The organism is Pantoea sp. X-Soil-MYKO-1289, from assembly GCF_059730625.1.
In genome coordinates, this window is the sequence record NZ_AP036004.1 from 3,272,980 (window position 1) to 3,330,650 (window position 57,671).

The 57,671-nt window shown below is 59.4% G+C and carries 49 protein-coding genes and 1 CRISPR repeat array (2 of these 50 only partly in view); of the genes, 17 read left to right on the plus strand and 32 right to left on the minus strand.

The genetic code is table 11. From position 1 onward, the window contains the following. Positions 1–734, minus strand: the start of a protein-coding gene (acnB, locus tag AC6I7Z_RS15660; RefSeq protein ID WP_096073871.1) for a bifunctional aconitate hydratase 2/2-methylisocitrate dehydratase. The gene continues 1,864 nt to the left of window position 1, outside the view; 734 of the gene's 2,598 nt are visible here — the first part of the coding sequence; its start codon is at positions 732–734; its stop codon lies off the left edge, out of view. A 446-nt stretch (positions 735–1,180) separates the two neighbouring features. Further along, positions 1,181–1,928: a CRISPR direct-repeat array (repeat unit 28 nt; unit sequence TTTCTAAGCTGCCTGTACGGCAGTGAAC). Between the two features lie 248 nt (positions 1,929–2,176). Here acnB and AC6I7Z_RS15665 point away from each other — a divergent pair. Further along, a complete protein-coding gene (locus AC6I7Z_RS15665) occupies positions 2,177–2,620 on the plus strand; it encodes an NUDIX hydrolase (RefSeq protein WP_497814882.1) in 444 nt (147 codons plus the stop codon). Between the two features lie 53 nt (positions 2,621–2,673). On the opposite strand, the gene lpdA is transcribed toward AC6I7Z_RS15665, so the two are convergent. From lpdA to pdhR, 4 genes are all read right to left on the minus strand, one after another. Beyond that, positions 2,674–4,098 (minus strand): dihydrolipoyl dehydrogenase, encoded by a 1,425-nt coding sequence (gene lpdA / locus AC6I7Z_RS15670; RefSeq protein ID WP_497814883.1) that lies wholly within the window; start codon positions 4,096–4,098, stop codon positions 2,674–2,676. Between the two features lie 298 nt (positions 4,099–4,396). Next, positions 4,397–6,292, minus strand: a complete 1,896-nt coding sequence (gene aceF / locus AC6I7Z_RS15675; protein ID WP_497814884.1) for a pyruvate dehydrogenase complex dihydrolipoyllysine-residue acetyltransferase — start codon at positions 6,290–6,292, stop codon at positions 4,397–4,399. A 14-nt stretch (positions 6,293–6,306) separates the two neighbouring features. Next, complete coding sequence (aceE, locus tag AC6I7Z_RS15680) at positions 6,307–8,973, minus strand: pyruvate dehydrogenase (acetyl-transferring), homodimeric type (RefSeq protein WP_048783825.1); 2,667 nt, start codon at positions 8,971–8,973, stop codon at positions 6,307–6,309. A 132-nt stretch (positions 8,974–9,105) separates the two neighbouring features. Further along, positions 9,106–9,870: a pyruvate dehydrogenase complex transcriptional repressor PdhR gene (gene pdhR / locus AC6I7Z_RS15685; RefSeq protein WP_033749516.1), complete on the minus strand. Its 765-nt coding sequence runs from the start codon at positions 9,868–9,870 to the stop codon at positions 9,106–9,108. Between the two features lie 515 nt (positions 9,871–10,385). Here pdhR and aroP point away from each other — a divergent pair. The 3 genes from aroP to AC6I7Z_RS15700 all read left to right on the plus strand — a co-directional run bounded on the left by aroP (position 10,386) and on the right by AC6I7Z_RS15700 (position 14,276). Beyond that, on the plus strand, positions 10,386–11,741 hold the full coding sequence (gene aroP, locus AC6I7Z_RS15690) for an aromatic amino acid transporter AroP (RefSeq protein ID WP_497814885.1): 1,356 nt from the start codon (positions 10,386–10,388) through the stop codon (positions 11,739–11,741). 166 nt (positions 11,742–11,907) lie between these two features. Then, positions 11,908–13,320, plus strand: coding sequence for a glycoside-pentoside-hexuronide (GPH):cation symporter (locus tag AC6I7Z_RS15695; protein ID WP_497814886.1), 1,413 nt, complete (start codon positions 11,908–11,910; stop codon positions 13,318–13,320). Continuing rightward, positions 13,317–14,276, plus strand: a complete 960-nt coding sequence (locus AC6I7Z_RS15700) for a glycoside hydrolase family 43 protein (RefSeq protein ID WP_497814887.1) — start codon at positions 13,317–13,319, stop codon at positions 14,274–14,276. Before AC6I7Z_RS15695 ends, AC6I7Z_RS15700 begins: the two co-directional genes overlap by 4 nt. On the opposite strand, the gene ampE is transcribed toward AC6I7Z_RS15700, so the two are convergent. Together ampE and ampD are read right to left on the minus strand one after the other, a co-directional pair. Further along, the gene (gene ampE / locus AC6I7Z_RS15705) at positions 14,258–15,112 is read right to left on the minus strand and encodes a beta-lactamase regulator AmpE (RefSeq protein WP_497814888.1); all 855 of its coding nucleotides are present in this window, start codon (positions 15,110–15,112) and stop codon (positions 14,258–14,260) included. The two genes, AC6I7Z_RS15700 and ampE, sit on opposite strands and share 19 nt — an antisense overlap. Positions 15,113–15,128: 16 nt before the next feature. Beyond that, complete coding sequence (gene ampD / locus AC6I7Z_RS15710) at positions 15,129–15,680, minus strand: 1,6-anhydro-N-acetylmuramyl-L-alanine amidase AmpD (protein WP_497814889.1); 552 nt, start codon at positions 15,678–15,680, stop codon at positions 15,129–15,131. 198 nt (positions 15,681–15,878) lie between these two features. Here ampD and nadC point away from each other — a divergent pair, with 198 nt between their 5' ends. From nadC to hofC, 4 genes are all read left to right on the plus strand, one after another. Then, a complete protein-coding gene (gene nadC / locus AC6I7Z_RS15715) occupies positions 15,879–16,775 on the plus strand; it encodes a carboxylating nicotinate-nucleotide diphosphorylase (RefSeq protein ID WP_497814890.1) in 897 nt (298 codons plus the stop codon). Positions 16,776–16,957: 182 nt separating this feature from the next. Then, a complete protein-coding gene (ppdD, locus tag AC6I7Z_RS15720; protein WP_497814891.1) occupies positions 16,958–17,413 on the plus strand; it encodes a prepilin peptidase-dependent pilin in 456 nt (151 codons plus the stop codon). Further along, positions 17,400–18,791 carry a type II secretion system protein GspE gene (gene gspE, locus AC6I7Z_RS15725; protein WP_497814892.1) on the plus strand — a complete coding sequence of 464 codons (1,392 nt, stop codon included), beginning with the start codon at positions 17,400–17,402 and terminating at the stop codon, positions 18,789–18,791. The genes ppdD and gspE overlap by 14 nt, the downstream gene beginning before the upstream one ends. Beyond that, positions 18,778–19,977 (plus strand): protein transport protein HofC, encoded by a 1,200-nt coding sequence (gene hofC, locus AC6I7Z_RS15730; RefSeq protein WP_497814893.1) that lies wholly within the window; start codon positions 18,778–18,780, stop codon positions 19,975–19,977. The genes gspE and hofC overlap by 14 nt, the downstream gene beginning before the upstream one ends. A gap of 31 nt (positions 19,978–20,008) precedes the next feature. Here the strand turns inward: hofC and AC6I7Z_RS15735 are convergent, their stop codons facing one another. Then, positions 20,009–21,049 carry a GMP reductase gene (locus AC6I7Z_RS15735; RefSeq protein WP_497814894.1) on the minus strand — a complete coding sequence of 347 codons (1,041 nt, stop codon included), beginning with the start codon at positions 21,047–21,049 and terminating at the stop codon, positions 20,009–20,011. 216 nt (positions 21,050–21,265) lie between these two features. Between AC6I7Z_RS15735 and coaE the strand changes: the two genes are divergently transcribed. From coaE to yacG, 3 genes are read left to right on the plus strand one after another with little or no spacing between them, the layout of a single operon-like run. Further along, positions 21,266–21,874, plus strand: coding sequence for a dephospho-CoA kinase (gene coaE / locus AC6I7Z_RS15740; RefSeq protein ID WP_497814895.1), 609 nt, complete (start codon positions 21,266–21,268; stop codon positions 21,872–21,874). Positions 21,875–21,878: 4 nt separating this feature from the next. Beyond that, positions 21,879–22,622 (plus strand): cell division protein ZapD, encoded by a 744-nt coding sequence (zapD, locus tag AC6I7Z_RS15745; RefSeq protein ID WP_497814896.1) that lies wholly within the window; start codon positions 21,879–21,881, stop codon positions 22,620–22,622. An 8-nt stretch (positions 22,623–22,630) separates the two neighbouring features. Next, on the plus strand, positions 22,631–22,828 hold the full coding sequence (yacG, locus tag AC6I7Z_RS15750) for a DNA gyrase inhibitor YacG (protein WP_286871550.1): 198 nt from the start codon (positions 22,631–22,633) through the stop codon (positions 22,826–22,828). Between the two features lie 24 nt (positions 22,829–22,852). Here yacG and mutT read toward each other — a convergent pair whose 3' ends face one another. From mutT to ilvI, 22 genes are all read right to left on the minus strand, one after another. Next, a complete protein-coding gene (gene mutT, locus AC6I7Z_RS15755; RefSeq protein WP_497814897.1) occupies positions 22,853–23,248 on the minus strand; it encodes an 8-oxo-dGTP diphosphatase MutT in 396 nt (131 codons plus the stop codon). A gap of 289 nt (positions 23,249–23,537) precedes the next feature. Beyond that, positions 23,538–26,243: a preprotein translocase subunit SecA gene (gene secA, locus AC6I7Z_RS15760; RefSeq protein WP_497814898.1), complete on the minus strand. Its 2,706-nt coding sequence runs from the start codon at positions 26,241–26,243 to the stop codon at positions 23,538–23,540. A gap of 70 nt (positions 26,244–26,313) precedes the next feature. Then, a complete protein-coding gene (secM, locus tag AC6I7Z_RS15765; protein WP_497814899.1) occupies positions 26,314–26,820 on the minus strand; it encodes a secA translation cis-regulator SecM in 507 nt (168 codons plus the stop codon). A gap of 304 nt (positions 26,821–27,124) precedes the next feature. After that, positions 27,125–28,042, minus strand: coding sequence for a UDP-3-O-acyl-N-acetylglucosamine deacetylase (lpxC, locus tag AC6I7Z_RS15770; protein WP_497814900.1), 918 nt, complete (start codon positions 28,040–28,042; stop codon positions 27,125–27,127). A 101-nt stretch (positions 28,043–28,143) separates the two neighbouring features. Next, positions 28,144–29,298, minus strand: coding sequence for a cell division protein FtsZ (gene ftsZ / locus AC6I7Z_RS15775; protein WP_033749494.1), 1,155 nt, complete (start codon positions 29,296–29,298; stop codon positions 28,144–28,146). A gap of 69 nt (positions 29,299–29,367) precedes the next feature. Continuing rightward, positions 29,368–30,624, minus strand: a complete 1,257-nt coding sequence (gene ftsA, locus AC6I7Z_RS15780) for a cell division protein FtsA (protein WP_033749492.1) — start codon at positions 30,622–30,624, stop codon at positions 29,368–29,370. After that, positions 30,621–31,457 carry a cell division protein FtsQ gene (ftsQ, locus tag AC6I7Z_RS15785; RefSeq protein ID WP_497814901.1) on the minus strand — a complete coding sequence of 279 codons (837 nt, stop codon included), beginning with the start codon at positions 31,455–31,457 and terminating at the stop codon, positions 30,621–30,623. Before ftsQ ends, ftsA begins: the two co-directional genes overlap by 4 nt. 1 nt (position 31,458) lies before the next feature. Next, positions 31,459–32,379, minus strand: a complete 921-nt coding sequence (locus AC6I7Z_RS15790; protein WP_497814902.1) for a D-alanine--D-alanine ligase — start codon at positions 32,377–32,379, stop codon at positions 31,459–31,461. Beyond that, positions 32,372–33,847: a UDP-N-acetylmuramate--L-alanine ligase gene (gene murC, locus AC6I7Z_RS15795; RefSeq protein ID WP_497814903.1), complete on the minus strand. Its 1,476-nt coding sequence runs from the start codon at positions 33,845–33,847 to the stop codon at positions 32,372–32,374. The genes AC6I7Z_RS15790 and murC overlap by 8 nt, the downstream gene beginning before the upstream one ends. Before the next feature lie 69 nt (positions 33,848–33,916). Further along, positions 33,917–34,975 carry an undecaprenyldiphospho-muramoylpentapeptide beta-N-acetylglucosaminyltransferase gene (gene murG, locus AC6I7Z_RS15800; RefSeq protein ID WP_497814904.1) on the minus strand — a complete coding sequence of 353 codons (1,059 nt, stop codon included), beginning with the start codon at positions 34,973–34,975 and terminating at the stop codon, positions 33,917–33,919. After that, positions 34,972–36,198, minus strand: coding sequence for a cell division protein FtsW (gene ftsW, locus AC6I7Z_RS15805; RefSeq protein WP_048785365.1), 1,227 nt, complete (start codon positions 36,196–36,198; stop codon positions 34,972–34,974). Before ftsW ends, murG begins: the two co-directional genes overlap by 4 nt. Then, the gene (gene murD / locus AC6I7Z_RS15810) at positions 36,198–37,514 is read right to left on the minus strand and encodes a UDP-N-acetylmuramoyl-L-alanine--D-glutamate ligase (RefSeq protein WP_497814905.1); all 1,317 of its coding nucleotides are present in this window, start codon (positions 37,512–37,514) and stop codon (positions 36,198–36,200) included. Before murD ends, ftsW begins: the two co-directional genes overlap by 1 nt. Before the next feature lie 2 nt (positions 37,515–37,516). After that, entirely contained in the window at positions 37,517–38,599 is a 1,083-nt protein-coding gene (gene mraY / locus AC6I7Z_RS15815) for a phospho-N-acetylmuramoyl-pentapeptide-transferase (RefSeq protein ID WP_033749483.1), read from the minus strand. Continuing rightward, positions 38,593–39,951, minus strand: coding sequence for a UDP-N-acetylmuramoyl-tripeptide--D-alanyl-D-alanine ligase (murF, locus tag AC6I7Z_RS15820; RefSeq protein WP_497814906.1), 1,359 nt, complete (start codon positions 39,949–39,951; stop codon positions 38,593–38,595). Before murF ends, mraY begins: the two co-directional genes overlap by 7 nt. Continuing rightward, a complete protein-coding gene (murE, locus tag AC6I7Z_RS15825; RefSeq protein WP_497814907.1) occupies positions 39,948–41,435 on the minus strand; it encodes a UDP-N-acetylmuramoyl-L-alanyl-D-glutamate--2,6-diaminopimelate ligase in 1,488 nt (495 codons plus the stop codon). Before murE ends, murF begins: the two co-directional genes overlap by 4 nt. Further along, complete coding sequence (locus AC6I7Z_RS15830; RefSeq protein WP_497814908.1) at positions 41,422–43,188, minus strand: peptidoglycan glycosyltransferase FtsI; 1,767 nt, start codon at positions 43,186–43,188, stop codon at positions 41,422–41,424. Before AC6I7Z_RS15830 ends, murE begins: the two co-directional genes overlap by 14 nt. Positions 43,189–43,204: 16 nt before the next feature. Further along, the gene (gene ftsL, locus AC6I7Z_RS15835; protein ID WP_033749477.1) at positions 43,205–43,525 is read right to left on the minus strand and encodes a cell division protein FtsL; all 321 of its coding nucleotides are present in this window, start codon (positions 43,523–43,525) and stop codon (positions 43,205–43,207) included. Then, positions 43,522–44,463: a 16S rRNA (cytosine(1402)-N(4))-methyltransferase RsmH gene (gene rsmH, locus AC6I7Z_RS15840; RefSeq protein WP_497814909.1), complete on the minus strand. Its 942-nt coding sequence runs from the start codon at positions 44,461–44,463 to the stop codon at positions 43,522–43,524. Before rsmH ends, ftsL begins: the two co-directional genes overlap by 4 nt. Positions 44,464–44,465: 2 nt before the next feature. After that, positions 44,466–44,924, minus strand: coding sequence for a division/cell wall cluster transcriptional repressor MraZ (gene mraZ, locus AC6I7Z_RS15845; RefSeq protein WP_033749475.1), 459 nt, complete (start codon positions 44,922–44,924; stop codon positions 44,466–44,468). Between the two features lie 487 nt (positions 44,925–45,411). Beyond that, a complete protein-coding gene (gene cra / locus AC6I7Z_RS15850) occupies positions 45,412–46,422 on the minus strand; it encodes a catabolite repressor/activator (RefSeq protein ID WP_033749474.1) in 1,011 nt (336 codons plus the stop codon). Between the two features lie 188 nt (positions 46,423–46,610). Beyond that, on the minus strand, positions 46,611–47,102 hold the full coding sequence (gene ilvN / locus AC6I7Z_RS15855; protein WP_033749472.1) for an acetolactate synthase small subunit: 492 nt from the start codon (positions 47,100–47,102) through the stop codon (positions 46,611–46,613). A gap of 2 nt (positions 47,103–47,104) precedes the next feature. Further along, a complete protein-coding gene (ilvI, locus tag AC6I7Z_RS15860) occupies positions 47,105–48,829 on the minus strand; it encodes an acetolactate synthase 3 large subunit (protein WP_033793478.1) in 1,725 nt (574 codons plus the stop codon). Between the two features lie 728 nt (positions 48,830–49,557). Between ilvI and leuL the strand changes: the two genes are divergently transcribed. From leuL to leuD, 5 genes are all read left to right on the plus strand, one after another. Beyond that, a complete protein-coding gene (gene leuL / locus AC6I7Z_RS15865) occupies positions 49,558–49,641 on the plus strand; it encodes a leu operon leader peptide (RefSeq protein WP_127908400.1) in 84 nt (27 codons plus the stop codon). 90 nt (positions 49,642–49,731) lie between these two features. Further along, on the plus strand, positions 49,732–51,288 hold the full coding sequence (leuA, locus tag AC6I7Z_RS15870; protein WP_033749470.1) for a 2-isopropylmalate synthase: 1,557 nt from the start codon (positions 49,732–49,734) through the stop codon (positions 51,286–51,288). Positions 51,289–51,290: 2 nt separating this feature from the next. After that, positions 51,291–52,382, plus strand: coding sequence for a 3-isopropylmalate dehydrogenase (leuB, locus tag AC6I7Z_RS15875; protein ID WP_048785145.1), 1,092 nt, complete (start codon positions 51,291–51,293; stop codon positions 52,380–52,382). 4 nt (positions 52,383–52,386) lie between these two features. Then, positions 52,387–53,790: a 3-isopropylmalate dehydratase large subunit gene (leuC, locus tag AC6I7Z_RS15880; RefSeq protein WP_497814910.1), complete on the plus strand. Its 1,404-nt coding sequence runs from the start codon at positions 52,387–52,389 to the stop codon at positions 53,788–53,790. A gap of 2 nt (positions 53,791–53,792) precedes the next feature. Next, positions 53,793–54,398, plus strand: coding sequence for a 3-isopropylmalate dehydratase small subunit (gene leuD, locus AC6I7Z_RS15885; RefSeq protein WP_497814911.1), 606 nt, complete (start codon positions 53,793–53,795; stop codon positions 54,396–54,398). Positions 54,399–54,642: 244 nt separating this feature from the next. On the opposite strand, the gene AC6I7Z_RS15890 is transcribed toward leuD, so the two are convergent. Both AC6I7Z_RS15890 and AC6I7Z_RS15895 read right to left on the minus strand, forming a co-directional pair. Continuing rightward, positions 54,643–55,821: an MFS transporter gene (locus AC6I7Z_RS15890; RefSeq protein ID WP_497814912.1), complete on the minus strand. Its 1,179-nt coding sequence runs from the start codon at positions 55,819–55,821 to the stop codon at positions 54,643–54,645. Further along, entirely contained in the window at positions 55,787–56,053 is a 267-nt protein-coding gene (locus AC6I7Z_RS15895) for a hypothetical protein (protein WP_497814913.1), read from the minus strand. The genes AC6I7Z_RS15890 and AC6I7Z_RS15895 overlap by 35 nt, the downstream gene beginning before the upstream one ends. Positions 56,054–56,069: 16 nt before the next feature. Here AC6I7Z_RS15895 and sgrR point away from each other — a divergent pair, with 16 nt between their 5' ends. Further along, on the plus strand, positions 56,070–57,671 hold the 5' portion of the coding sequence (gene sgrR, locus AC6I7Z_RS15900; RefSeq protein ID WP_497814914.1) for an HTH-type transcriptional regulator SgrR. The gene runs 60 nt beyond the window's last position; the window shows 1,602 of its 1,662 coding nt (coding positions 1–1,602); the start codon lies at positions 56,070–56,072; its stop codon lies off the right edge, out of view.

The following is a 57,671-nucleotide window of genomic DNA, read 5'->3' on the forward strand; positions in this document are numbered from 1 at the left end:
GAAGAGCCGGTGCCGACGACGTCGCCGACGTAAGCCAGTGGATAGCCTTTGGCCTGCAGCGCTTCAATCTGTTTGATCGGGCCGACGTTGCCCGGCTCATCCGGATTGATGCCTTCGCGGGCGTTTTTCAGCATCGCCAGCGCGTGCAGTGGAATATCCGGACGAGACCATGCATCCGGCGCCGGAGAGAGGTCGTCGGTGTTAGTTTCGCCGGTCACTTTGAACACGGTGACGGTAATTTTTTCTGCCAGCTCGGGACGTGACAGATACCACTCGGCATTCGCCCAGGATTGCATTACCTGCTGCGCATGGGTATTGCCCGCTTTCGCTTTTTCTTCAACGTCGTAGAAGTTGTCAAACATCAGCAGCGTGTGCGACAGCGCTTTGGCGGCAATCGGCGCCAGCTTCGCGTCGTCCAGCGCATCAATCAGCGGATGAATGTTGTAACCGCCTTGCATGGTGCCCAGCAGTTCAATCGCTTTTTCGGGGGATACCAGAGGAGAGGTCGTTTCGCCTTTAGCCACCGCGGCAAGGAAACCCGCTTTAACGTAGGCGGCTTCATCAACGCCGGGTGGGACACGGTTGACCAACAGATCGGTCAGGAATTCTTCTTCACCCGCTGGCGGGTTTTTCAGCAGTTCAACCAGCGCGGCCATCTGGGAAGCATCTAACGGCTTAGGTACGATCCCCTGGGCGGCACGCTCGGCAACGTGCTTACGGTATTCTACTAGCACGACGTTCTCCTCGCTCACATTGTATGGGTTTCCGGTGCACCCTGGTGACAAAGCATTCCATGAGTAGGGTAAGGTGCCCGGTTCCGCGTGGGGCAGCATAGCAGGGTTCAGGCTGTTTGTTAATCTGTTTACAAAAACACAACATAATTAACCGGGTAAAAAAGTGCGGTTTTGGAGTTTATGGGCTAGCTGGTGAGTGAGGCCTGGTTTGAGAAAGATTTCGTGGGTGCACTTTAGTTTTACGTCGCGCCATAAAGGCATCGCCCAGGAGTGATGTTAGAGGGTATGGGTATAACTTTTTGAGTTACTTTTATTGAGAAGATGAATGTTTGGGTTATGGGTCTTCTTGCTGGGAGTGAATGAACATGCGGCTAAGGAGTGTATGGGCTTGCGGCTGCCTGTACGGCAGTGAACGCGCGCATCGGCAATGAAGTCGACGCGATGATTTTCTAGGCTGCCTGTACGGCAGTGAACGGATTCTAAAGAGCCTCGCAGCCTCACCAGCTTTTCTAAGCTGCCTGTACGGCAGTGAACCCGGAGGCTCCCCGTTCGTTGGCCTGCTGATTTTTCTAAACTGCCTGTACGGCAGTGAACATCGTGAAAAATGATGTACAGGTTGCGCGGCTTTTCTAAGCTGCCTGTACGGCAGTGAACGATGTGATTGTTCAGATATCCAAAACGCCGGATTTCTAAGCTGCCTGTACGGCAGTGAACGTTACGCATCTTCTCAGTGTTGGCTGCCATGCTTTCTAAGCTGCCTGTACGGCAGTGAACCAGGCATTCTGGACGATGGCGCGAGTTTTCTCTTTCTAAGCTGCCTGTACGGCAGTGAACATCAGCGGTATCGGCGTACTGACTGCCTTAGTTTTCTAAGCTGCCTGTACGGCAGTGAACACAGCAGCGGAGAATGCGTTATCCGGCAGTCGTTTCTAAGCTGCCTGTACGGCAGTGAACTACCCGCTGCTCCTCCTTGAGACCATATTCTCTTTCTAAGCTGCCTGTACGGCAGTGAACGACAGGACGAAGTTGTTCAGTAATGCCGACCCTTTCTAAGCTGCCTGTACGGCAGTGAACTCGCTGCGATAGTGGGTCTGTTCGCCCTGGTATTTCTAAGCTGCCTGTACGGCAGTGAACTTGGTCGCAGCATAAAAGATTCTGGCGACTCGTTTCTAAGCTGCCTGTACGGCAGTGAACCTGTTGCTAATATACTCTAACCTACTCAAAAGAAGTCATTTTTGACTAAAACCTGTTAAAAACCCTTTTTTTACAGAGCCAATATAAAACATTAAAAATCAAGCCATTAGACAATGAATAAAAAGGGTCTTCCCCATGGTATTTATCATTCATCCTGTCCCTTTATCTGCACCCTCCCATCACCAGCTACAGGCGCTTATAGCCTGACATTAACCCCAACCAAAACCAGCCATATTCAGAGAGCGATTATGCGTACGCGTCCGGCATCAAGATTGATTGTTCTGTCACCTGAAAATCGTATTCTCCTTTTTCATTTTCATCATCAAAATGATGCGCTTGCAGGTAAATCATACTGGGCAACGCCAGGTGGCGGAGTTAAAAAAGATGAATCTTTTGAAGAGGCGGCCTCGCGAGAGCTGTACGAGGAGACAGGCTTTATCTGTAGAACAGTCGGCCCGCAGTTAGCGAAAAGAAGCTTTACGATGATGCTGCCAGGCGGAGAAACCGTTCTCGCCGACGAGCGTTTCTTTATGGTGTGGGTGAAGAATCAGGCGCTCAATATTACCGGCTGGAGTCATAATGAACAGCGTGTTATTCGAAGACATCACTGGTGGTCAATAGATGAGATTGAGCGCTCGGACGAAACTATTTTTCCTCACGATCTCATCATCGATTTAGTGCAATCAAAATAACGCCGCCAATAAAAAAGCCCCCTTTCGGAGGCTTTCTCTGAACCAGCAAAAAATTACTTCTTCTTCGCTTTCGGGTTCGGCAGGTCGGTGATGCTGCCTTCGAAGATCTCAGCCGCCAGGCCAACCGACTCGTGCAGCGTCGGGTGCGCGTGGATAGTCAGCGCCATATCTTCCGCGTCGCAGCCCATCTCGATCGCCAGACCGATTTCGCCCAGCAGCTCGCCGCCGTTGGTGCCGACAACCGCGCCGCCGATAACGCGATGCGTCTCTTTGTCGAAAATCAGCTTGGTCATGCCGTCAGCGCAGTCAGAGGCGATAGCACGGCCAGAGGCCGCCCACGGGAAGGTCGCCGTCTCGTAGCTGATGCCCTTCTCTTTCGCTTCTTTCTCGGTCAGGCCGACCCACGCCACTTCCGGCTCGGTGTAGGCGATTGACGGGATTACTTTCGGATCGAAATAGTGCTTCATGCCGGCGATAACTTCTGCCGCCACGTGGCCTTCGTGCACGCCTTTATGCGCCAGCATCGGCTGGCCAACGATATCGCCGATAGCGTAGATGTGCGGAACGTTGGTGCGCATCTGCTTGTCGACGCGGATAAAGCCGCGATCGTCCACTTCCACGCCCGCTTTGCCGGCATCCAGACCTTTACCGTTCGGCACGCGGCCGATCGCCACCAGCACCGCGTCGTAACGCTGCGGTTCGGCCGGCGCTTTTTTGCCTTCCATGGTGACGTAAATACCGTCTTCTTTCGCTTCAACCGCAGTGACTTTGGTTTCCAGCATCAGATTGAACTGCTTCGCGATACGCTTGGTGAACACCTTCACCACGTCTTTGTCAGCGGCCGGGATAACCTGATCGAACATCTCGACCACGTCAATCTGCGAGCCCAGCGCATGGTAAACGGTACCCATTTCGAGACCGATAATACCGCCGCCCATCACCAGCATGCGCTCCGGCACTTCTTTCAGCTCCAGCGCATCGGTAGAGTCCCATACGCGCGGGTCGTCGTGCGGAATAAACGGCAGCGTGATCGGACGAGAACCGGCCGCGATAATAGCGTTGTCGAAGTTGATGGTGGTCGCGCCGCCTTCTCCTTCCACAACCAGAGTATTTGCACCAGTGAATTTGCCCAGGCCGTTAACCACTTTGACTTTACGACCTTTCGCCATGCCAGCCAGACCGCCGGTCAGCTGGTTGATCACTTTCTCTTTCCAGGTGCGGACTTTGTTGATGTCCGTAGAGGGCTTACCAAATACGATGCCGTGCTCTTCCAGGGCTTTCGCCTCTTCGATCACTTTAGCAACGTGCAGCAGCGCTTTTGACGGGATACAGCCCACGTTCAGACAGACACCGCCAAGGGTGCTGTAACGCTCTACCAGTACGGTTTCCAGACCTAAATCAGCGCAACGGAAGGCTGCAGAGTAACCTGCAGGACCAGCCCCAAGTACCACGACCTGGGTTTTAATCTCTGTACTCATCATGACCTCTTAGTTGTGATCCGGCGGGTCAGACGTAGAGCGCTTCTCATCAGGCTGGTCGGCCACTTGCATCCGGGCAGTGCGCGGCGCCTTGCGTATCTTGAGTACGCTGCGGGTTCTGCGCGCTGGGCGTCAACAACTGACTGCGCCAGGTACGCCTGACGAAACAGGCTCACGATGTCCTTTGCTCCACCGGGACATTTATCACCGCAAGAGTTTACAGAATTGTTAACAAACTGCAAACCGCGATGCCACGAATCTTTACAACAAGGCCGGCTATTGCCGGCCTTGATTGTGCTTACATCACCAGACGGCGAATGTCGGACAACATATTGCCGATGATGGTGATGAAACGCGCACCATCAGCTCCGTCGATCACGCGGTGGTCGAAGGACAAGGAGATCGGCATCATCAGGCGCGGCACAAACTCTTTGCCGTTCCAGACCGGCTCCATCGCCGATTTGGAGACGCCGAGGATAGCCACTTCCGGCGCGTTGACGATCGGCGCGAAGTGCGTCGTGCCGAGGCCGCCAAGGCTGGAGATGGTGAAACAGCCGCCCTGCATGTCGCTGGCGGTCAGCTTGCCGTCGCGCGCTTTCTTCGAGGTCGCCATCAGCTCGCGAGAGAGCTCGGTGATGCCTTTTTTGTTCACGTCTTTGAAGACCGGAACCACCAGGCCGTTCGGCGTATCAACCGCCACGCCGATGTTGATGTACTTCTTCAGCGTCAGGCGCTGTGCATCTTCAGACAGCGAGCTGTTGAAGCGCGGCATCTGCTCCAGCGCGGCCGCGACCGCTTTCATGATGAACACCACCGGGGTGTACTTCACGTCCAGCTTACGCTTCTCGGCTTCGGCATTCTGCTGCTTGCGGAACGCTTCCAGATCGGTGATATCGGTTTTGTCGAAGTGCGTAACGTGCGGGATAACCACCCAGTTACGGCTCAGGTTAGCGCCAGAGATTTTCTGGATGCGGCCCAGCTCCACTTCTTCCACTTCGCCGAACTTGCTGAAGTCCACTTTCGGCCACGGCAGCAGACCAGGCAGGCTTCCGCCGCTGGCAGCGGCAGCCGGCGCCGCTTCAGCGCGTTTCACCGCCTCTTTCACGTAGCTCTGCACGTCTTCTTTCAGGATGCGGCCTTTACGGCCGGTGCCCTTCACCTTCGCCAGGTTCACGCCGAATTCGCGCGCCAGACGACGGATAACCGGCGTCGCGTGCACGTAGGCGTCGTTCTCGGCGAAGTCGCCTTTCGCGTCAGCTTTCGGCGCTGCCGGTGCAGCAGGCGCTTCAGCTTTGGCCGGAGCCTGCGCGGGCGCGGCTTCCTGCTTCGGCGCTTCGGCTTTCGCCGCGCCTTCCACTTCGAAGACCATGATCAGCGAGCCGGTGCTGACTTTATCGCCGGTAGAGACTTTCAGCTCTTTGACGGTGCCGGCAAACGGCGCGGGCACTTCCATTGACGCTTTGTCGCCTTCGACAACGATCAGCGACTGCTCGGCTTCAACTTTGTCGCCGACTTTCACCAGCACTTCGGTGACTTCGACTTCGTCGCCGCCGATATCCGGCACGTTGACCTCTTTCGCGCCAGCGGTCGCCGCCGGTGCTGAGGTCGCCTCTTCTTTCAGCTCTGGCTTCGGTGCCGCGGCAGGCGCTGCGCCTTCCGCTTCGAAGACCATAATCAGCGAGCCGGTGCTCACTTTCGCGCCGGTTTCGATTTTGATCTCTTTCACCGTGCCGGCGAACGGCGCAGGCACTTCCATCGAGGCTTTATCGCCTTCGACGACGATCAGCGACTGCTCAGCTTCGATTTTGTCGCCGACTTTCACCAGGATCTCGGTGACTTCAACTTCGTCGCCGCCTATATCCGGAACGTTGACATCTTTAGCTGCGGTAGAAGCGGCCGCCGGCGCCGGAGCGGCTTCGGCCTTCTTCTCTTCCGCCGCTGGCGCAGCGTCTGCCGCCGCGCCCTCTGCGTCAAAAATCATAATCAGCGAGCCGGTTTCGACTTTGTCGCCGGTGGCGATTTTGATCTCTTTCACTACGCCTGCCTGCGGCGAAGGAACTTCCATAGAGGCTTTGTCGCCTTCTACGGTGATCAGCGACTGCTCGGCTTCCACCTTGTCGCCAACCTTCACCAGAATTTCGGTGACTTCAACTTCATCAGACCCGATATCCGGTACCTTAATTTCAGTAGCCATTACTCTCTTACCTCTTAAGCCAGACGCGGGTTAACTTTATCGGCATCGATGTCGAACTTAGCGATCGCGTCCGCCACCACTTTCTTGTCGATTTCGCCACGTTTAGCCAGTTCGCCCAGCGCAGCCACCACCACGTAGGAGGCGTCCACTTCGAAGTGGTGACGCAGATTTTCGCGGCTGTCGGAGCGGCCGAAGCCGTCGGTGCCCAGCACGCGGTAATCGCTGGCCGGAACATAGCTGCGAACCTGTTCAGCGAACAGCTTCATGTAGTCGGTCGATGCCACCGCCGGCGCGTCGTTCATCACCTGAGCGATGTACGGCACGCGCGCTTCTTCGGTCGGATGCAGCATGTTCCAGCGCTCGCAGTCCTGGCCGTCGCGCGCCAGTTCGGTGAACGAGGTGACGCTGTAGACGTCGGAGCCGATGCCGTAATCTTTCGCCAGGATCTGCGCCGCTTCACGCACGTGACGCAGGATAGAGCCTGAGCCCAGCAGCTGCACTTTGCCTTTGCTGCCTTCCACGGTTTCCAGCTTGTAGATACCCTTGCGGATACCCTCTTCGGCGCCTTCCGGCATCGCTGGCATGTGGTAGTTTTCGTTCAGCGTGGTGATGTAATAGTAAACGTTCTCTTGCGCTTCGCCGTACATACGCACCAGACCGTCATGCATGATGACCGCCACTTCATAGGCGTAAGCCGGATCGTAAGAGATACAGTTCGGGATAGTCAGCGACTGAATATGGCTGTGGCCATCTTCGTGCTGCAGACCTTCGCCGTTCAGAGTGGTACGACCGGAAGTACCGCCAACCAGGAAGCCGCGCGCCTGCTGGTCGCCCGCCAGCCACATCAGGTCGCCGATACGCTGGAAACCGAACATGGAGTAGTAGATGTAGAACGGGATCATCGGCAGGTTGTTGGTGCTGTAAGAGGTCGCCGCCGCCAGCCAGGATGAACCTGCGCCCAGCTCGTTGATCCCTTCCTGCAGAATCTGGCCTTTCTCGTCTTCTTTATAGTAAGCAACCTGCTCGCGGTCCTGCGGGGTGTACTGCTGACCGTTCGGGCTGTAGATACCAATCTGACGGAACAGACCTTCCATACCGAAGGTACGGGCTTCGTCCGCGAGGATCGGCACCAGACGATCTTTGATCGACTTGTTCTTCAGCATCACGTTCAGGGCGCGCACGAAAGCGATAGTGGTCGAGATCTCTTTGCTCTGCTCTTCCAGCAGCGCTTTGAACTCTTCCAGCTTCGGCATATCCAGTTTTTCAGTGAACTGCGCCTGACGGGTCGGCAGGTAGCCGCCCAGCTTCTCGCGCTGGCCGTGCAGGTAGTTGTACTCTTCCGAACCTTTTTCGAAGGTGACGTACGGCAGCTCTTCGATCTTGTCGTCAGCTACCGGCACGTTGAAGCGATCGCGGATGTAGCGAACGCCATCCATGTTCATCTTCTTGACCTGGTGCGCGATGTTCTTACCTTCCGCGGTGTCGCCCATACCATAGCCTTTAATGGTATGCGCCAGAATCAGCGTCGGCTGACCTTTGGTCTCCTGCGCTTTCTTCAGTGCCGCGTAGATTTTCTTCGGATCGTGGCCGCCGCGGTTCAGGGCGAAGATCTCTTCGTCTGACCAGTCTTTAACCAGCTCCGCCGTCTCCGGGTATTTACCGAAGAAGTGTTCGCGCACGTAGGCGCCGTCACGGGATTTAAAGGTCTGATAGTCGCCGTCGACGGTTTCGTTCATCAGCTGAATCAGCTTGCCGCTGGTGTCTTTTTTCAGCAGCTCATCCCAGCGACCGCCCCAGATCACTTTGATGACGTTCCAGCCGGCGCCCGCGAAGATGCCTTCCAGTTCGTTGATGATCTTGCCGTTGCCGGTAACCGGACCATCCAGACGCTGCAGGTTACAGTTGATGATGAACACCAGGTTGTCCAGCTTCTCGCGGGTCGCGATGGTGATTGCGCCTTTGGATTCCGGCTCGTCCATCTCGCCGTCGCCAAGGAAGGCGTAAACGGTCTGGTTAGAGGTGTCTTTCAGGCCGCGGTGCTCCAGATATTTCAGGAACTTCGCCTGGTAGATGGCGTTCAACGGACCCAGACCCATGGAAACGGTCGGGAACTGCCAGAAGTCCGGCATCAGTTTCGGGTGCGGATACGATGAAAGGCCGTTGCCGTGCACTTCCTGACGGAAGTTGTTCATCTGCTCTTCGGTCAGACGACCTTCAAGGAAGGCGCGTGAGTAGATGCCCGGCGAGATATGACCCTGGAAGTAAACCAGATCGCCGCCGTCTTTGTCGCTGCGCGCGCGGAAGAAGTGGTTAAAGCACACTTCATAGATGGTCGCGGAAGACTGGAATGAGGAGAGATGGCCGCCCAGCTCCAGATCTTTTTTCGAGGCGCGCAGCACCGATACGATGGCGTTCCAGCGAATTGCGGAACGGATACGACGCTCCAGAGACGTGTTGCCCGGATACTCCGGCTCGTCTTCAACGGCGATAGAGTTGATATAGTTGCTGACGGCGTTACCGCCTGCCGCCACTTTAACGCCGCCTTTGCGGGCTGCGCTCAGCACCTGATCGATCAGATACTGCGCACGCTCAACACCTTCTTCACGGATGACCGATTCGATCGCCTGTAGCCAGTCACGAGTTTCGATCGGATCCACGTCATTCTGTAAACGTTCTGACATGGGGGGTATTCCTTATCTGTGTCTAATACGTTGAATTGTCAGGAGCCTGTCTCCATGTGTTCTGCTTGTGTGGCTCGCCAAAGCACAAGGAGACAGGCCCGTCGTTGATATCCGCGCGTTCTTCGTCGCGCGTTATTCCTTACGTTGCTGTAAACGACGCAGGGAGCGTTCACGACGAGTCTGCTCCCGACTTCTGTCCAGCAAGATTTCCTCTATGAACGCCAGGTGACGATGCGAGGCTTCGCGCGCCTGTTCCGGCTCGCGAGCCACAATCGCCTCGAAAATACTGGCGCGGTGACCGCTCACTTTCGCCAGCATTTCCCGGCGCGAGTAGAGCAATTCAAAATTCTGTCGAACGTTTTGTTCCAGCATAGGGCCCATCGAACGCAGCAAATGCAGCAGCACCACATTATGGGCGGCTTCTGTGACAGCGATCTGATACTGCATCACCGCATCCGCCTCGGCGTCGAGATCGCCGCTATCCTGAGCCTGCTGTATCTGCACGTGGCAATGGCGGATACGCTCAATATCCTCTTCCGTGCCGCGCAGCGCCGCGTAGTACGCCGCGATCCCTTCCAGCGCATGGCGCGTTTCCAGTAAATCAAACTGAGATTCCGGATGCTTAGTAAGCAGGCTGACGAGCGGATCGCTCAGGCTTTGCCAGAGATTCTGCTGGACGAAAGTGCCGCCGCCCTGACGGCGCAGCAGCAGGCCTTTCGCTTCCAGACGCTGTATGGCTTCGCGAAGGGATGGACGTGAGACATCAAATTGTTTGGCGAGTTCGCGCTCAGGCAACAGCTTCTCACCAGGACGTAGCGTCCCTTCCATAATCAGCGATTCCAGCTGCTGCTCAATGGCATCTGAGAGCTTGGGTTGGCGAATCTTACTGTAAGCCATCTTCCCTTCTTATCAAGCCGTCGTCCGGAGTAAATTGGTAATACCAATTCCAAAAAGTTGGCCGTAAAGTAACAAAGTATTCACCTTGTGTCTATATGACGCCGGTCACATTCCTTGTGCTGAAGGGCGCTGCGCAGCCCTAAGTTGCCGCGGGAAAAACAGAAATGACGCGGCGCGGAGAATGTTAAATCTCGCTACTTTTACCAAACCTTACACTGCGTTAGGGGCGATTTTCTCGCTTACCATAAGACAACCTTATTCGTCTTTGGGAACAATTCATGGCAGAACAGGCGCAGGCGGCAGTGTGATGGCAACGATGCTTTTTCAGTCAAGTCTCAGCACGAAAAGAGAAAGCAGGTGCAAAGCGCACCGCATATCACTATTCTTGTCGCCAGGGTAGCATCCGCTTACAGAGAAGGCGCCTGATACCGTAAATAAATCAGTACGTTATTGTAACCACTTCCTGACAGCCATCGCGCGCTGCAAAAGAAGAATTAAAACAACATGAGGTTCGTATGGAACAACAGCATGGCGACACGCTGAAGCGCGGGCTGAAAAACCGTCATATTCAGCTTATCGCGCTGGGCGGCGCGGTGGGCACCGGCCTGTTTCTGGGCAGCGCATCGGTGATCCAGGCGGCCGGTCCAGGCGTTATTTTGGGCTACGCCATCGCCGGCTTTATCGCCTTTTTGATTATGCGTCAGCTGGGAGAGATGGTGGTCGAGGAGCCGGTCGCCGGCAGCTTCAGCCACTTCGCCTACAAATACTGGGGCAACTTCGCCGGCTTCGCGTCGGGCTGGAACTACTGGGTGCTCTATGTGCTGGTGGCCATGGCCGAGCTGACCGCCGTCGGCAAATACGTTCAGTTCTGGTGGCCAGATATTCCGACCTGGATTACCGCCGCCGTCTTCTTCGTGTTGATCAACGCCATTAACCTGACCAATGTAAAAGTCTATGGCGAGATGGAGTTCTGGTTCTCAATCGTTAAAGTGGTCGCGGTGATCGGCATGATCCTGTTCGGCGGCTGGCTGCTGTTCAGCGGCAACGGCGGCCCGCAGGCGAGCGTCAGCAACCTCTGGGCGCAGGGTGGCTTCTTGCCGCACGGCTTCAGCGGGCTGGTGATGATGATGGCGATCATTATGTTCTCCTTCGGCGGCCTGGAGCTGGTCGGCATCACCGCCGCGGAAGCGGATAATCCCGAGCAGAGCATCCCTAAAGCCACTAATCAGGTTATCTATCGCATCCTGATTTTCTATATCGGCTCGCTGGCAGTGCTGCTGTCGCTGATGCCCTGGACGCGCGTCACCGCAGACACCAGCCCTTTCGTGCTGATTTTCCATGAGCTGGGCGACGCGCTGGTGGCGAACGCGCTGAACGTAGTGATCCTCACCGCCGCGCTGTCGGTCTATAACAGCTGCGTTTACTGCAACAGCCGCATGCTGTTCGGCCTGGCCCAGCAGGGCAACGCGCCGAAAGCGCTGCTGAAAGTAGACCGCCGCGGCGTGCCGGTGGCCACCATTCTGGTCTCAGCCGTGGCGACCGCGCTCTGCGTGCTGATCAACTATCTGATGCCGGGCGAAGCCTTCGGCCTGCTGATGTCGCTGGTGGTCTCCGCGCTGGTGATCAACTGGGCGATGATTAGCCTTGCTCACCTGAAGTTCCGCCGTAAGAAAGATCAGCAGGGCGTGACAACGCGCTTTAAGGCGCTGCTCTATCCGTTCGGCAACTGGCTCTGCCTGGCGTTTCTGGCCGGCATTCTGGTGATTATGCTGATGACGCCGGGCATGGCGATATCGGTCTGGCTGATCCCGGTCTGGCTGGTGGTTCTGGCCATCGGCTACGCCATCAAAAACAAGGTGCAGCGCGCCTGATGCTTAAGCCCGCCGACCTGCGTCGGCGGGCCTTTTCCCTCCTGATCCAGCTCACACTTTTCCCGCCGCGCCTGATTTGTCCATCTTACTGACTATTTGTTGCCAGCCATCCCGCTGATATAGCAACGATAATTCCCTGCTCATAACAATGTGTAGGATAACGACCATGAAGGATTCCGCCCTCTCTTTTCGCGAAAAGCTGGGTTACGGCATGGGCGATGCCGGCTGTAATATGATTGGCGGCGCCATCATGCTGTTTCTCAACTATTTCTACACTGATGTTTTTGGCCTGGCGCCTGCGCTGGTAGGCACGCTGCTGCTCTCGGTGCGCGTGCTGGATGCGATAACCGATCCGATTATGGGCGCCATCGCCGATCGCACCCAGAGCCGCTGGGGCCGCTTTCGTCCCTGGCTGCTGTGGATCTCGGTGCCCTATGTGCTCTTTAGCGTGCTGATGTTCACCACGCCGGACTGGAGCTACGAAAACAAGGTGATTTGGGCCTTCGTCACCTACTTCCTGATGTCCCTGACCTACACCGCCATCAACATCCCCTACTGTTCACTGGGCGGCGTGATCACCAGCGATCCCGGCGAGCGCGTCTCCTGCCAGTCCTACCGTTTTGTCATGGTCGGCATTGCGACGCTGATCCTCTCGCTGTCGCTGCTGCCGATGGCGGAGTGGTTCGGCGGCGACGACAAGGCGCGCGGCTATCAGCTGGCGATGAGCGTGCTGGCGCTGATTGGGCTGGGGATGTTCCTGTTCTGCTTCGCCACGGTGCGCGAACGTATTCGCCCGGCGGTACCCACCCATGACGCGCTAAAAAGCGATCTGCGCGACGTGTGGAAAAACGACCAGTGGGTACGTATTCTGCTGCTCACCTTCTGCAACGTCTGCCCCGGCTTTATCCGTATGGCCGCCACCATGTACTACGTGACCTGGGTAATGGGCCAGACGACTCACTTCGCCACGCTGTTTATCAGCCTCGGCGTGGTCGGCATGATGATCGGCAGCACCCTGGCGAAGCTGCTCACCGACCGCTGGTGCAAACTGAAGGTCTTTTTCTGGACCAATATCGCGCTGGCCTGCTTCTCCTGCGGCTTTTACTGGATCGATCCGCACGCCACCGTCGCGGTAGTGGTCGCCTATTTTCTGCTAAACGTGCTGCATCAAATCCCGTCGCCGCTGCACTGGTCGCTGATGGCCGACGTCGACGATTACGGCGAGTGGAAAACCGGCAAGCGCATCACCGGCATCAGCTTCTCCGGCAACCTGTTTTTCCTCAAGGTCGGCCTGGCGGTCGCGGGCGCGATGGTCGGCTTTTTACTCTCGATTTACGGCTACGACGCGGGCGCGAAACAGCAGTCTTCGCAGGCGGTAAACGGCATTATGCTGCTGTTCACCGTCATCCCCGGCGTAGGCTACCTGATTACCGCTGGCGTTGTGCGCCTGCTGAAGGTCGATCGCGCGCTCATGCGCACGATTCAGAACGATCTCGCGCTGCGCCGCGCCAACTTCCGCGAACTGCATGAAATTCGTCAGCGCGACGGCGCCGTCACCCAACCCGGAGAAGCGAAATGAGCACACCCTGGCCGAATCCCTTTATTGAACAGCGGGCCGACCCCTTTATCCTGCGCCATGAGCAGCACTACTACTTTATCGCCTCCGTACCGGCCTATGATCGGCTGGAGCTGCGCCGCGCCAGCACGCTGCTTGATCTGCGCCATGCCGAACCGGTCGTGGTCTGGCGCAAGCCGGAGAGCGGTCCCTGCAGCGAGCTGATCTGGGCGCCGGAGCTGCACCGCATCGACGAACAGTGGGTGATCTATTTCGCCGCCGCGCCGACGCGCGACATCAAAGACGGGCTGTTTCAGCATCGCATGTACGCGCTGGTATGCGACGACGCCGATCCGCTCAGCGAACGCTGGCAGGCGCCGCGCCGGGTGTTTAGCCAGTTCAACACCTTTGCGCTGGACGCCACCCACTTCGTGCATCAGGGCAAAAACTGGTATCTGTGGGCGCAGAAGGATCCGGCGATCCCGGGCAACTCCAACCTCTATCTGGCGGAGCTGCTTAACCCCTGGACGCTGAAAGGCGCGCCGACGATGCTGAGCCGACCGGAATATGAGTGGGAGTGCGCTGGGTTTAGCGTCAATGAAGGACCGGCAGTGATCCAGCACGGCGATCGGCTGTTCGTTACCTACTCCGCGAGCGCCACCGACGAGAATTACTGCATGGGCCTGCTGTCGATCGGCATTGAGCAGGATCTGCTTGATGCTGCTAACTGGCGCAAGTCGGCGCGCCCGGTCTTTACCTCAAACTGGGACAACCACCAGTACGGTCCCGGCCACAACTGCTTTACTCAGGATGAGAACGGCGAGGATGTGCTGGTCTATCACGCCCGCAACTACACGGAAATCGAAGGGGATCCGCTGTGGGATCCCAATCGTCATACGCGGCTGAAAAGTTTTGTCTGGCGCGACGACGGCACGCCCGATTTCGGCGTGCCGCCTGCGGATTATACCAGCGTGCCGTAGATGGTGAGCAGCGCGACCACCACCACCAGCACCAGCGAGATGCGCTTCGCCAGCGCCACCGCAATGCGCGGAGTTTCGACCTTATCCAGATGCGGATCGCGCTCCAGCGAAAACTGCGCCAGGCTGGTCAGCACCTGATATTGCGAACGGTGGCGGTCGGTCAGCGCGGCGAACCAGGCAGGCAGCGCCTTTTCGCCGTGCCCCAGCAGCGCATAGGCAACGCCGGCCAGCCGCACCGGGATCCAGTCAATCACGTGCAGCAGGCCGTCGACGCCTGACTGCGCGCGCTCCAGCGGCGACTGATGTTTCGCCAGCCAGCTCTGCCAAGCGCGCAGGAAGGCGTAACCCACCAACAGCACCGGCCCGTAGGGACCGCCCGCCACAAACCAGAACATCGGCGCCAGATAGAAACGGAAATTAATCCAGATCAGCGCGTTTTGCAGCTCGCGCAGGAACTCTCGCTCGCTGCACTCCACCGGCACGCCGTGGATCAGCGTCAGCTCGGCCGCCATCGCCTGATGCGCCGCGACATCGTCATGGCTCGCCGCTTTTAAATAGGCGTGATAGTGCAGGCGCGCCGATCCGGCGCCGATGCAGAGCAGGCCGATCAGGATCCAGAACAGTAGCTGTGCGATGCCGAACAGCAGCCCTTTTACGCTCCAGATCGCCAGCGCCGTCAGCGCCATCGCCAGCAGGGTCATGCCAAGCGTGCGCAGCAGCGAAAAACGGCGGCGGCGGCGAAAGATCGGCTCCAGCCGGTGATCGAGCTGCCAGTGCTCGCCCAGCTTAAACAGGCGTTCCCAACCTAAAACCAGTAACAAGGAAAACAACGTCATACCCACTCCGCGAAAATCAAAAAGAAGTCTGCGCCAACAGCTGCTGATACTGCTCCCAGTCAAAAGCCGGCCCCGGATCGGTCTTGCGCGTCGGGGCGATATCGCTGTGTCCGGTAATGCGCGAGGGCGTCAAAGGATAGTGCTGCAGCAGAAGCTGCGTGACGGCGGCCAGCGCCTGGTACTGCGCATCGGTGTAAGGCAGAACGTCAGTGCCTTCCAGCTCGATGCCGATGGAAAAGTCGTTGCAGTTTTCGCGGCCCTGATAGCAGGAAACCCCGGCATGCCAGGCGCGATGATCGAAAGAGACATACTGTACGATTTCGCCGTCGCGGCGGATCAGACAGTGCGCGGCGACCTGCAGGTGAGCGATATCGGCAAAATAGGGATGGGCGTCGGGCGGCAAGGTGCCGGTAAACAGCCGATCGATCCACGGCCCGCCGAATTCGCCCGGCGGCAGGCTGATATTGTGGATCACCAACAGCGAAGGCATCTCGTCGTTGGGACGTTGATTAAAATGCGGCGACGGCACCTGACGAATGTCGGTCAGCCAGCCCTGTTCCAGTTTCATGCTGGTTTTTCCTTAGCAGAGTCCGGCTGAGAATAGCATGATTTACGATAACTTTTTGCAGCCTAAAGGTGCGGCGACGCCGCCTCATCGTAGCCAGGTTAAGTATACTAAACAAAAGTTGGACTTCGGCTGGTGAAAAGCGCCGTTTCGATCTATTGTGGCTTCCTCTTTGTTCAGGTCATCAGGAGCGAAATCGCTATGCCAACCCGCCGTTATAATGCCGATAGCCGCCGCCAGGCGCTGATCGCCCGCATCGAACAGGACATTCCTGCCACGGTCGCGCGCGCTTTGCAGGAGGATTTGGGCGGCGAGATCGACGCCGACCGCGATATCACCGCCCAGCTACTGCCCGAAGAGAGCCAGGCGCAGGCGCGGGTCATCACGCGCGAGGCGGGTGTTTTCTGTGGTAAACGCTGGGTAGAAGAGGTGTTTAATCAGCTCGGCGGCCATGCGACGCTGAGCTGGCAGGTCGAAGATGGCGACAGCGTAGCGCCCGATCAGACGCTGTTTACCCTGAGCGGCCCTTCTCGCCTGCTGCTGACCGCCGAACGCACCGCCCTGAACTTCGTCCAGACGCTCTCTGGCGTGGCGACCGAAACCCGACGCTATGTGCAGCTGCTGGAAGGCAGCGACACGCAGCTGCTGGACACGCGCAAAACCCTGCCGGGCCTGCGCACCGCGCTGAAATATGCGGTGCTGTGCGGCGGCGGCGCGAACCATCGTCTCGGCCTCTCGGACGCCTTCCTCATCAAGGAAAACCATATTATCGCCAGCGGGTCGATTCGGCAGGCGGTAGAGAAAGCGTTCTGGCTGCACCCGGACGTGCCGGTAGAGGTTGAAGTGGAGTCGCTGGAGGAGCTGGATCAGGCGCTGGCGGCTGGCGCCGACATCATCATGCTGGATAACTTCACCCTCGACGCGATGCGCGACGCGGTGGCGCGCGCGCAGGGACGCGCGCAGCTTGAGGTCTCCGGCAACGTGACGGAAGCGACGCTGCCGCAGATTGCCCAGACCGGCGTCGACTACGTCTCCGTCGGCGCGCTCACCAAGCACGTGCGTGCGCTCGATCTTTCGATGCGCTTCACCAGCCTGTAACCGCCCTGCGCCGTGCCGCCGCGCACGGCCTTTTTTTGCGCGCCCGCTTCCGCTTCGTTGTTCTCCGCGCTGCAATCCAGCCCTTTTACTGCGCGCCTTTTTCCGGCCTGAAAATCTGCCGCTGGGTTTAGCGCTCCTGCTTTTCTACTCTGCCCGCTCTTATCTATGAGAGAGGCGATGCAATGACTAATCAACAGGGCTTTACCCTGGTCGAGCTGATGATTGTGGTGGGGATCGTCGCGATCCTCAGCGCTATCGGCTTACCGGCATATCAAAACTACCTGCAGCGCGCGGCGCTCACCGACATGCTGCAAACCATGGTGCCTTATAAAACGGCCGTCGAGCTATGCGCTCTGGAGCGAGGCGGCCCAACGCAGTGTCAGGCTGGCGAGAAAGGTATTCCGGCGGCGAAAGGCTCGCGTTACGTCTCCGCGCTCAGCGTGGTAAACGGCGTCATTACCTTGACCGGTCAGGAGAGCCTGAACGGCCTGAGCGTCGAAATGACGCCGGTATGGGACAGCGCGGATGGCAGCCTGAGATGGCAGCGCAGCTGTACCAGCAGCAGTGACAGCCTGCGCGATAACTGCCTGGAGCAGTTCCGCTTCGATGATAAAGGAGCTAACGATGGCGATGCCTGATTCCGCTATACGCGCGCTCTGTCAGCGCTATCGGGCCGTGTTGCTGCATCATGATGAGACGCTGCTGCGCGTCGCCGTGGCGGAACAGGTGCCTGAAGGCCTCAGCGAGGCGCTGCATTTCGCCAGCCAGTGTCAGATCGAGATCGAATGCTGGCCGCAGGCGCGGCTCGATCTTCATCAGCACGGCAGCGCCTCAGCGGATGCGCCGCGCGAGGCGCTGCCGGAATCGGCGGTCGACGCCGTCAACCAGATGCTGCAGCAGGCGCTGCACCGGCGAGCGTCCGATATTCATATCGAACCACAGCGCGACGGCGTACGTATACGGCTGCGCATTGACGGCGTGCTACAGCCGCTGACGCCGCTGAGCGAGGCGCCGCCCGCCGCGCTGATCGCCAGGCTGAAAATCCTTGGCGGGCTGGATATTGCCGAGCGGCGGCTGCCGCAGGATGGGCAGTTTACCCTGGCGCTGGAGGGCAAATCCGCCGCCTTTCGTCTGGCGACGCTGCCGGTGCAGTACGGCGAAAAAGCGGTGATCCGCCTGCTGCAGAGCGAAAGCAGCACTCTGTCGCTGGATAAGCTGGGCCTGCCCGCCGCGCAGCGCCGTCTGCTGAGCGCCGCGCTGGCGCAGCCGCAGGGACTCATCCTGGTGACCGGCCCGACCGGCAGCGGGAAAACCTTTACGCTCTACAGCTGCCTGAGCACGCTGAACCGGCCGGAAATGAACGTCAGCAGCGTCGAAGATCCGGTGGAAATTCCGCTGGCCGGCATTAACCAGACGCAGATTAACCCCAAATGCGGACTCGACTTCAACCGGGTGCTGCGCGCCCTGCTGCGCCAGGATCCCGACGTCATTATGGTAGGCGAGATCCGCGATGCGGAAACGGCGGAGATCGCGGTCAAAGCGGCGCAGACCGGCCACCTGGTGTTATCGACGCTGCACACCAACTCGACGGCGGAAACCCTGACGCGGCTGCGTCAGATGGGCATTCCCGGCTACCTGCTCGGTCCGGCGCTGCGGCTGATCGTGGCGCAACGGCTGGTGCGGCGGCTCTGCCCGCACTGTCGTCAGCCGGCGCAGGCGATGGCGCACTTCCCGCCCGACATCTGGCCCGGCACGCTGCAAACCTGGCGCGCGCCCGGCTGCGACCACTGCTTTTCCGGCTATTTCGGACGGCTGGCGCTGTTTGAGATATTACCGGTCGGCGGCAAGCTGCAAAACGCCATCGCCGCCGAGATGCCGCTCGACAGCGTGCTGGCGCTGGCGAAAAAACAGGGCATGCGCACCCTGTTCAGCAGCGGTCTGGAGGCAGTCAGCCGCGGCGAAACCTCGCTGGAGGAGATGCAACGCGTAACCGGTCTGGAAGATGTCCCGGCTTAGCCTCTACCGCTGGCAGGCGGTCAACAGCCAGCAGCAGCTGCATGAAGGCCAGCTGCTGGCGGCTGATGAAGAGAGCCTGCTGCGCCAGCTGGCTGAAGAGGATCTGCTGCCGATTAGCTGGCAGCGCCGCAAGACGTGGCGCGCGCGCGACTGGAAGTGGCAGCAGAAAATCGACCTTGTCAGGCAGCTTGCTACGCTGCTCAAAGCGGGCCTGCCGCTGGCGCAGGGGCTGGCGCTGCTGTCGCAAGGCCATCCGCATTCCGGCTGGCAACTGCTGTTGCATGCGCTGCGGCTGAGGATATTGCGCGGCGAGCCCTTTTCGCAGGCGTTAAGCCAGTGGCCGCAGATTTTCCCGCCCCTGTTCGCCGCGCTGATGCAGGTGGGCGAACTGACCGGCCAGCTTGACGTCTGCTGCGCGCAGCTGGCCGATCAGCAGGCGCGTCAGCAGCATCTGTGGAATAAAGTGATCAAGGCGCTGCGCTATCCGCTGTTTATTTTACTGGTGGCCGTGGCGGTAAGCGTCGGCATGCTGCTGTTCGTCCTGCCGGAATTCGTCTCGGTCTACGCCTCGTTTAACGCCCCGCTTCCCGCCTTTACCGCGGCGGTGATGGCGCTCTCCGTCGCTCTGCAGCGCTGGGGCGGCTGGCTCGCGGTTGCGCTGCTGTTGGCTGCGGCCGCCTGGCGCGCGCTGCGTCGGCGCTCACCGGCGTGGCAGCTGTGGGAGCAGCGTCTGATGCTGCGCCTGCCGCTGCTCTCGGATCTGTGGCGCGGCAGCCAGCTCAGCCAGATCTATGCGGTTTTGCAGCTTACGCAGCGCGCGGGCATTACGCTGCTGCAGGGGTTGCAGGCGGCGGAGGCGACGCTGACCACGCGGCTGTGGCGCGACGCCGTCGTGGCGCTTCAGCACCATATTTCGCAGGGCGCGCCGCTGCACCAGGCACTGCAGGATCATCCGCTGTTTACGCCGCTCTGCATGCAGCTGGTGCATGTGGGGGAAGAGGCTGGCGCGCTGGACACCATGCTGGCGCGGCTGGCGGAGTGGCATGAGGCGCAGACCCTGGCGCTGGCTGATACGCTCGCCGCCTCGCTGGAACCCGCAATGATGGTGATCGTCGGCGCCATCGTCGGTACGCTGGTGATCGCGATGTATCTGCCGGTGTTTGGGCTGGGAAATGTGATTCATTAGGGTGCGTCAGACACCCTAATGACAGGAGAGGTTAACGGTTAAAAACGCGGTTTTCCTGTTCGGCGACGCGAATAAAGGTGGTTCGCTTGGTCAGCTCCTTCAGCCGCTCTGCGCCGACATAGGTACAGGCTGAGCGCAGGCCGCCGAGGATGTCGCGCGCCGTCTCGGCAACCGGGCCGCGCAGCGGCAGCTTCACCGTTTTGCCTTCCGCCGCGCGATACTGCGCGACGCCGCCAACGTGACGCTTCATCGCCGATTCCGAGCTCATGCCGTAAAACAGCATAAACTGCTCGCCGTTCTCCTCGACTACGGTTCCCTCGCACTCGTCATGCGCGGCGAGCATGCCGCCCAGCATCACGAAATCGGCGCCGCCGCCGAACGCTTTGGCGATATCCCCCGGCACCGCGCAGCCGCCGTCGCTGACGATCTGGCCGCCCAGTCCGTGCGCCGCATCCGCGCACTCGATAACCGCAGAGAGCTGAGGATAGCCGACGCCGGTTTTCACGCGCGTGGTACAGACCGAACCCGGACCAATGCCGACCTTAACGATATCTGCGCCGGAGAGGATCAGCTCCTCCACCATTTCGCCGGTGACCACGTTGCCTGCGCAAATGGTGCGGTCCGGGAAAAGTTCGCGCGCGCGCTGCAGGAAAGTGACAAAGTGCTCGGAATAGCCGTTCGCTACGTCAATACAGATGAATTTAAGATCGGCGGAGAGCGCCAGAATCGCCGTCAGCTTCTGCAAGTCGGCCTCGGATGTGCCGGTCGACACCATAATGTGATTCAGCACCGCCACCGGCGAACGCTCAATAAAAGCGCGCCATTCGTCAACGCCGTAGTGCTTATGCACGGCCGTGAGAATATCAAAGCTGGCCAGCGCTTCCGCCATGCTGAAGGTGCCGACGGTGTCCATATTCGCGGCGATCACCGGCACGCCGCTCCAGCTCAGGCCGGAATGCTTAAAGGTAAAGTGACGCTCCAGTTCGACCTCAGAGCGGCTTTTCAGCGTGGAGCGTTTAGGACGGATCAGCACGTCTTTAAAACCCAGCTTTAAATCTTCTTCAATACGCATAAAAATTGTCCTGGTAAGTGGCAGCGAATCGCAGTTCGGGTAGCGCACACGGCTCCAGTGGCATAATCATACGCGCCCTACGTCTGCCGACAAGACTGCGAATTTCACTTTATTTAAGCTACAATCCGATAAATTTATCTGAGAATTTTCATTGTGATCGCGCACACAGTTTTGTGTTTCGGCTTGCCCGCTGCGTTGCGCGCCTGAGAGAGTAATATGCCTTATACCGTGGCGCTGACCGGAGGAATCGGCAGTGGAAAGAGCACCATCGCCAATGCTTTTGCGGCGCTTGGCGTGCCCATTATCGACGCGGACGTTATCGCGCGCGAAGTGGTCGAGCCGGGATCGGCGGCGCTGCGGCAAATCGCGGAGCGGCACGGCGAAAGCATCCTGACGGAACAAGGCGCGCTGAATCGCGCCCGACTGAGAGAGATTATTTTCCAGTCGCCCGATGAAAAAACCTGGCTGAATAATCTGCTTCATCCCCTGATTAACGCCCGCACGCAGCAGCTGAAAGCGCTGTCGACCGCGCCCTATGTGCTGTGGGTCGTGCCGCTGCTGGTTGAAAACGGCCTGCAGCGTCAGGCGGATCGCATTCTGGTAGTCGATGTCGATGAAGCAACGCAGCTCAGGCGCACCATTCAGCGCGACGGCATCGATCGCCAGCAGGCGCAAAATATTCTGTCCGCTCAGGCGACGCGCAGCGCGCGCCTCGCCGTAGCCGACGACGTCATTAATAACAGCGGCACGCCCGATGAGGCGCTGCCGCAGGTTGCCGCTCTGCACCAGCGCTATCTGGCGCTGGCGGCAACGCAACAGGATTAACGCCATGAGTACAGTCGTTCTGTTTGAACATCCCCTGAATGAAAAAATGCGCACCTGGCTGCGCGTGGAATTCTTAATCCAGCAGCTGCATGAAACCGTGCCGGTTACCCGCACCGCTTCGGCGCTGACCTTTTTCCGCATCATCGGCGAGCTGCTGGACATTTTCGAGCGCGGCGATATGCGTACCGAATTGCTCAAGGAGCTGGAACGTCAGCAGCAAAAGCTGCGCGCCTGGGCTGACGTGCCGGGCGTTGACATGACCGTGGTCGATGCGCTGCGCGACAAGCTCAAAACGCAGGCGGTTCAGCTCAACAGCGCGCCGCGGATGGGACAGCAGCTGCGCGAAGATCGACTTATCGGCCTGGTGCGTCAGCGGCTCAGCATTCCGGGCGGCTGTTGCAGCTTCGATCTGCCAGGACTGCATATCTGGCTGCATCAGCCGCAGGAGGTGCGCGACGGCCACGTCGCCGCCTGGCTGGAGACGCTGACGCCGCTGCATCAGAGCCTGGCGATGATTCTGGATCTTATTCGTCAGTCAGGCGCGTTTCGCCATCAGACCAGCCTGAACGGTTTTTATCAGGACAACGCCGAGGGCGCGGATCTGCTGCGCCTGCAGCTCCAGCTGGAAGATGCGCTTTACCCCCAGGTTTCCGGCCACAAAAGTCGTTACGCCATCCGCTTTCTGCCGCTGGACAGCGAACGCGGCGAAGTGCCCGCACGACTCAACTTTGAACTGGCCTGTTGTTAGAGGTAGCTATGCAAAATGAAGTGATTACCGTTCAGTGTCCGCACTGCGGGAGAGATGTAATCTGGGATGAGCTCAGCCCGTGGCGTCCGTTCTGCAGCAAGCGCTGCCAGCTGATCGATTTAGGCGAATGGGCGGATGAAGAGAAGCGGATCCCCAGCGAAGGCGATCTGAACGACAGCGACGACTGGAGCGAAGAACAGCACTGACAGCAGGGGCTGGCGCCCCTGATATTACAGCTCGCCGGCCACCAGACGCGCAACCAGCGAATGGTTAGCCGGCGGGAACTCTTCCGCGATCAGCTCGCGTTGCGCAACCCAGCGCTGCGGCTGCCCTTCTCGTCCCCACGGCTCGCCTTCCCAGCCTTCCACCAGAAAGAAGTTAAGCGTTACGCGCAGCGCGTCATAGGTATGATCCGCCGCGCCAATCGCCGTCGCCTGCGTCACTTCGATGCCGGTCTCTTCCAGCAGTTCACGCTTCAGCGCCTCTTCCGCGCTCTCGCCAGGCTCGATTTTGCCGCCGGGAAACTCCCACATATTCGCCATATGGGACGACGCCGGGCGTTGAGCCAGAAAGATCTCTTTATCGGCGTTACGGATGATGCCAACGGCAACCTGCAGGTGCTTCATAAAATTTTCCACGTCGGGTAGGTGAATGTGCGCTGATTTTAAAGCATGGATGGCGCAAAGTTAACCGCGCCGCATTGACAAGAAAAAAGGCGCCGAAGCGCCTTTCAAACAGCTGACATATTTAAAACGCGGATGACATGGACTGAAGAGCAAAGCGTCCCGCGCAAGGGACTGCGCGGGCCGAGCTGGCATGGATGCCGCTTTTGCGCCTTTGCGATCGGGCCTTGTCAACCGCGTCTGCACTTTTCTCGCAAGCTCAAAGGCGCCGAAGCGCCTTTTTTTGCGACTGTCAGGCCAGGCGGCCGTGACACTGCTTATATTTTTTACCGGAGCCGCACGGGCAAAGATCGTTGCGTCCGACTTTACGCTCGCCGCTCTGCGCGGCCAGCGATGCGGCCGCGGCCGCTTCATCGTCAACGTGGCTAAGCTGCTGCTGCTGCGCCAGACGTTCCGCTTCTTCGCGACGCTGCTGCTCCATCGCTTCCACCTCTTCCGGCATGCGCACCTGCACCTTGCTCAGCGTGCTGACCACTTCATACTTCAGTGATTCAAGCATGGCCGCGAACATCGCGAAGGATTCGCGCTTGTACTCCTGCTTGGGATCTTTCTGCGCATAGCCGCGCAGATGGATGCCCTGACGCAGGTAGTCCATCGCCGCCAGATGCTCTTTCCACAGCGAATCGAGCGTCTGCAGCATCACGCCTTTTTCGAAGTTGCGCATCATCTCGACGCCGACAATCTCTTCCTTGCTGGCGTAGCTCTCGCGGGCGCGCGTCATGATGCGCTCGCGCAGCGTCTCTTCATGCAGATCCGGCTCTTTATCCAGCCACTCGGCGATCGGCAGGTCGAGGTCGAAGTCAGCGCGCAGGCGTTCTTCCAGGCCCGGCACGTCCCACATTTCCTCCAGCGACTGCGGCGGAATGTAGGTGTCGATGGTGGTTTTGAACACGTCTTCGCGAATGCTGTTGATGGTTTCGCTGACGTCGGAAACGTCCAGCAGCTCGTTACGCTGGCTGTAGATGGCGCGACGCTGGTCATTCGCCACATCGTCATACTCCAGCAGCTGCTTACGAATATCGAAGTTGCGGCTCTCGACTTTACGCTGCGCGTTGGCGATAGCTTTGGTCACCCACGGGTGCTCGATCGCTTCGCCAGGCTTCATGCCCAGTTTACGCATCATGTTAGAGACGCGATCCGAGGCGAAAATACGCATCAGCGCATCTTCCATCGACAGATAGAAGCGGGAAGAACCGGCGTCGCCCTGACGACCGGCGCGGCCGCGCAGCTGGTTATCGATACGACGCGACTCGTGGCGCTCGGTGCCGATAATATGCAGGCCGCCCGAAGCCAGTACCGCATCGTGGCGCTGCTGCCAGGCCGCTTTGATCGCTTCAATCTGCGCTTCGGTCGGCTCGACCAGCTCGGCGACTTCCGCATGCCAGCTGCCGCCCAGCATAATGTCGGTACCACGACCCGCCATGTTGGTGGCGATGGTGACCGCGCCCGGCTGGCCCGCCTGGGCGACGATGTCCGCTTCGCGGGCGTGGAACTTGGCGTTCAGCACGTTGTGCTTGATGCCTGCGCGCGTCAGCTCGTTAGAGACCACTTCCGATTTTTCGATGGAGATCGTACCCACCAGCACCGGCTGGCCATTAGCGGTACGCTCGCGGATATCTTCAATGATCGCGTCGATCTTCTCTTTTTCGGTCATATAGACCAGATCGGGCAGATCTTTACGCACCATCGGGCGGTTGGTCGGCACGACGATGGTGTCGAGTTTATAGATAGAGCTGAACTCGAAGGCCTCGGTGTCCGCCGTACCGGTCATGCCAGCCAGCTTTTCGTAGAGACGGAAGTAGTTCTGGAAGGTGATGGAAGCCAGCGTCTGGTTCTCGTTCTGGATCTCCACGCCCTCTTTGGCTTCAATTGCCTGATGCAGGCCATCCGACCAGCGGCGGCCCTGCATGGTACGGCCGGTGTGCTCGTCGACGATAACCACTTCGCCGTCCTTCACGATGTAATCCACATCGCGTGTAAACAGCGCATGGGCGCGCAGAGCCGCGGTGACGTGATGCATCAGCATAATGTTGGTCGGCGAATAGAGCGATTCGCCCTCTTCCATAATGCCCTGGCTTACCAGCAGCTCTTCCACCTTGACCAGGCCGCGCTCGGTCATGTGCGCCTGGCGCGCTTTCTCGTCGACCCAGAAATCGCCTTCGCCCTGGAAGTTGTCAGAATCTTCTTTCTCCTGACGCACCAGGCTAGGAATGATTTTATTAACTTTGGTATACATTTCCGAGCTGTCTTCCGCCGGACCGGAGATAATCAGCGGCGTACGCGCTTCGTCGATCAGAATGGAGTCGACCTCATCCACCAGCGCATAGTTCAGCTTGCGCTGCACGCGCTCTTCCGGGCTGAACGCCATGTTGTCGCGCAGATAGTCGAAGCCATATTCGTTGTTAGTGCCGTAGGTGATATCCGCCGCGTAGGCTTCACGCTTCGCCACTGAAGGCATGCCCGGCAGATTAATGCCGACGCTCAGGCCCAGGAACTCAAACAGCGGACGGTTATTTTCCGCATCGCGCTGCGCCAGGTAGTCGTTGACGGTCACGACGTGCACGCCCTTACCGCTCAGCGCATTGAGGTACGCCGGCAGGGTCGCGGTCAGCGTTTTACCTTCACCGGTACGCATCTCCGCGATACAGCGATCGTTCAGCACCATGCCGCCAATCAGCTGCACGTCAAAGTGACGCATGCCGAAGACGCGTTTACTTGCTTCACGCACCGTGGCGAACGCTTCCGGGATCAGGCTTTCCAGCGACTCGCCCTTTTTCAGGCGCTCGCGGAACTCGTCGGTTTTCGCTTTCAGCTCATCGTCAGAAAGTTTCTCGAAATCCGGCTCCATCTTGTTGATGACGTCTACGACTTTACGCATGCGGCGCAGGGTACGATCGTTGCTGCTGCCAAACATTTTGGTTAAAAGCTTGATTAACATATTAAAAACTTCTCAATTCAGCCGCGTAATGCGGGCTGCGATAATGAATAAAGGTATTTTAAAAGGGGTTTCAGACAAGCAGCGTAGACGGTCCGGCGCGAATTGCATGGGTTTTACTGCGCCAGTCGGCCAGTGAAGTGGCAGGTGCGAGCGCATCGCGCGGCGCGATGGCGGCCGACTGCGACGGCTGACGCGAAGAAGTATGGGTAGTCAGCAACGCCTGAAGCGAATCAATCAACGCCAGCTTGTGCGCAGCCAGCGGCAGATTATCGGGCGTTTCCGCCTGCGGCGCCAGGGTAAAGGAAAGATGGCGGATAACGGTGCGAATAGCGTGCTGATGCCAGTAATCAATCGTAAAGCTGGGGCGGCGCGCCGTTTCCTGCAGCCGGATCAGATGATCGAAGCGCGCGGCATTGCCGACGAAGAGGCTGCTGGATGAAGACTCGGATGAGGTGTTGAATTCGGCGCTCTGGGCGCAGACAGGCAAGCCAAAGCTGGCCGCCACCATCCCCAACAGGAGATGAGGCCAGAAATAGCGTCTGCCTAAATGTCGCCAGCGTAGAAAAATTCCGATCACAACTCTTCCATTGCGCATCAACGATCGCGTCGTTGTCAGGGGTTTGCCGCTCTCTTTGAACAGCGGCGCTCAGCTTCTCAGAGCGCCTGATAGTACCATTAATGTGGGGCGCCCACATCAGCGTTTAAAGTCGCTCTGGAAGAAAAGTCGCCTGTTTGTTCAGCGTTTCAGCAATGTTGCACGCTTTGCTGCGAAGCACGTCGAAAATTTCAGGGGGGACCAAAACAAGCGCAATAAAAAAGGCTGGTATCGCTGACCGGAGAGGGTTGTCAGCAGATACCAGCCTTTAAAGATTCTGGGGTAATTAAGCCAGAACCAGATTCGGTGCCTTGAATGCCAGCGGCAGTTCCGCTTCGTCTTCGAAGGTAGCCCATTCCCAGGCTTCTTGTTTCGCCAGGACGGCCTGCAGCAGCTTGTTGTTCAGTGCGTGGCCTGATTTGAACGCGGTAAACGCGCCAATAATATTGTGGCCGCACATAAACAGGTCGCCAACCGCATCCAGCATTTTGTGACGAACGAATTCATCTTCAAAACGCAGGCCTTCTTCATTCAGCACGCGGAAATCGTCGAGACCGATCGCGCAATCCAGACTACCGCCCAGGCACAGGCCTTTGGATTGCAGATACTCGATTTCACGCATAAAGCCGAAAGTACGCGCGCGGCTGATCTGACGAACAAAAGAGTCGGCAGAGAAGTTCAGCTGATAGCGCTGAGAGCTGGAGTCGATCGCCGGATGCTTGAAGTCGATGGTAAAGTCGAGAGAGAAACCGTTGTAGGGTTTGATCTCGGCCCACTTGTCGCCATCTTCCACACGAACGGTCTGCTTAACGCGCACGAATTTCTTGGCGCTGTTCAGCTGCTCGATGCCCGCATCCATCAGCAGATAGATAAAGGGCGCGGCGCTGCCGTCCATAATCGGAATTTCCGGCGCATCCACTTCAACGATAATGTTGTCGATACCCAGACCAGCTAGCGCGGCGTTCAAATGCTCAACCGTCGAAATACGTACGCCTTCATCATTCACCAGGCAGGTACTCAGCATGGTGTCGCGCACGTATTTTGCATCAGCCGGGAAATCAACCGGTGGATTCAAGTCAGTGCGACGATAGATGACCCCGGTATTCGCCGGCGCAGGGCGTAGTGTCAGCGTGACTTTCTTGCCGGTATGCAAACCGACGCCAGTCGCCTGAACAATACGTTTTAATGTCCTTTGTTTGATCATCGTATTATCTCGCAATATTACCCATCCGACCGCTAGTGTACTTTACCAGCGGGCGAACACTTTAGCACAAAGAGCGGAGAATCCCAATTCTCAGGTTATTCCTAATCGGCCTGCTTACGCAGAAACGCTGGAATATCAAGGTAATCGGGCTCTTTGTTCGACTGCGCGGTCTGGTCGTTGACCACTTTGGCCGCCGGCTTTTGCTCCTGCGGCAGCGGCGACATGCCGTGCTGCTGGTAGCGATGATCCATCACAGGCTGGCTGGCTGGCTTGTTGGTCACCAGGGTGATTTCCGGACGCTTGTCCATGCCGATGCCGGTTGCCACTACGGTTACGCGCAGTTCGTCGTTCATCTCCGGATCCAGCGAGGTGCCGATAACCACGGTGGCGTTGTCAGAGGCGAAGGCGCGGATAGTGTTACCCACGGTTTCGAACTCATCCAGACGCAGGTCGAAGCCCGCCGTGATGTTGACCAGCACGCCGCGCGCGCCAGACAGATCGATATCTTCCAGCAGCGGGCTGGAGATCGCCATTTCCGCCGCCTCTTCCGCGCGGTCTTCGCCGCAGGCGACGCCGGAGCCCATCATCGCGTAGCCCATTTCGGACATCACGGTGCGCACGTCAGCGAAGTCGACGTTCATCAGGCCCGGACGCGTAATCAGTTCGGCGATGCCCTGTACCGCGCCTTTCAGCACGTCGTTTGCCGCGCCGAAGGCGTCGAGCAGAGAGATGCCGCGACCCAGCACTTTCAGCAGCTTGTCGTTCGGGATGGTAATCAGTGAATCTACATGCTTAGAGAGCTCGGCGATGCCCTGCTCGGCAAAGGCCATGCGCTTTTTGCCTTCGAAGTTGAAGGGCTTGGTCACGACCGCAACGGTCAGAATGCCCAGGTCTTTGGCCACTTCTGCCACCACCGGCGCAGCGCCGGTGCCGGTGCCGCCGCCCATACCGGCAGCGATAAAGACCATGTCTGCTCCCTCCAGCGCAGAACGCAGTGCTTCGCGATCTTCTTCCGCAGAGGTACGACCAACTTCCGGATTCGCTCCGGCACCCAGACCTTTGGTGATATTGGTGCCGATCTGGATAGTCTGGCCAACCGCTGTTTTACGCAACGCCTGGGCGTCGGTGTTCACAGCGAAGAATTCCACACCTTCGATGCGCTCGCGCACCATGTGCTCTACGGCGTTGCCGCCGCCGCCGCCGACGCCGATGACTTTAATCACCGCGTCATTGGTTAATTCCATCGGTTCAAACATGATTTCTCTCCGTTATGTGCCTGTCGCCTGGAGACCATAAACAGTGCCAGCATGGTCTCCTTTCTAAAATCAAAATTCTTTCTTCAACCAGCTATTGATGCGCTTGAACCAGTTGCCCACCGATGCGCGTTTTTCCGTCTCCGCATCGCCGTTCATATGGGACTCTTTGCCATAGTGCAACAGTCCCACTGCGGTTGAGTAATAGGGTTCCTGCGCGTAATCCGTCAATCCTGTGATATTGAGCGGCTGCCCGATGCGCACCTGCGTATGGAAAACGCGTTGCGCGCAGGCGGCCAGCCCTTCAATTTGCGCCGCGCCACCGGTCAGCACGATCCCGGCTGCCAGATGGTGCTTAACGCCCTGCTGACGCAGTTGTTCCTGTAGCTGCAAAATCTCGTCGTTGACCAGATTCAGCAATTCGGTGTAGCGCGGCTCGATTACTTCGGCCAGCGTCTGCCGTTGCAGGCTGCGCGGCGGACGTCCGCCCACGCTCGGCACTTCGACGTTTTCGTCTTTGCCGACAATGGATCCCAGCGCGCAGCCGTGGCGAACCTTAATCGCTTCGGCGTCTGTCGGCGGCGTGCCGAAGGCGTAGGCGATGTCGCTGGTGACCACGTTACCCGCATAGGGGATCACTTTAGTGTGACGCAGCGCGCCGCCTGTATAAACAGCAATATCCATTGTACCGCCGCCGACGTCGACAACACAGACGCCAAGCTCACGTTCGTCTTCGGTCAGCACCGCGAAACTGGACGCCAGACCGGCAAAAATCAGTTGGTCAACTTTCAGGCCGCAACGTTCAACGGCCTTGACGATATTTTTCGCCATATCGTTGTGACATGTGATCAGGTGCACTTTCGCCTGCATGCGCACGCCCGACAAACCAACCGGGTTTTTGATGCCTTCCTGATAATCGATAGCGTATTCCTGAGGAATAACATGCAGGATGCGGTGCTCATCGCGCACGCGCACTGACTTCGCAGTGTGTACGACGTTTTCCACATCATCCTGAGTCACTTCCTCTTCGGAAATCGGAACCATCCCGATTTCGTTCTGGCAGCTGATATGTTTGCCCGATAAAGCGAGATAGACGGAGGAGATCTGGCAGTCCGCCATCAGCTCGGCCTGATCGATGGCGCGCTGTACGCATTTCACCACCGACTCAAGGTCGTTTACGCCGCCTTTATCCATACCGCGAGACGGGCAGCTGCCCACCCCGATAATGTTGACCATACCATCGGGCAGAATTTCCCCAACCAGGGCGGCAACCTTCGCGGTGCCAATTTCGAGTCCAACTACCAGTTTTCTGTCCGTTGCCTTGATCATTGTTTAGCCTGTGCCTGGTTCTGTTGCTGATTACTGTCCTGGAGCTCTACGGGCTCCGGCGTCCAGCCCACGGCTGCACCCGAGTCGTACCGCAAATCCACATAGCTGATGCGCTTATGCTCGTTCTGCCCTTGCTGCTGCAACGCCGGATAGAGCTCGATAAATCGGTTAAGACGCTTCATGGGCTCGCCGCGCCCCAGTTCGATGCGTACATCGTCGCTGGTGACCAGCTGCCATGACCGTCGCGCCGTCATCGACGCGACCTTCAGGGTAAATTTGTTGGCCTTCAGCACGTCGCTCATGCTGTGGTAACCCGCCAACACCTCTTTTTCGCTGCCTTCCGGTCCGTACAGCATCGGCATCGTTTCTTTGCCGATGTGGCTGGCCGGCACGCTGAAGGAGACGCCGTCCGCATCCACCATATGCAGATCGTTCCAGCGCGCCACCGGCACATACTCCACCAGGTGGATCTTCAGCTCGTCAGGCCACTGCTTGCGCACGCTAACCTGCTTGATCCACGGCAGCCGCTCAATCTGCTGCTGAAGGATGTTGACATCCTGCGACATAAAAGTGCCCGGCGCGCCCAGCGACAAAATCGCCTGGCGAATATCATCGTGCGTGGTGTAGTGGGTTTCGCCCGTCACCACCAGCCGTGAAAGCGGCAGGCGCGACGCGTCGTTCATCCACTTCAGCACCACCAGGCCGCCGAAAATCATAATGCCAATGACCATCAGCAGAAAAAAGATGCCGAACAGTCTGGCCCCGTTGCTGCGCCCCGTGCGCACGCGCTCCTGGGGTTCGCGGTTCCGTGCGTTAAGTGCCGCCTGTGACATATCAGTCAGCCAGTTCCAGAATGCGCGCCACCAGCTGCGAGAAGCTCATGCCCGCCACGCTTGCCGCCATCGGCACCAGACTGTGGCTGGTCATGCCCGGCGAGGTGTTCGCCTCCAGCAGCTGGAAGTTGCCTTCGCCGTCCGCCATTACGTCTACCCGACCCCAGCCGCTACAGCCCAGCGCGCGCCATGCGTTCCAGACCAGCGCCTGCAGTTCCGCTTCCCGCTCCGCGCTCAATCCTGCGGGGCAGAAGTATTGAGTATCGTCAGAAATGTATTTTGCTTCATAGTCATAAAATTCGCTGGCGGTCTGAATGCGTATCGCCGGCAGAATCTGGTCGCCAATAATTCCGACCGTATACTCCGCGCCGCTGAGAAACGCTTCGATCAGCACGTTGTCATCATGGCGGAACGCTTCATCCAGCGCGGCAGGCAGCGTTTCCAGCGTATTGACGCGGCTGATGCCGACGCTGGAGCCTTCGCTGCTCGGCTTGACGAACAGCGGCAGGCCCAGCGCCTCGACGGCGTCGCGCGTTTCCGCGTTCAGGCCCGCCTGATACTGCTCGCGCGTCAGCCAGACAAAGCGGCCAGAAGGCAACCCGCGCCCCTGCCAGAGCAGTTTGGTTCGCAGCTTATCCATGGTAATGGCCGACGCCATCACGCCGCTACCGGTATAAGGCAACTGTAAAAACTCCAGCACCGCCTGCAGCGTGCCGTCTTCGCCTCCGCGGCCGTGCAGCGCGATAAAGGCGGCGTCGAAGCCCTGCTCTTTCAGCGTCAGCACCGAAACGTCGCGCGTGTCGATCGCATGCGCGTTAACGCCCGCCTCGCGCAGACCCGCCAGCACCGCGCTGCCCGACATCAGCGACACGTCGCGCTCCGCCGAGGTGCCGCCCATCAGGACGGCGACTTTATTAGCCATGACGCTCCTCCGCTTTGCGCTCGGGCTGCAGCTTGCAATCCGCCAGCTTGCGCGCCACTTTGCCTACGTTGCCGGCGCCCTGCACCAGAATCAAATCTTTGCCCGACAGCAGCGGCGCCAGCATTCCCGGCAGCGCGTCGTGATCCGGCACCAGCACCGGATCGACCTTGCCGCGCCCGCGAATAGAGCGGCACAGCGCGCGGCTGTCCGCGCCAGGTATCGGCGTTTCGCCCGCCGAATAGACATCCAGCATCAGCAGCACGTCGACCTGCGACAGCACGTTGGCGAAGTCGTCGAACAGATCGCGGGTGCGCGTATAGCGGTGCGGCTGAAACACCATCACCAGTTTTTTGTCCGGCCAGCCGGCGCGAGCCGCCTTAATGGTGGCGTCGACTTCGGTCGGATGATGGCCGTAATCGTCGACCAGCATCGCCGTGCCCGGATTGCCGTTGACCGGCTCCGTCGGGAATTCGCCCAGCAGATCGAAGCGACGCCCGGTCCCCTGAAAGCTTTCCAGCGCGGCAAGGATGGCGTTGTCGTCAATGCCCTCTTCGCTCGCCACCGCAACGGCGGCGGCCGCGTTGAGCGCGTTATGACGGCCTGGCGCGTTCAGCGTCACCTGCATAAGCGGCTTGTCGTGACGCACGAGGGTAAAGTGCCCCTGCGCGCCGCGCTGCTCATAGTGTTCGATGCGCACGTCAGCGTCATCGCTAAAGCCATAAGTGGTAATGTGACGCCCCACGCGCGGGATCAGATCGCGGATCACCGCATCATCAATGCACATTACCGCACGGCCGTAAAACGGCAGGTTGTGCAGAAAGTTGATAAAGGTCTGCTTCAGGTTTTCGAAGTCGCCCTGGTAGGTATCCATGTGGTCAGCTTCGATATTGGTCACTACCGCCACCATCGGCTGCAGATGCAGGAATGAGGCGTCGCTCTCGTCCGCTTCCGCAATCAGGTAGCGGCTGCTGCCGAGCCGCGCGTGCGTGCCCGCCGCCTTAACCAGCCCGCCGTTGACGAAGGTTGGATCCAGGCCGCCTTCTGCATAGATGCTCGACACCATCGCCGTGGTGGTGGTTTTGCCGTGCGTCCCGGCAATAGCGATGCCGTGACGAAAACGCATCAGCTCCGCCAGCATCTCGGCACGGCGGATCACGGGAATACGCTGTTCGCGCGCCGCGACCAGCTCCGGGTTGTCCTGCGCCACCGCGCTGGAGACCACCACCACGCTGGCATCGGTGACGTTTTCCGGGCGATGGTTGAAATAGATGGTGGCGCCCAGCGCCGTCAGATGCTGCGTCACCGCGTTCGGCGCCAGATCGGAGCCGCTAATATGGTAACCCTCGTTCGCCAACACTTCGGCAATACCGCCCATGCCGGCACCGCCGATGCCGACAAAGTGAATGTGCCGGACGCGACGCATCTCGGGCACAATGGAGCGCAGTTTTGCCAGTTGTTGTGTATTCATCGTTCTCAGTTACCTGTCATCTTTATCCGTGCCTGTTGCGGCACCGGCCAGCTACGCTGGCCCGATTATTCACTTCGCGGCGCGCGCCACTTCACGTGCGACCCTTTCGGTCGCATCGGGGATCGCCACCTGGCGGGCTTTTTCCGCCATGCTCAACAGCGTTGGGCGATCCCAGCGGCGCAGCGTCTCCGCCACGGCATCCGCGGTAAACTGCGGCTGCTCAAAAATTTTGGCCGCGCCCGCTTTTTCCAGCGGCAGCGCATTCCAGTACTGCTGACGATCTTTATGCTGAAAAGGCACGAAAATCGCCGGTAAGCCCGCCGCGGCGATTTCGCTGACGGTCAGCGCGCCGGAGCGGCAAACCACCACATCCGCCCAGGCGTAGGCGGCCGCCATATCGTCAATAAACTCCGTGACCTTGTGCTGCGTCTGGCCGACCTGCTGATACGCCTTAAGCACATCCTGCAGCGCGCCTTTGCCGGTCTGATGCCACAGCGTCACGCTGTCGCCCAGCGCGGCCGCGACCTGCGGCAGCGTCTGGTTCAGCACGCGCGCGCCCTGACTTCCGCCGACCACCAGCACCCGAATCGGACCGCTGCGGTTGGCCAGACGCGCGTCCGGCAGCGGCAGCGCCAGCACGTCGGTGCGCACCGGATTGCCGACGACGTCCGCATGCGGAAAGGCGCCGGGAAAGGCCTGCATCACTTTGCTGGCGATCTTCGCCAGCCACTTATTGGTCAGCCCGGCGATGCCGTTCTGCTCGTGCAGCACCACCGGAATGCCGCAGCTCCAGGCCGCAAGGCCGCCGGGCCCGGAAACGTAACCGCCCATGCCCAGCACCACGTCCGGCTGCCACGCCCGCATAATGGCGCGCGCCTGACGCCAGGCGTTGAAAATACGCATCGGCGCCAGCAGCAGCGCTTTCAGGCCTTTGCCGCGCAGACCGCTGATGCGGATAAACTCAATCTCGATACCGTGTTTCGGCACCAGATCCGCTTCCATTCTGTCGGCCGTGCCGAGCCAGCGAACCTGCCACCCCTGTTCCATCAGATGATGGGCGACGGCCAGACCGGGGAAAACATGCCCGCCGGTTCCGCCCGCCATCACCATCAAACGCTTCCCACTCATCGGGCACCTCGGGTAAACGCCTGCGCTTTGGTCAGGCGCGTTTCATAATCAATACGCAGCAAAAACACGATCGCCGTCGACATAATCAGCAGGCTGGAGCCGCCGTAGCTGATCAGCGGCAGCGTCAGCCCTTTCGTCGGCAGCATGCCCGCTGCCGCGCCGACATTAACCAGCGCCTGGAAGCTGAACCACACGCCGATAGAGCAGGCGAGGAAGCCGGAAAAACGCTGATCGATCTCCAGCGCGCGGCGGCCGATCGACATCGCACGAAAAGCGACGAAGAATACCATCAACAAGGCTAAAACCACACCGATATAACCCAGCTCTTCGCCGATGATAGAGAAGATAAAGTCGGTATGCGCTTCCGGCAGATACTCCAGTTTTTGCACCGAGTTGCCGAGCCCCTGCCCCCAGAATTCTCCGCGGCCGAACGCCATCAGCGACTGCGTCAGCTGATAGCCGCTGCCGAAGGGATCTTCCCAGGGATTCCAGAACGATGTCACGCGGCGCATACGGTAGGGTTCCGCGATAATCAGCAGCACTACGGCGAACATGCCGGAGCCGATAATCGCCAGGAACTGCCACAGCTTCGCGCCCGCCAGAAAGAGCATCGCCAGCGTGGTGACGAACAGCACTACCACGGTGCCCAGGTCAGGCTGCGCCAGCAGCAGCACCGCCAGCACCACCATCACGCCCATCGGTTTGCAGAAGCCCCAGAAGTTATTGCGCACCTCTTCCACCTTGCGCACCAGATAGCTGGCGAGATAGCAGAAGAGCGACAGCTTCGACAGTTCCGCCGGCTGGATACGCAGCGGGCCGAGGGCGATCCAGCGCGAGGCGCCGTTCACCGAGCTGCCCACCACCAGTACGATAAGCAGCATCACCACCGTGGCCAGCAGCATCGCGTTGCTGTAGCGCTGCCAGAAATCCATCGGCACGCGCAGCGTGACCAGCGCGATGCCAAGCCCTAACACGATGTAGAAGGCGTCGCGCTTGGCGAAGTAAAAGGGGTCGTCGTTGAGACGCTGCCCCACCGGCATCGAGGCCGAGGTCACCATCACGAAGCCGACAATAGCCAGACCGAAGGTGAGCCACAGCAGCGTGCGGTCGTAGAGCACCAGGGCGGAATCGTCGCTTTCGCGCGCGCCCATCACCCAGTCTTTCAGCCGGCTGCCGATAAAAGCGAAGAGCCCGATTATCATTCCGCCGCCAGGAATACGCATCAGCCTAACTCCTTCGCCAGCTGCGCGAAGCGATCGCCGCGCTGTTCAAAATTACGGAACTGGTCGAGGCTGGCGCAGGCGGGCGACAGCAGCACCATATCGCCCGGCTGAACCTGCGGCGCGATCAGCTCCATCGCCTGCTGCATCGTCTCGGTGCGCACGGCGTTGTCGGGGCGCAGCGCCGCCAGCGCGTCGCCATCGCGGCCGAAGCAGTAGAGGCGAACCTTCTCGTCCTGCACATAGCGCGTCAGCGGAGTGAAATCCGCCGATTTGCCGTCGCCGCCCAGCAGCAGCCAGAGGCGGCCGTTAACCTGCAGGCCGTTAAGCGCCGCTTCGGTGCTGCCGACGTTGGTGGCTTTCGAGTCGTTGATCCAGCGCACGCCGTTGGCCTCATGCGCCAGCTGGAAGCGATGCGCCAGCCCGCTAAAGCTGGTCAGCGCCGCCAGGCTGGAGGCGCGCGGCAGACCCACCGCGTCGGCCAGCGCCAGCGCCGCCAGCGCATTGGTATAGTTATGCTGGCCTACCAGCTTCATCTCATCGGTGTTCAGCACTTTTTCGCCCTTCACGCGCAGCCAGGTGGCGCCCTGCTGACGATTAAGGTGATAGTCGCCGAAATCGATGCCGAAGCTGACGCAGCGCGCATCGGCGCCGCGCACCGGCATGGTCAGCGCATCGTCGGCGTTCACCACGCAGACCCGCGCGTTTTCATAGATGCGCAGCTTGGCGGCGCGGTACTGCTGCATGCCGAGCGGATAGCGATCCATATGATCTTCGGTGACGTTAAGAATGGTCGCCGCCGCGGCTTTCAGGCTCCAGGTGGTTTCGAGCTGGAAGCTGGAGAGTTCCAGCACGTAAAGCTGCGCGGGCGATTTCAGCAGCGACAGCGCCGGCAGCCCGATATTGCCGCCGACGCCGACCTGCCAGCCCGCAGCGCGCGCCATCTCGCCGACCAGCGTAGTGACCGTGCTTTTGCCGTTGGAGCCGGTGATCGCCACGATCGGCGCCTGCGCCTCGCGGCAGAACAGCTCGATATCGCCGACGATCTCGACGCCCGCCCCGGCCGCTTCAGTTAATGCCGGATGCGCCAGCGCCATGCCCGGACTGGCGACGATCAGATCCGCCGCCAGCAACCAGTCGCTGTTAAGCCCGCCGGTATAGCGCTCTACCTGCTCAGGCAGCTTGTCGAGTCCCGGCGGCGACACACGGGTATCCATCACGCGCGGCGTTACGCCTTGCGCTAAAAAGAAATCAACACAGGAGAGGCCCGTCAGGCCCAGCCCGATAATGACGACTTTTCTGCCCCGATAGTCAGCCATAATTAACGCACCTTCAGCGTAGCCAGGCCAATAAGCACCAGCATCAGCGAAATAATCCAGAAGCGCACGATGACGCGCGGTTCCGGCCAGCCTTTCAGTTCATAGTGATGATGAATCGGTGCCATGCGGAAAATGCGCTGCCCGCGTAGCTTGAACGATCCTACCTGCAGGATCACCGACAGCGTCTCAACCACGAACACGCCGCCCATGATCACCAGCAAAAATTCCTGACGCAGCAGCACGGCGAGTGTGCCGAGCGCGCCGCCCAGCGCCAGCGATCCCACGTCGCCCATAAAGACCTGCGCCGGATAGGTGTTGAACCACAGAAAGCCCAGCCCTGCCCCGACGATGGCGGTACAGACGATCACCAGCTCGCCCGCATGGCGCAAATAGGGAATATGCAGATACTCGGCAAACTTAACGTTGCCGGTCGCCCAGGCCACCAGCGCGAACCCGGCCGCGACAAACACTGTCGGCATAATCGCCAGGCCGTCCAGACCGTCGGTGAGGTTAACGGCGTTGCCGGTGCCGACAATCACGAAGTAGGCGAGCACGACGTAGAACAGGCCAAGCTGAGGCATGATGTCTTTGAAAAACGGCACCACCAGCTGCGTGGCGGGCGTTCCTTTGCCGGCGGCGTAGAGCGCGAACGCCACGCCGAGCGAAATCACCGACATCCAGAAATATTTCCAGCGCGCGATCAGCCCCTTGGTGTCTTTGCGCACCACTTTGCGATAGTCATCGACAAAGCCGATGATGCCAAAACCCACCAGCACGACCAGCACGCACCAGACGTAGGGATTAGAAGGATAGGCCCACATCAGCACCGAAACGGTAATCGACGTGAGGATCATAATCCCGCCCATGGTCGGCGTGCCGCGCTTGCTGAAGTGCGACTCGGGGCCGTCGTTGCGCACCACCTGGCCAATTTGCAGCTTTTGCAGCCAGGCGATCAGGCGCGGCCCCATCCATAAAGAGATAAATAAGGCGGTCAGCAGGCTGACAATGGCGCGAAACGTCAGATACGAAAAGACGTTGAAGCCGGAATAAAAAGCGACCAGATGCTCGGCCAGCCAGACTAACATGTTCCCATCTCCTGTAGGTTCTGCACGACCTGCTCCATGGCAGCACTCCGCGAACCCTTAATCAAAACGGTTAATTCCCGATGTTCGGACAACAACGTCCGTAAACGTTCAGTCAACGCGGTTTTAGTGGCGAAATGTTCGCCAACCCCGCTGCTTTCACTAATGTTGGCGCTCAGCGCGCCGACGCTCAGCACGCGATCGACGCCCGCGGCTTTCGCCGCCAGCCCGACTTCGCGATGACACTGTTCCGCCTCTTCGCCCAGTTCCGCCATATCGCCGACCACCATTACGCGATAGCCGGGCATCTCGCCCAGCACCTGCGCGGCGGCCGTCATCGAGCCGACGTTGGCGTTATAGCTGTCGTCGAGCAGCAGCTGATGCTCGCCGAGTCGAATGGGAAACAGGCGGCCAGGCACGGCCTGCAGGTTTTTTAACCCGCTCTGGATGGCGCTCAGCGGCGCGTCGACCGACAGCGCCAGCGCGGCGGCGGCCAGCGCGTTGGCGATATTATGGCGGCCGGGCAGCGGCAGCGTGACGTCGATGTCGCCGCGCGGCGTCTGCAGAGTAAAGTGGGTGCCGTCTACGCCCAGACGGATATCGCGCGCGGTGAAATCGCTGTCGGCCGCCTGCGGCGAAAAACGCCAGACGCGCTTGCCGTGCAGGTTCGCCTGCCAGTGCGGCCAGTCGTTGCTGTCAGCGTTGAGAATAGCGGTGCCGTTCGCCGGCAGACCGTTGAAGATCTCCCCTTTCGCCTTCGCCACGCCTGCCAGCGAGCCAAAACCTTCCAGATGCGCCGCCGCCAGGTTATTCACCAGCGCGCTCTCTGGACGCGTCAGCTCGGTGGTATAGGCGATCTCGCCCTGATGATTGGCGCCCAGTTCGATCACCGCATACTGATGCTGCTCGGTGAGGCGCAGCAGCGTCATCGGCACGCCGAAATCGTTATTCAGGTTGCCGGCGGTATAAAGCGTTTCGCCGCACTCACGCAGGATGGCGGCGGTCATCTCTTTAACCGAGGTTTTGCCGGAGGAACCGGTAAGCGCCACGACGCGCGCCTTTGACTGCTGGCGTACCCAGGCGGCCAGCTTGCCGAACGCGATACGCGTGTCGGCAACCACCACCTGAGGGACAGAAAGAGGTAAATGCTTACTCACTAATAACGCCTGCGCGCCGCTGGCGGTAGCGTCAGCGGCAAAGTCATGGGCGTCGAAGCGCTCGCCGACCAGCGCGACAAACAGGCTGCCGGGCGTCACTTTGCGCGTATCGGTAGTGACGTCGTTCAGGACAAGGTCGCTGCCGTGAAGCGTGCCGCCGCTGATGTCGGCCAGTGTGGTAAGGGAAACCGGGATCATGCCGTCACTCCTAATAACGCGGCAACCGTGGCGCGGTCGGAGTAATCCAGGCGACGATTTCCCACGATTTGATAATCTTCGTGACCTTTGCCTGCCACCAGCACGATGTCGTCAGGCTGGGCCTGTAGTACGGCGTTAGTGACCGCTTGCGCACGACCCGCGACGACGCGCGCGCGGTGCGGCTCAAGCAGGCCGGTCAAAATGTCGTTAACGATAGCCTGCGGATCTTCGCTGCGCGGATTGTCGTCGGTAATCACCACGATGTCCGCGAACTGCTCGGCGATAGCGCCCATCAGCGGACGCTTGCCTTTGTCGCGATCGCCACCGCAGCCAAACACGCACCACAGCTTGCCTTTGCAGTGCAGACGCGCTGCTTCCAGCGCCTTTTCCAGCGCGTCCGGCGTATGGGCATAATCCACCACGACGGTCGGCTTGCCCGGCGCGCTGAAGACTTCCATGCGCCCGCATACCGGCTGCAGCTGCGGCGCCGTCCGCACCAGATCGGCGAGCGGATAATCGAGCGCCAGCAGCGTGGCAAACGCCAGCAGCAGGTTGCTGACGTTGAAGGCGCCCATCAGGCGGCTGTCGAATTCGCCTTCGCCCCAGCTTGAGCTGAAGCGGATATGCGCGCCATTGTCCTGATAGGTGACCTCTTCGGCTTTTACCCACCGGCCGTGACAGCCCGGCTGGAGATTATTCTCCATGGTGACGGCGACGGCGTCGGGCAGCGTCGCCAGCCAGCGGCGCCCTGCTTCGTCGTCGGCGTTAAGGATCATTTCGCCGACCTGATGGTCGGTAAACAGCAGCTTTTTAGCCGATTCGTAGCTCTGCATATCGCCGTGATAGTCGAGATGATCGCGGCTCAGATTGGTAAAGACCGCGGCGGCGAACGGCAGCGCCGCAACGCGATGCTGCACCAGACCGTGCGAGGAGACCTCCATCGCGGTCAGCGTCGCGCCCTGCTGCGCCAGCTCCTGCAGCAGATGCTGAACCTCGACGGCCGAGCCGGTAGTGTTCTCCGCGGCGGTCAGCTGTCCGAGCAGGCCGTTGCCGACCGTGCCCATCACCGCGCCGGTTTCGCCCAGCCGCTGCGCCCACTGCGCCAGCAGCTGGGTGGTGGTGGTTTTGCCATTGGTGCCGGTCACGCCGATCAGCTTCTGCTTTTCGCCGGGCTGACCATAAAAACGGCCTGCCAGCGCAGAGAGCCGCTGCGGCAGCTGCGCCAGATAAATCACCGGCACGCCGTGCATTTCTTTGATGTCGCCATCGCTGGCTTCGCCTTCGGCCTCTGCGATCACGGCGGAAACCCCCTGCGCGATCGCCTGCGGAATAAAACGCCGTCCATCGGCGTGGTGGCCTGCGACGGCCACAAACAGATCGCCGGACGCCGCCTTGCGGCTGTCCAGTGTCATGTCACCCAGGGGACGCGCCGGCGCGCCTGGCACCCACGGGCCCAGCAAGTCGCGCAGGTTACGATCTGTCACTTTTTTCCTCACTTCTGTTTGTCACCAGCTCGTTTTTGTCATTGGTCGGCAACGCGTCCGGTTCGATGTTCATGGTGCGCAGAACGCCGCCCATGATGGCGCCGAACACCGGCGCGGAAACCGCACCACCGTAATACTTGCCGGCCTGGGGATCGTTGATCACCACCACCAGCGCAAAACGAGGATGACTGGCAGGCGCGACGCCTGCGGTGTATGCGATATATTTATTGACGTAGCGGCCGTCCGGCCCGACTTTTTTCGCCGTACCGGTTTTAATCGCGATGCGATAGCCTTTGATTGCCGCTTTTACGCCGCCGCCGCCCGGCAGCGCGACGCTTTCCATCATATGAACCACGGTTTTCACCAGCGATTCCGGGAAGACGCGCTCGCCCGCCACTGGCGGATCGACTTTGGTGATCGACAGCGGGCGGAAGATGCCGTAGCTGCCGATGGTCGCGTAGACACGCGCTAACTGTAACGGCGTTACCATTAGCCCGTAGCCGAAAGAGAAGGTGGCCCTCTCTATGTCAGACCACCGTTGTTTTTGAGGGTATAAGCCACTACTTTCCCCGACCAGCCCCAAATTGGTCGGTTTACCCAGGCCAAAGCGCGCATAAGTATCTACAAGCGCTGAGGAGGGCATCGCTAACGCCAGCCGTGAAACGCCGACGTTACTCGACTTCTGCAGAATCCCGGTAAGGGTCAATTCGTTATAGCGCGCCACGTCTTTGATCTCATGACCGTTAACGCGGTACGGCACGGTATTGAGCACGCTGTTTTCCCGCACTACGCCGCGCTGCAGCGCCGTCATCACCACCATCGGTTTGACGGTCGAGCCAGGCTCGAAAATGTCGGTGATGGCGCGGTTGCGCATCATCTCTTTCGGCGTGTTGCTGAGGTTATTGGGGTTGTAGGCCGGGCTGTTGGCCATCGCCAGCACTTCGCCGGTATTGACGTCCACCAGTACGGCCGTGCCCGACTCAGCTTTGTTGAACGCCACCGCGTTGTTAAGTTCGCGGTAGACCAGCGCCTGCAGGCGTTCGTCGATGCTGAGCGTCAGGTTGTGCGCGGCGCGGCTGTCCACTGACGAGATATCTTCGATCACGCGGCCGTTGCGGTCTTTACGCACCGTTCGCTCGCCCGGCGCGCCGGTCAGCCATTTATCGAAGCTCTTCTCGATGCCCTCGATACCCTGGCCGTCAATATTGGTAAAGCCGATCAGGTGAGAGGTCACCTGACCGGCCGGATAGTAGCGGCGCGACTCTTCGCGCAGATGGATGCCGGGCAGCCGAAGCTTCTTGATGTAGTCGCTGATGGCGGGATTAACCTGGCGCGCCAGATAGATGAAGCGTCCTTTGGGATTGGCGTTGACGCGCGTCGCCAGCTGATCGAGAGGAATAGAGAGCGCGTCGGCAAGCGCTTTCCAGCGGCCGTCGAGGGTCACGCCGCCCGCGTCGTGCAGCTCTTTCGGGTCGGCCCAGATGGCGTTGACTGGCACGCTGACCGCCAGCGGACGGCCGGCGCGATCGCTGATCATGCCGCGCGCGGTAGGCACCGCCTGCACGCGCAGCGAGCGCAAATCGCCCTCTTTCACCAGCTTGTCGGGGCTGATGACCTGTAGCCAGGCGACGCGTGAGAGCAGACCGAACAGCGCCAGTAAAATACAGCCGCACAGCAACGCAAAACGCCAGCTTACAAAGCTGGCTTTATCTTCCTGTTTTTTCAACTTCAGCGTTTTGCTTGCGCCGCTCATTGCGATTAAGCGTTCCTTATTTCTGTACCACGATATTTTCCTGGGATGGGTCTACATGCTGTAGCTGCAGCTTCTCGGTGGCGATGCGCTCCACCCGGCTGTGATCGCCCAGCGCGTTCTCCTCAAGGATCAGGTTACGCCATTCAATGTCTAGCGCGTCGCGCTCTAACACCAGCTGTTCGCGCTGCGCGGTCAGCAGACGCGTTTTGTGCGTCGTCGTCACCACCATCACGGCCGACACCAGTACGGCGATCAGCAAAATCAGCGGGATTTTGCCGAACCGCAGCAGATCGCCGCCGATGACGCCGGGCAGGCTGTGACGTTCGTTGCCGATCATGCGTCGGTTCTCTCCGCGATGCGCAGAACCGAACTGCGCGCGCGCGGGTTGTCCGCGACTTCCGCATCGCCCGGCGTCATTTTGCCGAGCAGTTTCAAATGACGTCCGCCCAGCGCGTTAAGCTGCGACTCGGTCATCGGCAGACCGGCCGGCACCTGCGGGCCGCGGCTCTGGTCGCGCATAAAACGCTTCACCAGGCGATCTTCCAGCGAGTGGAAGCTGATAATGGAGAGGCGTCCTGCGGGCGCCAGCGCCGTTAACGCGCCTTTCAGCGCTTTTTCAATCTCTTCCAGCTCGCTGTTGATCCAGATACGGATCGCCTGAAAGCTGCGCGTTGCCGGATGCTTGAACTTATCTTTCACCGGCGTTGCCGCCGCGATGACGTCTGCCAGTTCTTTGGTGCGCGTCATCGGCTGTTCGCGGTTGCGCTCGACGATGGCGCGCGCGATGCGTTTCGCAAAACGCTCTTCGCCGTAGGTCTTCAGCACGAAGGCGATATCCGCCTCTTCCGCTTGCAGCAGCCATTCGGCGGCGGAATGCCCGCGCGTCGGGTCCATACGCATATCCAGCGGCCCGTCGCGCATAAAGGAGAAGCCGCGTTCCGCGTCGTCCAGCTGCGGCGACGAGACGCCCAGATCGAGCAGGATGCCGCTGATTTTGCCGCTTAAGCCCAGCTCTTCGACATAGTCGGCCAGCGCGGAAAAGGGGCCGTGCACGATCGAGAAGCGCGGATCGTCAATCTCGGCGGCGGCGGCGATAGCTTGCGGGTCGCGATCGATGGCGATAAGCCGTCCCTGCGGGCCCAGCTGCGACAGAATCAGACGTGAATGTCCGCCGCGACCGAAGGTGCCGTCGATGTAGATGCCGTCTTCCCTGATGTTAAGGCCGTTAACCGCCTCATCCAGCAGCACCGTGGTATGTTTAAAATTTTCCTGCATAGCTATAGCGACAAGTCCTGCAACCGCTCAGACAAAGGTTCCTGAGCCGACTGTTCTGCGTCAATGTCATCCTTGACTTGTTGATACCAGGTCTGTTCATCCCACAGTTCAAACTTGTTGAACTGACCGACCAGCATCACTTCTTTCGTCAGGTGCGCGTGTTGCCGAAGGGTATTCGCCAGCAGCAAACGGCCTGCGTTGTCCATCTGACACTCACTGGCATGTCCCAGCAGCAGACGCTGTACGCGTCGCTCAACGGGGTTCATGCTGGATAAGCGAGACAGCTTTTTTTCGATGATTTCCCATTCGGGCAGGGTATAAAGCAACAGGCATGGCTGATGAAGGTCGATGGTACAAACCATCTGCCCTTGAGATTCCCCGATCAGCGTGTCGCGATAGCGCGTTGGTACGGCCAGTCGCCCCTTGCTGTCGAGATTGACTAACGTTGCCCCACGGAACATGCCAGTCTTCCCCTCAGTTCCCCATTTTCACCACTTTACCCCACTTTTTACCACGCCACGAGTTTACGGAGGCGATGAAATCGTTGTCAAGCCGAAGCGCGGCGGGAATATAACTATTTACAAGGGGTGATTTCGCTGATTGAAAAGCGGCAAAGGGGGCAAAAGGTCAATTTTAAAAATTAACCTGATGAATAATGGAATAAAAACCTCATCGATTAAAAAAATGCTTAAAAATAAGCCTGACGACCTGCGCTAATATTCTTCACTATTTCTGAGACAGGGGCTGCATTTTAGGGGAGTTCCGAAAGCGGCGTTCCCCGCTTCAGGCGGGTCAGGTATGCGCGTTACCCCGAAGAAATGGACATTTAACAATCACATCGCTGTTAATTTGTTAGATGAGGTGTCGCAGCTTTACGCTTTTTTACCCTAAAAAATGACGAATATTAATGCGCGAAAATTTAAGGGCAGCGGTATTGCTGCCCGTCAGCTATTTAACTTTGCGGCTCAGCTGACCGCGACGAAATAAATTTCGTCGAATACGCGTTAATCCCGGTTTCGGTTTTCGCGGTTCATCAAGCGAAGCCAGAACTAACTCCAGCACGCGCTCCGCCACGTCGCGATGGCGTTGGCCCACAGCCAGCACCGGACACTCTAAAAAGTCCAGTAATTCGTGGTCGCCAAATGTGGCGATCGCGAGGTCGGTCGGCAGCCGTCCGTCACGTTTCAGCGTGACGTCCATGACGCCCTGCAGCAGACCAAACGACGTGGTGAAGAGCGCTTCCGGCATATCGTGATCGTCAAGGTACTTCTCAAACAGCGCCGCCGCCGCCGTGCGCTCAAAGCTGTTGCAGTAGATATAGTCGATGGGACGCGGATCCTCTTTCCAGGCGTCGCGGAAGCCCATTTCGCGCAGAAAGCTGACGGAAAGCTCGGGCAGCGCGCCGAGAAACAGTACGTTTTTCACCGGCAGCTGACGCAATTCAGCCGCCAGCGTAAAGGCGTCGTCCTGATCGGCGCCGACGACGCTGGTGAAGTGTTCACGATCCAGCGCGCGGTCCAGCGCGATAATCGGCAGCGGATCGTTGATCCAGCGCTGATAGAACGGATGCTCAGGCGGTAAAGAGGTCGAAACGATGATCGCATCGACCTGACGCTGCAGCAGATGTTCGATGCAGCGCATTTCATTGTCGGGCTGATCTTCCGAACAGGCGATCAGCAGCTGATAGCCGCGCTGACGCGCCTGACGTTCAAGATAGTTGGCGATGCGGGTATAGCTGGTGTTCTCCAGATCGGGGATCACCAGGCCGATCGAGCGCGTACGGCCGGCACGCAGGCCCGCCGCCACAGCGTTGGGGTGGTAGTTATGCTCACGCACCACCGCCATTACTTTCTCGACGGTTTTTTCGCTGACACGATACTGCCGCGCTTTGCCATTGATGACATAACTGGCCGTGGTGCGCGACACGCCTGCCAGGCGCGCGATTTCATCCAGTTTCACGATAACTCCATACTTCACGGCGAGCCGCGTTGCGGCAGATGTCCGCAACTAAGCTAAGGGTAACTCGTTTGTAACATCTAACAGCAGAACTTCGCGCTGAGCAACCGCTTTTCTTAGCGATTCCCGCATTGCGCATAAAATAAAAAAACCCGGCATTACGCCGGGTTAGAGACAGTCACCTTAAGCAATTACCGCATAATGCGATCGCCGCGCGACACGCCGACGATGCCGGAACGCGCGACTTCAACGATTTCCGCCACTTCGCGTACGGTATTCAGGAAGGCGTCGAGCTTGTCGCTGGTGCCCGCCAGCTGAACCGTGTACAGCGTCGGCGTCACGTCGATAATCTGACCGCGGAAGATCTCCGCGCTGCGTTTCACCTCTTCGCGGCCGTAACCGGTGGCCTGAAGTTTCACCAGCATGATTTCGCGTTCGACATAGGCGCCCTGCCCCAGCTCGCTGACGCGCAGCACGTCCACCAGCTTATGCAGCTGCTTTTCAATCTGCTCCAGCACCTTTTCGTCGCCGACGGTCTGGATGGTCATACGCGACAGCGTGGGATCGTCGGTGGGCGCGACGGTCAGGCTCTCGATGTTATAGCCGCGCTGGGAAAAGAGTCCCACCACGCGAGACAATGCGCCGGATTCGTTCTCCAGCAGAACCGATAAAATACGACGCATAATTATGTCCTCTCCGTTTTACTCAGCCACATCTCATCCATCGACCCGCCGCGGATCTGCATCGGGTAGACGTGCTCGCTGCCGTCGACGGTGACATCGACGAACACCAGCCGCCCTTTCGCCAGCGTATCCAGCGCCAGCTGCAGCTTCTCTTCCAGCTCGGAAGGATGCTGAATCGCGATGCCGACGTGACCGTACGCCTCAGCCAGGCGCACGAAGTCCGGCAGCGATTCCATATAAGATTGCGAATGGCGGCCGGAATAGATCATATCCTGCCACTGCTTCACCATACCGAGCACGCGGTTGTTGAGGCTCAGCACCAGCACCGGCAAATCGTACTGCAGCGCGGTGGAGAGCTCCTGAATATTCATCTGAATGCTGCCGTCGCCGGTCACGCAGATCACCGTCTCTTCCGGCAGCGCCATTTTCACGCCCAGCGCGGCCGGCAGCCCGAAGCCCATGGTGCCGAGCCCGCCGGAGTTGATCCAGCGGCGCGGTTTATCAAAGGGATAATAGAGCGCCGCGAACATCTGATGCTGGCCGACGTCCGACGTCACGTAGGCGTCGCCGTTGGTCAGGCGGAAGATCGTTTCGATCACTGCCTGCGGCTTGATCTTTTCACTGTTGCGATCGAACGCCAGGCATTTACGACTGCGCCAGCCCTCGATGCTCTGCCACCAGTCGCGCAGGCTATCGAGATCCTGCTTCGTCTCGCTCTGCGCCAGCAGATCGAGCATCTGCTGCAGCGTCTGCTTCGCATCGCCGACGATAGGAATATCCGCCGCCACGGTTTTCGAGATCGAGGTTGGATCGATATCGATATGCAGCACCGTCGCGTTCGGACAATATTTTGCCAGGTTATTGGTGGTGCGATCGTCAAAGCGCACGCCGACGGCGAAGATTAGATCGGCGTTATGCATCGTCATATTGGCTTCGTAGGTGCCGTGCATGCCGAGCATGCCCACCGATTGACGATGCGTGCCGGGGAAAGCGCCCAGCCCCATCAGCGAACTGGTGACGGGAATGTTCAGCTGCTCCGCAAGCTGCAACAGCTCCGCCTCGCACGCCGAGGTAATCGCGCCGCCGCCGACGTACATCACCGGCTTGCGCGCGGCGAGCAAGGTGTTGAGCGCGCGCTTAATCTGTCCTTTGTGTCCCTGAATCGTCGGGTTATAAGAGCGCATGCTCACCGATTCCGGGTAGACGTAAGGCAGTTTGTTGGCCGGATTCAAAATATCCTTCGGCAGATCGATCACCACCGGCCCCGGACGCCCGCTGGCCGCCAGCCAGAACGCTTTTTTCAGCACGGTCGGGATCTCTTCGGTGCTTTTCACCAGAAAGCTGTGCTTCACCACCGGACGGGAAATCCCCACCATGTCGCACTCCTGAAAGGCGTCGTAGCCAATCAGCGAGGAAGGCACCTGCCCCGACAGGATCACCAGCGGAATCGAATCCATATAGGCGGTGGCGATACCGGTAATCGCATTGGTGGCGCCGGGTCCCGACGTCACCAGCACCACGCCGACTTCGCCGGTCGCGCGCGCCAGCCCGTCCGCCATATGCACCGCGCCCTGCTCATGGCGCACCAGTACGTGATCGATTCCGCCGACGGTTTGCAGCGCATCGTAAATATCCAGCACCGCGCCGCCCGGATAACCGAACACCTGCTTTACGCCCTGATCGATTAACGAACGGACGACCATCTCGGCTCCTGACAACATCTCCATTTTCTGCCTCCAGGCTTGAGGAACTGAATCCACTGACGCTCGCTGTTCCTGCGCGCCACTGGCATCCTGCCCCATATTCGCCAGTTAAGATCAAAACCTTATGTTTATGCGCAGACGCCGGAACGCCTTTCCGACATCCAGATACAGAGAAATCTGCTTGGTTGATTGTTTTAAGAGTTGGTCGATTACCATAACCGTAGAAAACCTGGCAGGCAAACGTCAGACTCTGCGCTTATCGTTAAGCTGGCCGTAAAGCCTCTGCGCGATAAGTTAAGCGCGCGAGGAATTATCTAATTCACCGGAAGTTAGGCAGAAGAAAATGCTGAAGACGAAATCATTTTTAGCGGGTTATAAGAAATAATAAAAAATTAATTCCGCCTGCGTCAGCCCACAATTTTCCTGCGAAATTCATTTCTGGCGTTATTAACTCTGAAATAAAGGCGATGCACGACAATGTGCTGCCGCGCTGCGCTAAAACAGTTCTGTTGCAGCGGTGGAGCAAAACCTTAAAAAAAGCGTAAAATCAAAGTGATAGAATAAAATTATCGCAGCTCATCGCCTCTTCTGCGCGCCATTTTCCCGCACATTGTCTGTTCCACTGATCTGGCGCGGAAACGCAGAATTATTTCCTTAACGTCCGCCGAAAATACCCTTTTACTTATGGTTGACATCCCGTCCCGATTCCAGTACCAATATGTGCAGCACAAAATTTTACGAGGTTCGAATCCATGTTTCATTCATTCCGCCTACTCGGTCTACTACTTAACGCATTCAGTTTGCGCGGTAGACTCGTGGGCAGAATCAAACACTGATTCGAACCTGCTGAAAGTTAAAAACCCGCGCCCTGCGCGGGTTTTTTTATGCTCGTTGCACGGTGAAGTTAACGCATAAGGATGAATACGATGAGCCAGCAAGTCATTATTTTCGATACCACTCTGCGCGACGGTGAGCAGGCATTACAGGCCAGCCTGAGTGTGAAAGAAAAATTGCAGATCGCACTGGCGCTGGAGCGCATGGGCGTCGACGTGATGGAAGTCGGTTTCCCGGTCTCGTCACCGGGCGACTTTGAATCCGTACAGACCATCGCGCGCACCATTAAAAACAGCCGCGTCTGCGGGCTGGCGCGCTGCGTCGAGAAAGACATCGACGCCGCTTATGAAGCGCTGCGCGTGGCGGAGGCCTATCGTATCCACACCTTTATCGCCACCTCGCCGATGCATATCGCCACTAAACTGCGCAGCACCCTGCCTGAGGTGATCGAGCGCGCGGTGCATATGGTGAAACGCGCGCGCAACTATACCAGCGACGTAGAGTTCTCCTGTGAAGATGGCGGCCGCACGCCGATCGACGATCTGTGTCGCGTGGTAGAGGCGGCGATTAACGCCGGCGCCACCACCATCAACATTCCAGACACCGTGGGCTACACCCTGCCGGGCGAATACGCCAGCATCATCAGCCAGCTGATCAATCGCGTGCCCAATATCGACAAAGCGATTCTGTCGGTGCACACCCATGACGATTTAGGCATGGCGACCGGCAACGCGCTGGCTGCCGTCCAGGCAGGCGCGCGCCAGGTGGAAGGCACGCTGAACGGTCTGGGCGAGCGCGCCGGCAACTGCGCGCTGGAAGAGGTCATCATGGCGATCAAAACCCGCCAGCAGATCCTGAACGTGCATACCAACATCCAGCATCAGGAAATCTACCGCACCAGCCAGATGGTCAGCCAGATCTGCAATATGCCGATCCCGGCGAACAAAGCGGTGGTCGGCTCTAACGCCTTCGCCCACTCCTCCGGCATCCATCAGGACGGCGTGCTGAAAAACCGCGAGAACTACGAAATCCTGACGCCGGAGTCGATCGGCCTGCACAAAATCCAGCTGAACCTGACCTCGCGCTCTGGCCGCGCCGCGGTGAAACACCGCATGGAAGAGATGGGCTACAAAGAGAGCGACTACAGCCTGGACGCGCTGTATGACGCCTTCCTGAAGCTGGCCGACAAGAAAGGCCAGGTGTTCGATTACGATCTGGAAGCGCTGGCCTTTATCAATAAACAGCATGAAGAGCCGGAATATTTCCAGCTGAACGAATTCAACGTGCAGACCGGTTCCAGCGTCACGGCGACCGCGTCGGTGCAGCTGGGCTGCGGCGAAGAGACCAAAGCGGACGCCGCCACCGGCAACGGCCCGGTCGACGCGGTTTACCAGGCCATCAACCGCATTACCGGCTTCGAAGCCGAGCTGGTGAACTACAAGTTAACGGCGAAAGGTCACGGTGAGAACGCGCTGGGCCAGGTGGATATCGTGGTCAACTATAACGGCCGTAAATTCCACGGCGTGGGTCTGGCGACCGATATCGTCGAATCCTCCGCGAAAGCGATGGTGAACGCGCTGAACAATATCTGGCGCGCCAAAGAAGTCGAAAAAGAATTGCAGCGCAAATTTCAGAAGGAAACGGTGTAACTATGTCTACCTCTTCTCATATCGCAGTATTGCCCGGCGACGGCATCGGCCCGGAAGTCATGGCGCAGGCCCTGAAGGTGCTGGACGCCATTCGTCACCGCTTTGATATGCGTATTACCACCAGCGAGTATGATGTTGGCGGCATCGCCATCGACCGCCACGGCGAACCGCTGCCGCCGGCGACCGTCGCAGGCTGTGAGCAGGCCGACGCGATCCTGTTCGGCTCGGTCGGCGGCCCGAAATGGGAGCATCTGCCGCCCGCCGCGCAGCCGGAACGCGGCGCGCTGCTGCCGCTGCGCAAGCATTTCAGATTGTTCAGCAACCTGCGTCCCGCCGCGCTCTATCAGGGGCTGGAAGCTTTTTGTCCGCTGCGCGCCGATATCGCCGCAAAAGGTTTCGATATTCTGTGCGTGCGCGAGCTGACCGGCGGTATCTACTTCGGCCAGCCGAAGGGGCGTGAAGGCAGCGGCCCGCATGAGCGCGCCTTCGACACCGAGGTTTATCACCGTTTCGAGATTGAACGCATCGCCCGCATCGCCTTTGAATCGGCGCGCAAGCGTCGCAATAAAGTCACCTCGATCGATAAAGCCAACGTGCTGCAAACCTCGGTAATGTGGCGCGAAATCGTTAATGAAGTGGCGCAGGATTATCCCGACGTGCAGCTGAGCCACATGTATATCGATAACGCCACTATGCAGCTGATTAAAGACCCGTCGCAGTTCGACGTGCTGCTCTGCTCCAATCTGTTCGGCGACATTCTCTCTGACGAATGCGCGATGATCACCGGCTCGATGGGCATGCTGCCGTCAGCCAGCCTGAATGAAGAGAGTTTTGGTCTGTATGAGCCGGCGGGCGGCTCCGCGCCGGATATCGCCGGACAGAATATCGCCAACCCGGTGGCGCAGATCCTGTCGCTGTCGCTGCTGCTGCGCTACAGCCTGAATGCGGATGCCGCCGCCGACAGCATCGAGCGCGCCGTCAGCCGCGCGCTGGAAGAAGGCTACCGCACCCGAGATTTGGCCGGTGACGGCCCCGCCGTCACCACGGATGAGATGGGCAGCGTGATTGCCCGCTTTATCGCCGAGGAAAAATAAAATAATGAAAACTTTATACCAGAAGTTGTTTGATGCACATGTCGTTCACGAAGCGCCTGACGAGACGCCGCTGCTCTATATCGATCGTCACCTGATCCATGAGGTGACGTCGCCGCAGGCCTTCGACGGTCTGCGCGCCCACGGCCGCAAAGTGCGCCAGCCGTCGAAGACGTTCGCCACCATGGACCATAACGTTTCGACCCAGACTAAGGATATCAACGCCTCCGGCGAGATGGCGCGCATCCAGATGCAGGAGCTGATGAAGAACTGCGCCGAGTTCGGCGTGCAGCTCTACGATTTGAATCACCCGTTCCAGGGCATCGTGCACGTTATCGGGCCGGAGCAAGGCATGACGCTGCCAGGCATGACCATCGTCTGCGGCGATTCACACACCGCCACGCACGGCGCGTTCGGTTCGCTGGCGTTCGGCATCGGCACCTCGGAAGTGGAGCATGTTTTCGCGACTCAGACGCTGAAGCAGGGCCGCGCGAAGACCATGAAAATTGAAGTGCTGGGCGACGCTGCGCCGGGCATCACCGCGAAAGATATCGTGCTGGCGATCATCGGCAAAACCGGCAGCGCGGGCGGCACCGGCCACGTGGTCGAGTTCTGCGGTCCGGCTATCGAAGCCCTGAGCATGGAAGGTCGCATGACGCTGTGCAATATGGCGATCGAGATGGGCGCCAAGGCGGGCCTGGTCGCGCCGGACGATACCACTTTCAACTACCTGAAAGGCCGTCAGTTCGCGCCGCAGGGCGAGAAGTGGGAGCAGGCGGTAGAATACTGGCGCACCCTGAAGTCGGACGAAGGCGCGCGTTACGACGCCGTCGTGACCCTGAACGCCGCCGATATCGCGCCGCAGGTGACCTGGGGCACCAACCCGGGCCAGGTGATCGCCGTAGACGAGCTGATCCCTAACCCGGCCTCCTTTGCCGATCCGGTCGAACGCGCCTCAGCCGAGAAGGCTCTGGCCTACATGGATCTGCAGCCGGGCATTCGCCTGACTGACGTGTCGATTGATAAGGTGTTTATCGGCTCCTGCACCAATTCGCGTATCGAGGATCTGCGCGCGGCTGCGGCCATCGCCAAAGGGCGCAAAGTGGCGCCGGGCGTGGTGGCGATGGTAGTGCCGGGTTCCGGTCCGGTGAAAGCGCAGGCGGAAGCGGAAGGCCTGGACAAAATTTTCCTCGAGGCCGGTTTCGAATGGCGCCTGCCGGGCTGCTCGATGTGTCTGGCGATGAACAATGACCGCCTGAATCCAGGCGAGCGCTGCGCCTCGACCAGCAACCGTAACTTTGAAGGTCGTCAGGGCCGCGGCGGACGTACTCACCTGGTCAGCCCGGCGATGGCGGCCGCAGCGGCTGTTTCCGGCCACTTTGCCGATATCCGTGAACTGACAGGAGCATAATCATGGCGAATAAATTTACTCAGCATACCGGCATCGTCGCCCCGCTGGACGCGGCGAACGTCGACACCGACGCCATTATTCCCAAGCAGTTTCTGCAGAAGGTGACGCGCACCGGCTTTGGCGCGCACCTGTTTCACGACTGGCGTTTCGATGATGACGCCGGCACCGTGCCAACCCCCGGCTTTGTGCTGAACAAGCCTGAGTTTCAGGGCACCAGCATTCTGCTGGCGCGCGAAAACTTCGGCTGCGGCTCCTCGCGCGAGCATGCGCCCTGGGCGCTGACCGATTTCGGTTTTCACGTGGTGATTGCGCCGAGCTTTGCCGACATTTTCTACGGCAACAGCTTTAACAATCAGCTGCTGCCGGTGCGCCTCAGCGACGAGCAGGTAGACGAGATGTTTAAGCTGGTGGCGGCGCAGCCGGGCATCCGCTTTACCGTCGATCTGGAAGCGCAGACGGTGACGGCGGGCGACAAGGTCTATTCGTTCGAGATCGATAGTTTCCGCCGTCACTGCATGCTGAACGGCCTCGACAGCATCGGCCTGACGCTGCAGCACGAAGCGGCGATTACCGACTACGAACAGCGCCAGCCTGCGTTTCTGAATTAAGGCATCGCTGTTTGCAGGTCAGGAGCTAACGCGAGTGGCAGGGTCCGATCGCAAAGTCGCTAAACGCATCCCTGCTCGCTCGGCCCGCACCATCCATGGTGCGGGACGCTTTGCTCTTCTGCCCATGCCACCCTCGTTTTGACTCTGGTGCTGTCTGGTAGTGATCCAGCTTTAGAAATCGGCCCATGCCACCCTCGTTAGCACCTGCCCTGTTTAAGGGCGACCACCGCATCGCCCTTCTCTTTTATACGTTCTTCACGCGCGCCGACATAGCGAACGCCGCGACGGCCAGCCCCAGCGCCAGCCAGTACACCGCAATATGCCCGAAGCGCTCGCTCAGCGTCCCCTGAATCACGCCTGCCAGAATCATTCCGGTCGAAATAGAATTGGTGAACATCGTGGTCGCCGCGCCCGGCCGGCCCGGCATCAGATCCTGAAACCACAGCATGCCGATGCCAGCGATAATGCCGACAAACACCGCGTTAAACAGCTGTAGCGCCATCAGCGCCGTCTGCGAAGCGAACATCGCCAGTCCGGCGTAAAACAGAATGCCCGCCGCCACCGCGATCAGCATCAAATTGCGCTTGCCGACGCGCTTTGCGTAGTGCCCGGCCAGCAGCATTACCGGGATCTCCAGCCCGGCCGCCGTCCCCATCAGCAAACCCGCCAGCTTCTCCGGCAGGCCGAGCGTGACGCTGATATAGAGCGGCATATCGATGATATACATGGTATTGCAGGTCCACATCGTTACCGAGGCGATAAACAGCAGGCGCACGTCGCGGTCGCGCCAGCCGCTCAGCGGCATGCCGCCGCTCCTCATCAGCGGCTCGGCGCGCGGCACCGACGGCAAGGTGAACTTGATCAGCAGCATACAAACCAGAAACAGCGCGGCCGCCACCAGAAAAAGCGTCACAAAGCCGAAGTTAAGCGCCAGCGCGAACGACAGCGGCGGGCCGATTACCCAGGCGAGCGAAAGCTGCGCGCGCATTACCGAGCTGAACATCACCGCTTCGCGCGCCGACTGGTCGGCATACTCGCGCGCCAGCGCGAAAATCTGCGGCATCGACACGCTGGCCAGCGCCGAGAGCAGCACGCCAAGGGTAATCAGCGTCAGGTAGTGGCGGGTAAAGGCGAACAGCAGCGCGTTGCAAAACGCCATCGCGCAGCAAAAGAGGATCAGCGTACGGCGATCGCCGCGGCTGTCGGAGCGCTTCGCCACCAGCATGCTGACCACGATGCCCGCGACAGCGTTGACGGTAAAAAAGAGCCCGACCCACAGGGGACGCGCCTGCACCTCGCGCGTCAGAAACAGACTCAGCGTCGGCGCCTGCAGCGCGCCGGCGACGCCGATCATAAAAGAGGCGGCCATAAAGGCGAGAAAGACCGGATTAATACGGCGCTTCCGGGTTAACAGCGACTTCATAGCGACATCCCTTTACGGTGGCGAGCAGGAAAACAAGAGAACGGATTCTAGCGCAACAGAAAAAAGCCAGCAGGAAAAATCTCTGCTGGCGGTGTAATTGCACCCTACTCAGAAAGGATCCCGCCGCAGCGGAATCATGGTCGAGCGCCATCCAGTGCTGAATGCCTCCCGCTCTTCCAATAGCGCTAAGTTTGCCCTTAATATGAGGCAGGAAAAACTGAGCGCTTTTCACAGGGAGTTCCTCTTTTATGTCCTCATCACGCCTTAAGCAGCAGTTCATCCGCCTGTGGCAAAGCTGCCAGGGCGAAAGCCAGCTGGTCACGCTTAGCGAGCTGGCCGAACGGCTGCACTGCTCGCGTCGCCATATGCGCAACCTGCTGAATGCGATGCAGGAGGCGGGCTGGCTCACCTGGCAGGCCGAGGCGGGACGCGGCAAGCGCTCGCAGCTCAGCTTCTGCTACACCGGGCTGGCGCTGCAGCAGCAGCGCGCCGAGGATCTGCTGGCGCAGGATCGCATCGATCAGCTGGTGCAGCTGGTCGGCGACAAGGCGGAGGTGCGCCAGATGATCCGCGCCCATCTCGGCCGTAGCTTTCGCCAGGGCAAACATATTCTGCGCGTGCTCTACTATCGCCCGCTGCTTAATTTGCTGCCCGGCTCGCCGCTGCGCCGCTCCGAAACCCATCTGGCGCGGCAAATTTTTAACGGCCTGACGCGCATAAATGAGGAAAACGGGGAAGTCGAGGCGGATATCGCCCATCACTGGCAGGCGATATCGCCGCTGCACTGGCGTTTTTACCTGCGTCCGGCGATCCGCTTTCATCACGGCCGCGAACTGGAGATGGCGGACGTAACCTCGAGCCTGGAACGCCTGCGCCCGCTGCCGCTCTTCTCTCATATCCGGCGCATCGATTCGCCCGCGCCCTGGACGCTGGATCTCCATCTCAGCGAACCGGACGACTGGCTGCCGTGGCTGCTCGGCAGCGTCAGCGCCATGATTCTGCCGCGCGAATGGCCGCAGATGCGCGACTTCGCGCGCCATCCCGTCGGCACCGGCCCCTATCGCGTGGTGCGCAACCAGCAGAGTCAGCTGAAGATCGAGGCGTTTGACGACTATTTCGGCTTTCGCGCGCTGATCGACGACGTCTCGATCTGGGTGCTGCCGGAGATCAGCGACGAGCTGGTCTACTCCGGCGTGCGCCTCCAGGGCGCCGCCGAGGATGAAAAGTCGGAAGAGAGCCGCCTTGAAGAGGGCTGCTATTTTCTCCTGTTCGATCAGCGCTCTGCCCTGGGACGCGACGCCGACGTCCGGCGCTGGCTCTGCCATTTGCTGAACCCCATCGCGCTGCTCAACCATGCCGAGGCCGGCTATCAGCGCTACTGGTATCCCGCTTACGGCCTGCTGCCGCGCTGGCATCACCGGCGCGATTTGACGCCGGCGACCAGGCCGCCCGGTCTGGAGAGCCTGACGCTGACCTGGTACAGCCAGCACGTCGAGCATGAGGGCATCGCCAACGCGCTGCGCCCGCTGCTGGCTGCGCACAACGTGCGGCTGATTACCCGCGCGGTCGACTATGAAACCTGGCATCAGGGCGAGGCGGAAAGCGACGTCTGGCTCGGCAGCGTCAACTTCACTCTGCCGCTGGAGTATGCGCTGTTTGCCCAGCTCTACGAGATCCCGCTGCTGCATCACTGTCTGCCGCTCGACTGGGAAGCCGACGCCGCGCGCTGGCGGCGCAAAGCGCTGCCGCTCGCCGAATGGAGCAAGCGGCTGCTCGACGCGGACGGTGTGCATCCGCTGTTTCATCACTGGCTGCTGCTGGAGGGCCAGCGCAGCATGCGCGGCGTGCGG

What these genes read in the sequence shown, in the direction of transcription:
- AC6I7Z_RS15665 (WP_497814882.1), top strand. Translation starts at nt 2,177, where the DNA reads ATGCGTACGCGTCCGGCATCAAGATTGATTGTTCTGTCACCTGAAAAT.
- lpdA (WP_497814883.1), bottom strand. Translation starts at nt 4,098, where the DNA reads ATGAGTACAGAGATTAAAACCCAGGTCGTGGTACTTGGGGCTGGTCCT.
- aceF (WP_497814884.1), bottom strand. Translation starts at nt 6,292, where the DNA reads ATGGCTACTGAAATTAAGGTACCGGATATCGGGTCTGATGAAGTTGAA.
- aceE (WP_048783825.1), bottom strand. Translation starts at nt 8,973, where the DNA reads ATGTCAGAACGTTTACAGAATGACGTGGATCCGATCGAAACTCGTGAC.
- pdhR (WP_033749516.1), bottom strand. Translation starts at nt 9,870, where the DNA reads ATGGCTTACAGTAAGATTCGCCAACCCAAGCTCTCAGATGCCATTGAG.
- aroP (WP_497814885.1), top strand. Translation starts at nt 10,386, where the DNA reads ATGGAACAACAGCATGGCGACACGCTGAAGCGCGGGCTGAAAAACCGT.
- AC6I7Z_RS15695 (WP_497814886.1), top strand. Translation starts at nt 11,908, where the DNA reads ATGAAGGATTCCGCCCTCTCTTTTCGCGAAAAGCTGGGTTACGGCATG.
- AC6I7Z_RS15700 (WP_497814887.1), top strand. Translation starts at nt 13,317, where the DNA reads ATGAGCACACCCTGGCCGAATCCCTTTATTGAACAGCGGGCCGACCCC.
- ampE (WP_497814888.1), bottom strand. Translation starts at nt 15,112, where the DNA reads ATGACGTTGTTTTCCTTGTTACTGGTTTTAGGTTGGGAACGCCTGTTT.
- ampD (WP_497814889.1), bottom strand. Translation starts at nt 15,680, where the DNA reads ATGAAACTGGAACAGGGCTGGCTGACCGACATTCGTCAGGTGCCGTCG.
- nadC (WP_497814890.1), top strand. Translation starts at nt 15,879, where the DNA reads ATGCCAACCCGCCGTTATAATGCCGATAGCCGCCGCCAGGCGCTGATC.
- ppdD (WP_497814891.1), top strand. Translation starts at nt 16,958, where the DNA reads ATGACTAATCAACAGGGCTTTACCCTGGTCGAGCTGATGATTGTGGTG.
- gspE (WP_497814892.1), top strand. Translation starts at nt 17,400, where the DNA reads ATGGCGATGCCTGATTCCGCTATACGCGCGCTCTGTCAGCGCTATCGG.
- hofC (WP_497814893.1), top strand. Translation starts at nt 18,778, where the DNA reads ATGTCCCGGCTTAGCCTCTACCGCTGGCAGGCGGTCAACAGCCAGCAG.
- AC6I7Z_RS15735 (WP_497814894.1), bottom strand. Translation starts at nt 21,049, where the DNA reads ATGCGTATTGAAGAAGATTTAAAGCTGGGTTTTAAAGACGTGCTGATC.
- coaE (WP_497814895.1), top strand. Translation starts at nt 21,266, where the DNA reads ATGCCTTATACCGTGGCGCTGACCGGAGGAATCGGCAGTGGAAAGAGC.
- zapD (WP_497814896.1), top strand. Translation starts at nt 21,879, where the DNA reads ATGAGTACAGTCGTTCTGTTTGAACATCCCCTGAATGAAAAAATGCGC.
- yacG (WP_286871550.1), top strand. Translation starts at nt 22,631, where the DNA reads ATGCAAAATGAAGTGATTACCGTTCAGTGTCCGCACTGCGGGAGAGAT.
- mutT (WP_497814897.1), bottom strand. Translation starts at nt 23,248, where the DNA reads ATGAAGCACCTGCAGGTTGCCGTTGGCATCATCCGTAACGCCGATAAA.
- secA (WP_497814898.1), bottom strand. Translation starts at nt 26,243, where the DNA reads ATGTTAATCAAGCTTTTAACCAAAATGTTTGGCAGCAGCAACGATCGT.
- lpxC (WP_497814900.1), bottom strand. Translation starts at nt 28,042, where the DNA reads ATGATCAAACAAAGGACATTAAAACGTATTGTTCAGGCGACTGGCGTC.
- ftsZ (WP_033749494.1), bottom strand. Translation starts at nt 29,298, where the DNA reads ATGTTTGAACCGATGGAATTAACCAATGACGCGGTGATTAAAGTCATC.
- ftsA (WP_033749492.1), bottom strand. Translation starts at nt 30,624, where the DNA reads ATGATCAAGGCAACGGACAGAAAACTGGTAGTTGGACTCGAAATTGGC.
- ftsQ (WP_497814901.1), bottom strand. Translation starts at nt 31,457, where the DNA reads ATGTCACAGGCGGCACTTAACGCACGGAACCGCGAACCCCAGGAGCGC.
- AC6I7Z_RS15790 (WP_497814902.1), bottom strand. Translation starts at nt 32,379, where the DNA reads ATGGCTAATAAAGTCGCCGTCCTGATGGGCGGCACCTCGGCGGAGCGC.
- murC (WP_497814903.1), bottom strand. Translation starts at nt 33,847, where the DNA reads ATGAATACACAACAACTGGCAAAACTGCGCTCCATTGTGCCCGAGATG.
- murG (WP_497814904.1), bottom strand. Translation starts at nt 34,975, where the DNA reads ATGAGTGGGAAGCGTTTGATGGTGATGGCGGGCGGAACCGGCGGGCAT.
- ftsW (WP_048785365.1), bottom strand. Translation starts at nt 36,198, where the DNA reads ATGCGTATTCCTGGCGGCGGAATGATAATCGGGCTCTTCGCTTTTATC.
- murD (WP_497814905.1), bottom strand. Translation starts at nt 37,514, where the DNA reads ATGGCTGACTATCGGGGCAGAAAAGTCGTCATTATCGGGCTGGGCCTG.
- mraY (WP_033749483.1), bottom strand. Translation starts at nt 38,599, where the DNA reads ATGTTAGTCTGGCTGGCCGAGCATCTGGTCGCTTTTTATTCCGGCTTC.
- murF (WP_497814906.1), bottom strand. Translation starts at nt 39,951, where the DNA reads ATGATCCCGGTTTCCCTTACCACACTGGCCGACATCAGCGGCGGCACG.
- AC6I7Z_RS15830 (WP_497814908.1), bottom strand. Translation starts at nt 43,188, where the DNA reads ATGAGCGGCGCAAGCAAAACGCTGAAGTTGAAAAAACAGGAAGATAAA.
- ftsL (WP_033749477.1), bottom strand. Translation starts at nt 43,525, where the DNA reads ATGATCGGCAACGAACGTCACAGCCTGCCCGGCGTCATCGGCGGCGAT.
- rsmH (WP_497814909.1), bottom strand. Translation starts at nt 44,463, where the DNA reads ATGCAGGAAAATTTTAAACATACCACGGTGCTGCTGGATGAGGCGGTT.
- mraZ (WP_033749475.1), bottom strand. Translation starts at nt 44,924, where the DNA reads ATGTTCCGTGGGGCAACGTTAGTCAATCTCGACAGCAAGGGGCGACTG.
- ilvN (WP_033749472.1), bottom strand. Translation starts at nt 47,102, where the DNA reads ATGCGTCGTATTTTATCGGTTCTGCTGGAGAACGAATCCGGCGCATTG.
- ilvI (WP_033793478.1), bottom strand. Translation starts at nt 48,829, where the DNA reads ATGGAGATGTTGTCAGGAGCCGAGATGGTCGTCCGTTCGTTAATCGAT.
- leuL (WP_127908400.1), top strand. Translation starts at nt 49,558, where the DNA reads ATGTTTCATTCATTCCGCCTACTCGGTCTACTACTTAACGCATTCAGT.
- leuA (WP_033749470.1), top strand. Translation starts at nt 49,732, where the DNA reads ATGAGCCAGCAAGTCATTATTTTCGATACCACTCTGCGCGACGGTGAG.
- leuB (WP_048785145.1), top strand. Translation starts at nt 51,291, where the DNA reads ATGTCTACCTCTTCTCATATCGCAGTATTGCCCGGCGACGGCATCGGC.
- leuC (WP_497814910.1), top strand. Translation starts at nt 52,387, where the DNA reads ATGAAAACTTTATACCAGAAGTTGTTTGATGCACATGTCGTTCACGAA.
- leuD (WP_497814911.1), top strand. Translation starts at nt 53,793, where the DNA reads ATGGCGAATAAATTTACTCAGCATACCGGCATCGTCGCCCCGCTGGAC.
- AC6I7Z_RS15890 (WP_497814912.1), bottom strand. Translation starts at nt 55,821, where the DNA reads ATGAAGTCGCTGTTAACCCGGAAGCGCCGTATTAATCCGGTCTTTCTC.